This is a genomic window from Bartonella sp. TS82HLJMH, from assembly GCF_042193495.1.
In the GTDB taxonomy this organism is placed as follows: domain Bacteria; phylum Pseudomonadota; class Alphaproteobacteria; order Rhizobiales; family Rhizobiaceae; genus Bartonella; species Bartonella grahamii.
Window position 1 is genome coordinate 1 of sequence record NZ_JBHILU010000006.1, and the last position, 57671, is coordinate 57671.

45 protein-coding genes, 2 tRNA genes and 2 pseudogenes (1 of these 49 running past the window's edge) are annotated in these 57671 nt (G+C 37.7%); 35 read left to right on the top strand and 14 right to left on the bottom strand.

What is annotated here, in order from left to right:
- Both ACFIKO_RS04020 and ACFIKO_RS04025 read left to right on the top strand, forming a co-directional pair.
- On the top strand, positions 1–549 hold a 549-nt coding region (locus ACFIKO_RS04020), incomplete at its 5' end, for a lambda exonuclease family protein (RefSeq protein WP_375673363.1).
- Positions 550–621: 72 nt separating this feature from the next.
- Complete coding sequence (locus ACFIKO_RS04025) at positions 622–825, top strand: AlpA family transcriptional regulator (protein WP_015856272.1); 204 nt, start codon at positions 622–624, stop codon at positions 823–825.
- 98 nt (positions 826–923) lie between these two features.
- Here the strand turns inward: ACFIKO_RS04025 and ACFIKO_RS04030 are convergent.
- Positions 924–999, bottom strand: a tRNA-Phe gene (locus ACFIKO_RS04030).
- A gap of 399 nt (positions 1000–1398) precedes the next feature.
- Between ACFIKO_RS04030 and ACFIKO_RS04035 the strand changes: the two genes are divergently transcribed.
- The 3 genes from ACFIKO_RS04035 to ACFIKO_RS04045 all read left to right on the top strand — a co-directional run bounded on the left by ACFIKO_RS04035 (position 1399) and on the right by ACFIKO_RS04045 (position 5898).
- Entirely contained in the window at positions 1399–2562 is a 1164-nt protein-coding gene (locus tag ACFIKO_RS04035) for a phosphoserine transaminase (protein ID WP_375619680.1), read from the top strand.
- Positions 2563–2945: 383 nt separating this feature from the next.
- Entirely contained in the window at positions 2946–4235 is a 1290-nt protein-coding gene (locus tag ACFIKO_RS04040; protein WP_375619681.1) for an adenylosuccinate synthase, read from the top strand.
- Positions 4236–4476: 241 nt separating this feature from the next.
- Positions 4477–5898 (top strand): hypothetical protein, encoded by a 1422-nt coding sequence (locus ACFIKO_RS04045; protein ID WP_375619682.1) that lies wholly within the window; start codon positions 4477–4479, stop codon positions 5896–5898.
- A gap of 191 nt (positions 5899–6089) precedes the next feature.
- Here the strand turns inward: ACFIKO_RS04045 and rpoH are convergent, their stop codons facing one another.
- The 3 genes from rpoH to ACFIKO_RS04060 form a co-directional block, all read right to left on the bottom strand.
- Positions 6090–6974 carry an RNA polymerase sigma factor RpoH gene (gene rpoH / locus ACFIKO_RS04050; protein ID WP_375619683.1) on the bottom strand — a complete coding sequence of 295 codons (885 nt, stop codon included), beginning with the start codon at positions 6972–6974 and terminating at the stop codon, positions 6090–6092.
- Positions 6975–7121: 147 nt separating this feature from the next.
- On the bottom strand, positions 7122–8126 hold the full coding sequence (locus ACFIKO_RS04055) for an RluA family pseudouridine synthase (protein ID WP_375619684.1): 1005 nt from the start codon (positions 8124–8126) through the stop codon (positions 7122–7124).
- A 29-nt stretch (positions 8127–8155) separates the two neighbouring features.
- A complete protein-coding gene (locus tag ACFIKO_RS04060; RefSeq protein ID WP_375619685.1) occupies positions 8156–9586 on the bottom strand; it encodes an aldehyde dehydrogenase family protein in 1431 nt (476 codons plus the stop codon).
- Between the two features lie 468 nt (positions 9587–10054).
- Here ACFIKO_RS04060 and ACFIKO_RS04065 point away from each other — a divergent pair, with 468 nt between their 5' ends.
- Entirely contained in the window at positions 10055–12631 is a 2577-nt protein-coding gene (locus ACFIKO_RS04065; RefSeq protein ID WP_375673367.1) for a DNA translocase FtsK, read from the top strand.
- A 1181-nt stretch (positions 12632–13812) separates the two neighbouring features.
- Positions 13813–15519: an ATP-binding protein gene (locus tag ACFIKO_RS04070; protein WP_375619687.1), complete on the top strand. Its 1707-nt coding sequence runs from the start codon at positions 13813–13815 to the stop codon at positions 15517–15519.
- An 18-nt stretch (positions 15520–15537) separates the two neighbouring features.
- Here ACFIKO_RS04070 and mscL read toward each other — a convergent pair whose 3' ends face one another.
- The gene (gene mscL, locus ACFIKO_RS04075) at positions 15538–15945 is read right to left on the bottom strand and encodes a large conductance mechanosensitive channel protein MscL (protein ID WP_026500234.1); all 408 of its coding nucleotides are present in this window, start codon (positions 15943–15945) and stop codon (positions 15538–15540) included.
- Positions 15946–17223: 1278 nt separating this feature from the next.
- Here mscL and ACFIKO_RS04080 point away from each other — a divergent pair.
- The 15 genes and pseudogenes from ACFIKO_RS04080 (at position 17224) to ACFIKO_RS04150 (ending at position 30431) form a co-directional block, all read left to right on the top strand.
- On the top strand, positions 17224–18306 hold the full coding sequence (locus ACFIKO_RS04080; RefSeq protein WP_375673370.1) for a quinone-dependent dihydroorotate dehydrogenase: 1083 nt from the start codon (positions 17224–17226) through the stop codon (positions 18304–18306).
- Between the two features lie 140 nt (positions 18307–18446).
- Positions 18447–18523: transfer RNA gene (locus ACFIKO_RS04085), tRNA-His, on the top strand.
- Between the two features lie 546 nt (positions 18524–19069).
- Positions 19070–19384, top strand: coding sequence for a hypothetical protein (locus tag ACFIKO_RS04090; protein WP_375655942.1), 315 nt, complete (start codon positions 19070–19072; stop codon positions 19382–19384).
- A 49-nt stretch (positions 19385–19433) separates the two neighbouring features.
- On the top strand, positions 19434–20372 hold the full coding sequence (locus tag ACFIKO_RS04095; protein ID WP_375673372.1) for a hypothetical protein: 939 nt from the start codon (positions 19434–19436) through the stop codon (positions 20370–20372).
- Between the two features lie 490 nt (positions 20373–20862).
- On the top strand, positions 20863–21498 hold the full coding sequence (locus ACFIKO_RS04100) for a hypothetical protein (protein WP_375619691.1): 636 nt from the start codon (positions 20863–20865) through the stop codon (positions 21496–21498).
- A gap of 258 nt (positions 21499–21756) precedes the next feature.
- The gene (locus ACFIKO_RS04105; RefSeq protein ID WP_375673375.1) at positions 21757–22032 is read left to right on the top strand and encodes a hypothetical protein; all 276 of its coding nucleotides are present in this window, start codon (positions 21757–21759) and stop codon (positions 22030–22032) included.
- A gap of 144 nt (positions 22033–22176) precedes the next feature.
- Positions 22177–23091, top strand: coding sequence for a hypothetical protein (locus tag ACFIKO_RS04110; RefSeq protein ID WP_375619694.1), 915 nt, complete (start codon positions 22177–22179; stop codon positions 23089–23091).
- A gap of 307 nt (positions 23092–23398) precedes the next feature.
- Positions 23399–23701 (top strand): hypothetical protein, encoded by a 303-nt coding sequence (locus ACFIKO_RS04115; RefSeq protein ID WP_375619695.1) that lies wholly within the window; start codon positions 23399–23401, stop codon positions 23699–23701.
- A gap of 325 nt (positions 23702–24026) precedes the next feature.
- The gene (locus tag ACFIKO_RS04120; RefSeq protein WP_375619696.1) at positions 24027–24482 is read left to right on the top strand and encodes a hypothetical protein; all 456 of its coding nucleotides are present in this window, start codon (positions 24027–24029) and stop codon (positions 24480–24482) included.
- Positions 24475–25032, top strand: coding sequence for a hypothetical protein (locus tag ACFIKO_RS04125; protein WP_375619697.1), 558 nt, complete (start codon positions 24475–24477; stop codon positions 25030–25032). Before ACFIKO_RS04120 ends, ACFIKO_RS04125 begins: the two co-directional genes overlap by 8 nt.
- A gap of 1 nt (position 25033) precedes the next feature.
- A complete protein-coding gene (locus tag ACFIKO_RS04130; protein WP_375619698.1) occupies positions 25034–25537 on the top strand; it encodes a hypothetical protein in 504 nt (167 codons plus the stop codon).
- Positions 25538–26160: 623 nt separating this feature from the next.
- Positions 26161–27504, top strand: coding sequence for an MATE family efflux transporter (locus ACFIKO_RS04135; RefSeq protein WP_375673379.1), 1344 nt, complete (start codon positions 26161–26163; stop codon positions 27502–27504).
- Between the two features lie 433 nt (positions 27505–27937).
- Positions 27938–28123 (top strand): NADPH-dependent FMN reductase, encoded by a 186-nt coding sequence (locus ACFIKO_RS04140; protein WP_375673381.1) that lies wholly within the window; start codon positions 27938–27940, stop codon positions 28121–28123.
- 243 nt (positions 28124–28366) lie between these two features.
- Positions 28367–29617 carry an MFS transporter gene (locus ACFIKO_RS04145; protein ID WP_375673383.1) on the top strand — a complete coding sequence of 417 codons (1251 nt, stop codon included), beginning with the start codon at positions 28367–28369 and terminating at the stop codon, positions 29615–29617.
- Between the two features lie 467 nt (positions 29618–30084).
- Positions 30085–30431: pseudogene (locus ACFIKO_RS04150) on the top strand (hypothetical protein).
- A gap of 27 nt (positions 30432–30458) precedes the next feature.
- On the opposite strand, the gene ACFIKO_RS04155 reads toward ACFIKO_RS04150, so the two are convergent.
- The 4 genes from ACFIKO_RS04155 to ACFIKO_RS04170 form a co-directional block, all read right to left on the bottom strand.
- A complete protein-coding gene (locus ACFIKO_RS04155) occupies positions 30459–30638 on the bottom strand; it encodes a hypothetical protein (RefSeq protein ID WP_375619703.1) in 180 nt (59 codons plus the stop codon).
- A 750-nt stretch (positions 30639–31388) separates the two neighbouring features.
- The gene (locus ACFIKO_RS04160) at positions 31389–31727 is read right to left on the bottom strand and encodes a hypothetical protein (protein WP_375673385.1); all 339 of its coding nucleotides are present in this window, start codon (positions 31725–31727) and stop codon (positions 31389–31391) included.
- A gap of 19 nt (positions 31728–31746) precedes the next feature.
- Positions 31747–32610 (bottom strand): MFS transporter, encoded by an 864-nt coding sequence (locus ACFIKO_RS04165; RefSeq protein WP_375673387.1) that lies wholly within the window; start codon positions 32608–32610, stop codon positions 31747–31749.
- A 10-nt stretch (positions 32611–32620) separates the two neighbouring features.
- Positions 32621–34042 carry a coproporphyrinogen-III oxidase family protein gene (locus tag ACFIKO_RS04170; RefSeq protein WP_375673389.1) on the bottom strand — a complete coding sequence of 474 codons (1422 nt, stop codon included), beginning with the start codon at positions 34040–34042 and terminating at the stop codon, positions 32621–32623.
- Between the two features lie 338 nt (positions 34043–34380).
- On the opposite strand from ACFIKO_RS04170, the gene ACFIKO_RS04175 reads away from it, so the two are divergent.
- The 6 genes from ACFIKO_RS04175 (at position 34381) to edd (ending at position 42889) form a co-directional block, all read left to right on the top strand.
- A complete protein-coding gene (locus ACFIKO_RS04175; protein ID WP_375673391.1) occupies positions 34381–35076 on the top strand; it encodes a hypothetical protein in 696 nt (231 codons plus the stop codon).
- An 874-nt stretch (positions 35077–35950) separates the two neighbouring features.
- Positions 35951–37378, top strand: a complete 1428-nt coding sequence (locus ACFIKO_RS04180) for a glutamine synthetase family protein (protein ID WP_375673393.1) — start codon at positions 35951–35953, stop codon at positions 37376–37378.
- Between the two features lie 11 nt (positions 37379–37389).
- Positions 37390–38673 carry an NAD(P)/FAD-dependent oxidoreductase gene (locus ACFIKO_RS04185; protein ID WP_375673420.1) on the top strand — a complete coding sequence of 428 codons (1284 nt, stop codon included), beginning with the start codon at positions 37390–37392 and terminating at the stop codon, positions 38671–38673.
- A gap of 120 nt (positions 38674–38793) precedes the next feature.
- On the top strand, positions 38794–40266 hold the full coding sequence (gene zwf, locus ACFIKO_RS04190) for a glucose-6-phosphate dehydrogenase (RefSeq protein ID WP_375673395.1): 1473 nt from the start codon (positions 38794–38796) through the stop codon (positions 40264–40266).
- A 10-nt stretch (positions 40267–40276) separates the two neighbouring features.
- Complete coding sequence (pgl, locus tag ACFIKO_RS04195; RefSeq protein WP_375619709.1) at positions 40277–41029, top strand: 6-phosphogluconolactonase; 753 nt, start codon at positions 40277–40279, stop codon at positions 41027–41029.
- A 36-nt stretch (positions 41030–41065) separates the two neighbouring features.
- Positions 41066–42889: a phosphogluconate dehydratase gene (gene edd / locus ACFIKO_RS04200; RefSeq protein ID WP_375619710.1), complete on the top strand. Its 1824-nt coding sequence runs from the start codon at positions 41066–41068 to the stop codon at positions 42887–42889.
- Positions 42890–42955: 66 nt separating this feature from the next.
- Here edd and folD read toward each other — a convergent pair whose 3' ends face one another.
- Positions 42956–43855 (bottom strand): bifunctional methylenetetrahydrofolate dehydrogenase/methenyltetrahydrofolate cyclohydrolase FolD, encoded by a 900-nt coding sequence (gene folD / locus ACFIKO_RS04205; protein ID WP_375619711.1) that lies wholly within the window; start codon positions 43853–43855, stop codon positions 42956–42958.
- Positions 43856–44169: 314 nt separating this feature from the next.
- On the opposite strand from folD, the gene ACFIKO_RS04210 reads away from it, so the two are divergent.
- Positions 44170–46050, top strand: coding sequence for an AsmA family protein (locus ACFIKO_RS04210; protein ID WP_375673398.1), 1881 nt, complete (start codon positions 44170–44172; stop codon positions 46048–46050).
- Positions 46051–46363: 313 nt separating this feature from the next.
- Here the strand turns inward: ACFIKO_RS04210 and ACFIKO_RS04215 are convergent, their stop codons facing one another.
- Positions 46364–46507, bottom strand: a complete 144-nt coding sequence (locus ACFIKO_RS04215) for a hypothetical protein (protein ID WP_012754785.1) — start codon at positions 46505–46507, stop codon at positions 46364–46366.
- Between the two features lie 234 nt (positions 46508–46741).
- On the opposite strand from ACFIKO_RS04215, the gene ACFIKO_RS04220 reads away from it, so the two are divergent.
- Entirely contained in the window at positions 46742–47485 is a 744-nt protein-coding gene (locus ACFIKO_RS04220) for a 16S rRNA (uracil(1498)-N(3))-methyltransferase (RefSeq protein WP_375619713.1), read from the top strand.
- 68 nt (positions 47486–47553) lie between these two features.
- Positions 47554–48927 (top strand): glutamate--cysteine ligase, encoded by a 1374-nt coding sequence (locus ACFIKO_RS04225; RefSeq protein ID WP_375619714.1) that lies wholly within the window; start codon positions 47554–47556, stop codon positions 48925–48927.
- A gap of 1942 nt (positions 48928–50869) precedes the next feature.
- Here the strand turns inward: ACFIKO_RS04225 and ACFIKO_RS04230 are convergent.
- A pseudogene (locus ACFIKO_RS04230) lies at positions 50870–51986 on the bottom strand (type ISP restriction/modification enzyme); the annotation flags it as partial.
- Between the two features lie 800 nt (positions 51987–52786).
- On the opposite strand from ACFIKO_RS04230, the gene ACFIKO_RS04235 reads away from it, so the two are divergent.
- Complete coding sequence (locus ACFIKO_RS04235) at positions 52787–54142, top strand: L-cystine transporter (protein WP_375619715.1); 1356 nt, start codon at positions 52787–52789, stop codon at positions 54140–54142.
- Between the two features lie 7 nt (positions 54143–54149).
- Here the strand turns inward: ACFIKO_RS04235 and ACFIKO_RS04240 are convergent, their stop codons facing one another.
- Positions 54150–55028: a methyltransferase gene (locus ACFIKO_RS04240; protein WP_375619716.1), complete on the bottom strand. Its 879-nt coding sequence runs from the start codon at positions 55026–55028 to the stop codon at positions 54150–54152.
- A gap of 197 nt (positions 55029–55225) precedes the next feature.
- Here ACFIKO_RS04240 and ACFIKO_RS04245 point away from each other — a divergent pair, with 197 nt between their 5' ends.
- Both ACFIKO_RS04245 and grxC read left to right on the top strand, forming a co-directional pair.
- Positions 55226–56011, top strand: a complete 786-nt coding sequence (locus tag ACFIKO_RS04245) for a ComF family protein (RefSeq protein WP_012754790.1) — start codon at positions 55226–55228, stop codon at positions 56009–56011.
- 47 nt (positions 56012–56058) lie between these two features.
- Positions 56059–56313, top strand: a complete 255-nt coding sequence (gene grxC / locus ACFIKO_RS04250) for a glutaredoxin 3 (RefSeq protein WP_273787883.1) — start codon at positions 56059–56061, stop codon at positions 56311–56313.
- Positions 56314–56333: 20 nt separating this feature from the next.
- On the opposite strand, the gene ubiG is transcribed toward grxC, so the two are convergent.
- On the bottom strand, positions 56334–57077 hold the full coding sequence (ubiG, locus tag ACFIKO_RS04255) for a bifunctional 2-polyprenyl-6-hydroxyphenol methylase/3-demethylubiquinol 3-O-methyltransferase UbiG (protein WP_375619717.1): 744 nt from the start codon (positions 57075–57077) through the stop codon (positions 56334–56336).
- Between the two features lie 189 nt (positions 57078–57266).
- Here ubiG and ACFIKO_RS04260 point away from each other — a divergent pair, with 189 nt between their 5' ends.
- Positions 57267–57671: the start of an aspartate kinase gene (locus ACFIKO_RS04260; RefSeq protein WP_012754793.1), read on the top strand. 852 nt of this gene lie beyond the right edge of the window; only the first 405 of its 1257 coding nucleotides appear in the window; its start codon is at positions 57267–57269; its stop codon lies beyond the right edge, outside the window.

The window sequence follows — 57671 nt, forward strand, 5'->3', positions numbered from 1 at the left end:
AGTAAGACAGCAAAAGGTTTTCCTACAAGCAAATATGAAGACTACAAAATGAAACTCATGACAGAACGCTTAACAGGAGAAATAAGCCAATCTTATACAACACCTGCTATGCAATGGGGCATTGAACATGAAGAGGATGCCTTAAGAGAATATGAATTCATTTATGACGCAGAAGTCACAAGATGCGGTTTTATCCAACACCCAAAAATGAAAATGGCGGGGGCAAGTCCTGATGGGTTGATTGGAGAGGACGGTTTAATCGAAGTCAAATGTCCACAATCAACAACCCATCTTCGTTTTTTTATGTATGACGAAATCAAGCCTGAATATATCGCACAAATGCAATTCCAAATGGCATGCACTGGACGAAAGTGGTGTCATTTCATGAGCTATAATCCAAACTTTGTAGGCAAATCTACTGGTTTGAGAATGAAAATCAAACGCGTCAATCGTGATGAGAAACACATTGAAGAAATTAATAAAGCGGTCGAAATCTTTTTAGGGGAAATAGAACAAGAGATGCAAAAGATTTTGACAAAAGCTGCTTAAACCTATGGGGGTGCTCTCTCCTCCCAGCACCCCCACCCATTTAATTAATATAAAAAAGAGAAAGGTAATGAGATGATATTTGATGATGGAGATAGATATGTAACGACACGTGAGTGTGCACAGCTTTTTAGTGTATCCACAACAACGATTCGCAATTGGGTGCTTCAGGGGGTGTTTCCGGAGCCATATAAGCTAGGGAGAGCAGTGAGATGGAGAAAAAAAGAGATCTTAGCCTTCACTCCAAAGAAAAATAAGGAGCAAATAAGAACAAATTAGGTAAAATTATATAAACTGTAGAAGGTGGTCTAAAAGGTGGTCTGAAAATGGCTATTTAAAGAAAAATCTATATATTTCAATATGCTAAACACAAAAAGTGGTGCCCAGACGCGGATTCGAACCACGGACACGCGGATTTTCAGTCCGCTGCTCTACCAACTGAGCTATCTGGGCATGCTTCATAAAAAATATAAAGCGCTTGCGGTTATAACATTAAAATTTTCTCTGTCCAGTCATCAAAAGAAAAATAATTGATTTTTTAATAAGTTTATTTCCCTATTCTAGAGAGTTATCAATGAATCTTTATCATAAAATAAATTTGATAGGCATATTGGACGCGTTAGTGTATTGTTAGTAGAATGCTGTATTATCGTGGTAATGATACAAAAAAATTAAAAGAATCAATCGAGAAAGATGATTAAGAAAGATTTTTTTATAAAGTTTCCGTGAATTTTAATCATACGAAATAATAGAAAATATTTTTGACTTTTTTCTAAAAAGATTATTGATTAGTCTTTATAATAATTTGTTTTTCTTTATAAAGAAAGAAAAACATCTAAAAGGGGAGAAATAATGATAATGTTACAAAAACCAAGCAGTCGTCCCAATAATACTAATTTTTCTTCAGGCCCTTGTAGCAAACGGCCTGGTTGGACTCTTGATGTTCTTAAAAATGCATTAGTTGGGCGTTCGCATAGATCTAGAGAAGCAGAATTAAAACTTGCTGAAGTTATTAATTTAACCCGTGAGATTCTTGAGGTTCCTTCTGATCATCGTATAGGAATTATGCCAGGCTCAGATACCGGTGCTGTTGAGGCTGCTCTATGGTCTCTATTAGGTGAGCGTGGCATTGATATGGCGGCGTGGGAAAGTTTTGGATTTGGGTGGAATAAAGATGTTGTCGAGCAATTAAAGCTTTCTGATGTGCGTCGTTTTGAAGCTCCTTATGGTGAAATACCAGATTTAACACAACTTGACTTTGATCGTGATGTTGTTTTTACATGGAATGGGACAACTTCTGGTGTGCGTATTCCTAATGCAGATTTCATTCCCCATAAGCGGGCTGGATTGACCATTTGTGATGCAACATCTGCAGCTTTTGCGCAATATCTTGATTTTTCAAAATTAGATGTTGTTACTTTTTCATGGCAGAAAGTTTTGGGAGGTGAGGCTGCGCATGGTATGGTGATTTTAAGTCCTCGTGCTGTTGAGAGGCTTGAGAGTCATGTTCCAGCTTGGCCTATGCCTCAACTTTTCTATATGACAAAAAATGGAAAATTGAACGAAGATATTTTTAAAGGAAAGATAATCAATACACCTTCTATGCTTTGTGTTGAGGATTTTCTTGATGGGTTGAAGTGGGCAAAATCTCTAGGAGGCGCAGCGGCATTAAGAGCACGGGTGGAGAAAAACTTTTCTGTACTTGATGCTTTTGTTCGCAAAACACCATGGTTAGAATATTTGGCAAAAGATCCTGAAGTACGTTCTAACACCGCTGTTTGTTTAGATATTGTGGATCCAGTGGTTACTGCTTTGGATACGGAAAAGCGAGTATCTTTCATAAAAGCGGTTGTGAAACGCCTTGATGAGGAAGGGGCTGCTTATGATATCGGTTCGTATCGCGATGCTCCTCCGGGGCTTCGAATTTGGGCGGGTATAACAATTGAGGCTTCCGATCTTGAAATTTTAACACAATGGCTTGAGTGGGCGTTCCAAGTTGAAAAAGCACAGCTTTAAATAATTACGGGTGATTTTCACAACGTGTTTTAAATAGAAAAAGGATACGAGAGATTATGATGATCTTTTGTATCCTTGTATTAGACAAACAGCCTCTAAATATTACATGAATTGTAAAAGATTAAGAGGAGGAATGAGTGCTCTTTCAGGGGTTGGATACGCACAAATTAAAATCTCTAATTTTTTTACTTTTTGTAGCAAAAATGACAGATTTAAAATATTTTGGTATTTGCTTATCTTTATTATCATAAATTTGAAAATTTAATCACTTGAAGATTGAGAAAAATCTGAAATGAGGAGTCGCACTTGCTCTAAGGTTTCGTTATAAAGAAGTGTTTGTTTTTGAATGCTGGTTTTTTTGACTAAACACGACGGAGAAAGTTATGGCCAATGTAGTTGTTGTCGGTACACAATGGGGTGATGAAGGCAAAGGCAAAATTGTAGATTGGTTATCTGAGCGAGCAGATATCGTGGTGAGATATCAGGGGGGGCATAACGCGGGCCACACATTGGTTATTGATGGAGTTAGTTATAAATTATCACTTTTACCATCGGGTTTAGTTCGTGGGAAGTTATCAATTATTGGGAATGGTGTTGTAGTTGATCCCCATCATTTTGTAGCAGAGTTAAAAAAGCTACGTGATCAGGGCGTGAAAATAACACCGGAAATTTTACGTATTGCTGAAAATGCTCCTTTGATTCTTTCTTTGCATCGTGATCTTGATGCAATTCGAGAAAGCGGTTTATCTGGTTTAAAGATTGGTACAACAAAGCGTGGTATTGGACCGGCTTATGAAGATAAAGTGGGACGTCGTGCTATCCGAGTGATGGATTTGGCAGAAAAAGATACACTTATGGCTAAGATTGAGCGGCTTTTGAGGCATCATAATGCTTTGCGTCGTGGGATGGGTGTTGCAGAGATTGATTCTCAAGCGCTTTATGATGAATTGATGCAAGTTGCGGATAAAGTTTTGCCCTTTATGGATTGTACGTGGCGTCTTTTAGATGAAGGTTATCAAGGAGGGAAACACATTCTTTTTGAAGGTGCGCAAGGTGCTTTACTCGATAATGATTTTGGAACTTATCCTTATGTAACATCATCGAATACAGTTGCTGGGCAGGCATGTACAGGTTCAGGGATGGGGCCTAGTGCAATTCATTATGTTTTGGGTATTGCAAAAGCGTATACCACACGTGTTGGAGAAGGGCCTTTTCCTACAGAGCAGATAAATGATATTGGTGAATTTCTGGGAGTGCGTGGACATGAATTTGGTGTTGTAACGGGTCGAAAGCGTCGATGTGGTTGGTTTGATGCTGTCTTAGTCCGTCAGATGGTAGTAGTTTGCGGTGTTCAAGGTATAGCATTGACAAAACTTGATGTTTTGGATGGTTTGGATGAAATAAAAGTTTGTATTGGTTACGAGCTTGATGGTAGAAGGATTGATTATTTACCTTCTTCTATGGGAGCCCAAGCCCGTGTGAAGCCTATTTATAAAACATTAGAAGGTTGGAAGGAAAAAACAGCCCATGCATTGAGGTGGGAAGATTTACCAATACAGGCTGTTAAATATATACGCTATATTGAAGAACTGATTAATACAAAAGTGGCTTTATTATCTACGAGTCCAGAACGCGAAGATACTATTCTTATTACAGATCCTTTTGCAAATTGATTATTATTTTTAGGTTTCCATATAGATCTTTTGTTCATTTCTATATCTTTTAACAAAAAGAGTTTTTAAGAATGCGTGAAAGAAAGGTGTAAAATGACATTGTTTATTTTTTATATTCATTTTACACTATGACGATAGTTGTACCAATATAAATGATAATAAATTTATGAGCCTAAAATAAAGCTGTTTTAGCCTAAGTGCTAGAGTTTCTTTGCTTAGTTTAAGAGAGATTATAGAGGAAATGGTAGATTTCGTTGGAATCTTAAAAAAGGCAATTAATGCACAAAATAATGTTACACCACAAGTGCGTAAGCGGATTTATAAACGGGCTATTGAAACACTAGAATATCAATTTGTAACAGCAAAAATGCCACAAGCAATAGCAGATGAACAAAGAAAGATTCTTCATAGTGCTATTGCAACTGTTGAAGAAGAATATTTAGCAGTTGAAAAAAAGTTGCTTTCTTCAGTTATTGGGTGGAATCCCACAAATATAAATGAAGATAAGAAATATACAAAAAAAACTATATTACCAAAGAATAATGAATTTTCAGTGGTAGACATAAAAAGAAAGCAGGATTTTGTTACACATCCAAAGGATAGCAAGTTATTTGATGAGCCTTGGGTATCAGATATACCAGATGCAGAGCCTGTTAATATGGAGGCTGATCTACCTTCTCAGCATGTTAATAGCTGTGCGTTAAAGATTTCTTCATCGCAAGAAGATAATCCTCATATTGTTTCGCATATTTTTTCTCAGGCTTTACGTCGTGCTAATAAATCATTGGTGCAAAGGCGTATTGTGGTAAGTGCTGTTTCTGTTGTTAGTTTTGCTGTTTTAACTGTTGGTATTTTTTTTATTGGTGGGCGTGTATTTGTATCAAATGATCATCAGGTGTTAGGAGAAAATCTTCAAGTTTCTCACGAAGTACCAAAGGCACTTTCGGTTAAGAGAAAGTTAACACAACGTTTATTAGAGGATGGGAGTGAAATTGATGTCGGTTTAAAACAAGCGACAGATTCTTCGGATGAAGAAGGAATCTCAACCGTTGTTTCCAGCAATTTGCAATCGCTTGATAAATTAGGTGAAGCTGTTTTTTATCAAGCACGCACAAATTATGATGCAGAAAAGATAGCAACCGGAAGCGTTCGCTGGACGCTTATAAAGGAGCCTTATGTGAAGGGGGATTCAGAAGAAACAGCCATACAAGGTGATATAACAATTCCCGATGAAGGGCTATCATTACGGTTAATTTTACGTCGCAATACCGATCGGTCATTCCCTGCTGCATATATTATGGATCTTATTTTTATTCTTTCTGATAAATTCTCAGGTAAAGCTATAAGCAGTGTTCAAGCATTAACCTTTAAAGCAAGTGAACAATCTATTGGGCAGCCTTTAGTAAGAACTATTTCTACAAAAATTAACGATGATTTTTTTCTTGTTGTATTGAGTGGTAATCATCCATTTCTTGATCGAAATTTGCAATTGATGCGAGAATTAGATTGGATGCGTTTAGTATTAACGGATAAAAACGGACGTATAAATGAATTAACTTTTGCAAAAGGACCAACAGGTGAGTCCATTTTCAATAAAGTTATTGGACAATGGCTTGCACAACAAGATAAGTTAACAGTTCTTGATCAGAAAAATAAAACATAGATGCAAATAAAATAAAAGGTTATTTCTCGATATCGATTTTTATTAGTTATATCAAACACGCTCAATAAAACTGTATACCATAACTCAAAGGATTCTACAGACTGGTTTACAAGAACAAAGCCAATATATGCTTTTCTTATTTCTACTTTAAAAATGCGCAAACAATTGGCTTCATACCTAATTCTAGAGTTTTATACTTGACTTTGAGATAAAGCAGAATCTCTGATAGAATTTTGCACTTTTTCAAATGCACGCATTTCAATTTGTCTTACTCGTTCTCGACTAATGTTAAATTCACCAGAGAGTTCTTCTAGAGTTAATGGTATATCGTTTAAACGACGTGCTTTGAATATACGTCTTTCCCGTTCATTGAGATTGTCCATGGCATTTATAAGCATGGAACGACGATTCTCCAATTCACTTTTTTCAATTAAAATTTGCTCTTGATCGTTAGATTCATCCACTAACCAATCTTGTAACTCGCTGTTTTCCCCTTCTTTTGTACGAAGGGGTGCGTTGAGTGAAGTGTCGCCACCAAGTCGGCGGTTCATTGATATAACTTCATCTTCTGAGACATTCAACTGAGTTGCAATTTCTTTTACTTGTTCTGCATTGAGATCACCGCTATCAAGTGCTTGAAGTTTACTTTTTAATTTACGAAGGTTAAAAAACAAGCGCTTTTGATTAGCTGTTGTCCCCATCTTCACCAAACTCCAAGACCGTAATACATATTCTTGGATTGATGCTTTAATCCACCATATTGCATAGGTTGCAAGACGAAAACCACGTTCTGGCTCAAAGCGCTTAACAGCTTGCATGAGTCCAACATTGCCTTCTGAAATGACTTCCCCAATGGGGAGTCCATAGCCACGATATCCCATAGCGATTTTAGCTACAAGACGCAAATGACTGGTTACCAGCCTATGCGCCGCTTTTAAATCATTATGCTCACGGTAACGTTGAGCTAACATATACTCTTCTTTCGGATCAAGCATTGGAAAACGACGCACTTCTTCCAAATAACGGTTTAATCCGCCATCGCCTGTGGTTACTGATAACAAATTCATATGGGCCATAATAGCACCCTCCTTTTGTCTGAATTCCCTGATAAGGCAAATTCTATGCTTCAGATAGTAATACCTGTGTACATTCACTTTAGCATATTTTTCAAGTTTGTTCAAAAAAAGATATTTTATTGTGAAATCTTGAGAAGGAGAAAAGTTTCAATTCATTTTTTTTAAATGCTTAATAAGTTTAGCCATATCTTGAGGTAGTGGCGCGGAAAACGACATAACTTTACCGGTAGAAGGGTGTTCAAAAGTGAGACTTGCGGCATGGAGTGCCTGTCGGTTGAATCGATCGATTGCATTTCTAATAGTGGGGTTGAATGCGTTTGATTTTGTTTTAAAAGCGTTTCCATAAACTGTATCGCCTATGAGTGGATGCCCAATATGAGCCATATGAACACGGATTTGATGGGTGCGTCCAGTTTCCAAGCGACATTCCAGAAGGCTAGCAAAAGATGTTGAGTCTGCATGAGAGCCATATTTTTCTAGCAAAGAAAAATGTGTAACAGCATGACGAGCATAAGGGTTTTGGTTATGGATAACAGCTTGCTTTGTTCGGTTATGGGGCGAACGGCCAAGTGATGCATCAATTGTCCAAACATTGCGGTGAGGTGTCCCCCAAATCAAGGCATGATAGCGTCGGTCTAATGCACAGGTACGTCCATGATCAGAAAATTGAGCACTGAGACTTTTATGAGCCAGATCATTTTTTGCAACCACCATAACACCACTTGTATTTTTATCGAGACGATGGACAATGCCAGGGCGTTTAACACCACCTATACCAGATAAACTATTACCGCAGTGATAAATAAGGGCATTAACCAACGTACCGGTCCAATTTCCATTGCCAGGATGAACAACAAGACCTGCTGGTTTGTTAATAACAATGATATGATCATCTTCAAAAAGGATGTCCAATGCAATAGCTTCAGCACTAGGTTCTGCATCACGAAGGTCAGGCATTGCCAATTCAATTATTTGCTGAGGTTTTAATTTTGTTTTTGGTTCCTTTATGAATTGACCATCAATTTTAAGATAGCCTTCACGGATGAGGGTTTGCAAACGCGAACGTGAGAACACATTATGATATTGTTTTGCTAGCCACTGATCAAGACGTTGCCCAAGAGCACCTTCATCCGTTATTTTTTGTATTACCATACGATTTCTATTAAGTTTTTAATAAGATTTTACCAGTACGAAATTGCTTTACTATCGAGAAATTCTTTAATTCCCCAAAGTCCCCCTTCACGGGCGCGTCCAGACAATTTTACACCTCCAAAATAGCTTCCACTGGGTAATCCATATCCGTTAACTTCTACCATACCAGAGCGTATTTGTGCCGCAATACGACGACATTTGTTGCGATCTTGTGATTGTATATAGTTTGTAAGACCATACTCAGTGTCATTCGTTAAAGCGACAGCTTCTTCTTCTGTATTAAAAGCAAGAATCGAGAGAACTGGACCAAAGATTTCTTCTTTGAAAATACGCATATGAGGTTTTACATCAGCAAAGACTGTTGGACGGACATAATAACCGCGTTCGATTCCTCTTGGTAAACCAGTTCCGCCTGCAACAAGAGTTGCACCATCATCAATTCCCGATTGGATAAGATCTTGAATTTTGTCATACTGTTTTTTTGAAACGACGGGACCAATATGATTTCCTTCTTGGCAATTTGGTCCTACTTTTGTTGTTTCTGCAATATCTTTGGCTATTTTTATGGCTTTGTCATAGATGCTCTGTTCCACCAGCATACGAGTCGGTGCATTACAGCTTTGTCCACTATTATAAAAGCAATGTCGCACACCACGTTGAATAGCATCTGAGTCGGCATCAGCAAAGATAATATTCGCTCCTTTTCCTCCAAGTTCCAGACAGACTCTTTTTAAAGTAGCGCTAGCATTTTTAGAAATATCTTTTCCTGCTCTAGTTGAACCAGTAAAGCTAATCATTTCTAGATCTGGATGTGCTGAGAGGTAAGAGCCGACAGTTGCACCATCACCATTGATTAAATTAAAAACACCGGCAGGGAGCCCGGCTTCATCTAAAAATTCAGCAAAAAGCATAGCAGAAAGAGGCGCAATTTCAGAGGGCTTTAATACCATGGTACAGCCAGCCAAGAGAGCAGGGATAACTTTAAGAGTTACTTGATTCATGGGCCAATTCCATGGCGTAATTAATCCTACGACGCCGATAGGGTCGTAGTGAAGAATTGCTTGCTCATTTCCCTTTATTAAAGTTTCTTGGAACGAAAACTCTTTATAAGCTTCGATAAAATTGCGAATGTGGGAACTGCCAGTTGCGGTTTGCGCATTAAGTGCCATATCAATCGGTGCTCCCATTTCCATTGAAATGGTTTTTGCCATGTCGTTAGAACGTTTTTCATAGATATTTAGAATTTTTTCAACGAACCCAAGACGCTCACTTGGTGACGTTGTTTTCCATTTTTGAAACGCTTCTTTAGCTGCGTTAATTGCTTTATCGGCATCTTCTGTACTTCCAAGGCTAATGACAGCACAAGCCTCTTCTGTTGATGGATTAATGACGTCAAAATCGTGAGGAGTGCTTGGGTCATCCCATAGACCATTGATATAAAATTTCCGTTTACTACACATAATTCACTCCCTTTTTTCTATTTGTGTTTATTTAATTATGATTATCTTAGTCTAAGCCGTTTTAAACGGGGATAACAAGGGTAATCTTATAAAAACGCAAGAAATTAGATTGTATCATGATAATTGAGCATGGAGAATTCAATAGAGCAATGCTTATATACCTATTTGTATTATTAGGACTAATTGCTTTTATGAAATGGGAGAGAAAGAGAGCTATAGACAATTTTCCTGAAGCTTTTTATCATGAAGTTTTCTGCAAAACAAATGAAATACGAGCTCTATGACATCATAAACGAGACAATTTATATCGTAAATATGCAGAAGGGAGATTATGAACATGCATTATGGCATTATTTTTTTCATTAAAAAGTAACCATCAGCAAAAGGTTATTAACCTTCGTATGATAGTTTCTACGAATTCTTTTTGAAAAGGTTATTTTTCTCATTGCTATAAATTTGTTGGGTGCCATGCATAATTCGAAAACAAAATCTATTTCTACGCCTTCTTTTTCTGATGATGGTACGAAAGGTGCATCAAGAGAAGATTTATCTGTTAAGATTACAGAGATATTTCCTTATCCGGAAGTATGGAAAAAGGCATTTACCCTCGGAAAAAATGTCCGTTTCACGCGAACCCCAGAAGTTGAGATTTTGCGTCGTCGTATAGAAACAGATCCAGTTTTTGCAAAACAGTTTAAAATTTTTACGAAGCAAGATCAAAAAAAAATTACAGATACAGATATTGTACGTTGTAACAAGAAAACAACAAGCGTTTCATCGACAAAAAAAGTCATTAATCCTCAATCAATAGAAAATAAAACGTCGGTTTGTCATTCAACAGTTTTGAAGCAGTTGTCACGACAAGTTACTTGTATACCATCAGAAAATATCCCCCTTGAGGAGGGTAAACAAGAGCATAAATTACAAGTAGAAAATGTGCTACAAAAAATGAATCCTGCTTGGCATCTTTCCGATGATGCATTTTTTGAATGCGTATCTTTGATATTTGAACATATGGATACTCAAACTTCAAAAGAGGATCAAACATCGATTGACACGACAAATGAAATTACATCCGATATCCCTTCTGTTTTTGATGAGTCAATAACTGCTCTTTACCGTGTTCTCGAATACCGCTTTCCGCAACTCTATGATTCCATTACATCGGAATCTCCAGCGGAAAGGATGCGAGGCGTTGAGCAAATTTCTGATTTAATGCATACAAATAATGATATTACTAAAGAATGTCATTCTAAGCTTTCTGTTGAAGATTCCGCTCATACGTTAAGTAATGCAAGGGTGTTAAACGATACTGAGGCACTAAGCGACGCTGAGTCTAGTATAGAGACGAAAAAAACCAATAATATTGTCGATTGCATAACAGAGAATGTCACACCAAATTTAAAAGATTTGTCTGTGATGCAAGCAAACGGTAAAACGAAAATATTGCAATCTGCCCGCGTGCCATTAAGCAATTATGATTCTGCTTTTATGCAAAATATTCAATCTATTGACAGTGATGCTTATGAGTTTCCTCCGATCAATTTATTACAGGAACCTGTTTTTCATGAAGGTACGATGATTCCTCAGGAAACATTGGAACGCGGTGCTGGGTTTTTGGAAAGTGTTTTGGAAGATTTTGGCATTAAGGGTGAAGTTATCCATGTACATCCAGGGCCAGTGGTTACAATGTATGAATTTGAGCCTGCTGCGGGTGTAAAGTCATCGCGCGTTATTAATCTTTCTGATGATATTGCGCGTTCTATGTCTGCTATTTCTACACGCGTTGCTGTCATTCCTGGACGGAATGTTATTGGGATTGAGTTACCCAATGCGGTTCGTGAAACCGTTTATTTACGGGAATTAATTCAAACACGTTCTTTTCGTGAAAGTGAATTTAAACTTGCTCTTGCTTTGGGGAAAGGGATTAGTGGTGAGCCGGTCATTGTAGAATTAGCAAAAATGCCTCATTTATTGGTTGCAGGAACAACAGGATCAGGCAAGTCTGTAGCAATTAATACAATGATTTTGTCGATTCTTTATCGTATGACACCAAAACAGTGTCGTTTGATCATGGTTGATCCTAAAATGCTAGAGCTCTCTGTTTATGATGGCATTCCACATCTTTTAACACCTGTTGTAACAGATCCTAAAAAAGCAGTAACAGCTTTAAAATGGGCGGTTCGTGAAATGGAAGAGCGTTATCGCAAAATGGCTAAGTTAGGTGTACGTAATATTGATGGTTTTAATGCACGTGTTGCACTTGCGGCTCAAAAAGGTGAAACGATCATGTGTACTGTACAGTCGGGTTTTGATAAGGAAACAGGGAAAATGCTTTATCATGAAGAAGCCATGGATCTGACGCAGCTTCCTTATATTGTTGTGATTGTTGATGAGATGGCTGATCTCATGATGGTGGCAGGGAAAGAAATAGAGAATGCCATTCAGCGCTTAGCACAAATGGCGCGTGCGGCTGGTATTCATCTTATTATGGCAACACAGCGCCCTTCTGTTGATGTTATCACAGGGACAATTAAAGCGAACTTTCCTACCCGCGTTTCTTTTCAAGTGACATCAAAAATTGACAGTCGTACGATCCTAGGTGAACAAGGTGCTGAAACGCTTTTAGGTCAAGGAGATATGCTTCATATGGCAGGTGGGGGGCGTATTGTACGCGTTCATGGACCTTTTGTCTCTGATGAAGAAGTTGAATCCATTGTTGCACATCTTAAACTGCAAGGAAAACCTGATTATTTAGCAACCGTCACGGATAACGAAGATGATAACAAAGAGGATTCTTCTTCCGATTCAACGGTTGAAGTTTCTGAGGAAGAAAATTTTGATGAAGAGGGAGAGGAGCTTTATAATCAAGCTGTAAAGATTGTTATGCGTGATAAAAAATGTTCAACATCTTATATTCAGCGCCGACTTTCAATCGGCTATAATAAAGCAGCTTCTCTTGTTGAGCGGATGGAAGAAAAAGGCATTGTTGGAGCCGCTAATCATGTGGGAAAACGTGAAATTTTACTTAATGCAGGGAAATAAAAAAGCACATTAAAATGTGCTATTTTTAAAATGTTTGACAGTCATTACTTAAATAGCGAATGCTTGGTTTATTTTTCAAAACAGATGTGATCATGTATTTATTATTTATAATAATATTAAAAAATTGAATGGAGAGTAATAAAGCAAAAGCGATCTTTTGACTGCTGATACTAAAAGGGGAGATATTTTTAACATTTCTAGATGATCTGGAATGTAAAGAAATTAAACAAATCTTTGTATGAGAACAGATGATTTTTGTTCTCTTTTCTGATTGCAGAAAAGTTCTTTGGTTAAATAATGCAGTGGTATATTTTTTTGTTTTCTCTTCCTATAGCGGTTCTGATGAAAGAAAGGTCTTTTGGGGATTATGGAGAGCATCATAAGAAGAGTATCCAATATGCAAGTTTTGTTGCATTGGGTGCTTTAAAGCACTATGCTAAATTTGTTATTATTTGATATTATTGGTACAAGAAAGGTGTTCTTACGAGAAACTTTATTTGAAAAAGAAATTTTAATTTCTATTTTTATAATGCAATTTATTGATTTATAATAATAATTTATCATTATAAGTATTGAATGAAAGTTTCAAATATCGTAAGATTTTTTCATTTCAAATTTGTTTCTGTTGAAACAAATAAAACGATTTTCTTGTGCATCATAATAATGTAGGGGTAAAAAAGTTAAAAAAAATAAAAATGCCGCTTATGAACGCCTTCAAATGCCAAGAACTATTGGTGACATTAGGGGTTAAAATTAGTATAATGATGGTCCTAACAAGCTCTTTTATAAGCATAAAAATGTCATGTACAATGCCTTGCTATCTGTTATGGGGGTCTTTACATTATACTATTTACGGATGCCGTTGTAAAATAAGCTTGAGGAGCTTGGGGGATATCTTTTAAAAACAGGCACATGAATGCGTAAAATAAGTGTATTCTTTTTGAGTACTATTTATGCGAGGGAGATGTTACCATTATTGTAACAAGATTTATTACAATAATGGGTGAATAAGCAATAGGAGTTGGAGGATTCTTTTTATTCTTGTTTTGTTGATGAAACAGTCAAAATTTTGCTCCAGACAATTGATATGAGATATCAATTTATTTTAACCAGAATAGATAATTGTAAACAAATTAGCATTATTCATTTGAGAGTAAACCCAACACTTTTTAGTTTTAATTATGCCATTAAAAGCAGATGAATTGAAGTTAAATACAAATGAATTAAAATGTCAGCAAGAAGCTTTTCGTTTTATACCAGAGCTTTTGCCGCGGCCTTTTACGTGGGAAATCGATCATAATGGTTTATTTTGTGAAGTCTCAAAAGAACTAGCTGAAGTTGTTGGTCCTCTCTCTTCCTCTATTTTAGGATGTAGCTTTCATGAGCTTGCTCATCAATTTAATGATGATCGATATCTGGTTCTCAGTCATTTTATTGAAGCTGCTATGCCTTGGAGTAAAGAGATTGTTCAATGGCCTGTTGATGGTTGCTTACAATGGCTTGATGTTGAGTTGTCGGCTTTGCCAATTTTTGATGTTAAAAAACAGCTTAAGGGGTTTCGTGGCTTTGGTGTTTTAAAAATACGAAAAAAAGTCCAAGAAAAAAGAGATGAAAAGCTGGAAACAGAAATGCCATGTCTTACGGAGATAGAACGCTCAGCTTTTCATGAAATTGCAGAGAAATTACGTGATGAATTGAATTCATCGGTAAAAGAAAAAAAATTAGTTGAAGAAACAGCTATTCAGTTACCATATACACGAACATTGCCGGTAAATGCTATAGAACAAGCTCTCGTAAAAGAGCCCGCTGCAGTTTTATCATTGTTGGATACAGCAACAGATGGTGTTTTATGGTTGGATGAAGAGGGCTTTATTCAATCAGCAAGTAGGGCAGCCTTAGCATTAATGGGTTATGAAATAAATGAACTACGAGGACAGCCACTCTCTTCATTATTTACTTTGCAAAGCCGATTTTTCGTTGAAAAATATTTTAAATCAATCCGTGTGGAGGGGAAAAATCAGGTTTTAAATCGCAGAGAAACAGCTGATTTAATGACGAAAAATCATAAAAATATAACCGTTTTGATAACGATTGTATTTTTGGCACAGCAAGGCAATTATGCTGTTATGTTGCGTGATAGGACACAAACAGTTCCATTAGGAGAAAAAAAAGCAGAAGAGGATAAAATTGTTGGTGTTGTTCATGAAATACGAACACCTTTGAATGCTCTTATTGGTTTTGCAGAAATTATGAGAGAAGGCCGTTTTGGTTCGATAGAAAATGAGCGCTATCGTGGATATTTACGCGATATTATTTCCTCTGGAAAACATATATTATTGCTGATTAATCAATTACTAGAGTGCTCGAAGATAAATTATTCTGGTTCCAATAACCAGATTGATTCTTCCATTATTTCTGAAACATTTGATGTGATATCTTGTTTACGTGCGACGATAGCTTTTCTTGAAACTCAAGCCAATCAGAACGGCATTATCATGCGCATTGTTGCTCCACCTCATGTTCCATTTATTCCTGTATCACAACAAGTGTTTCGCCAGATTATATGGAATCTTCTTTCCAATGCTATTCGTTTTACACCTTTGGGTGGACAGATTATTGTTCACGTTTCTTATAGAAAAGAACGTGTAAAAATTTCAGTGAGTGATAATGGTATAGGGATGAACGAAGAAGAGATTGTACAGGCACTGAAACCTTATGGTCAAGTAGAGCGCAAAGATGGCCGATCTGGTGATAGCGCTTTTATAGGAACAGGTTTAGGACTCCCAATGTGTAAAGCAATGGTGGAAGAAAGAGGAGGACAATTTTTATTGTTCTCAAAACCCAATCATGGAACAACTGTGGAAATGTTTTTTCCTCGTGTTCCATGATGTAAATCTTGCATAAAATTATTTTTTCTTAGCCAAAAGATCTCTAATTTCTGTTAAAAGTTGTTCTTCTGAAGACGTTTTTTTTGGGCTTTCTTCTTCTTTTCTACGGATTTTATTCATAGCTTTAACGAATAAAAAAAGAACCCAAGCAATAATGAGAAAATTGATAAGTAAAGTAATAAAGTGTCCATAGCTAATGGTTGCTCCAGCTGCTTTGGCGGCACTCAATGTTGCTTGTTTTTCGCCAGCAAGTTGAATAAACATATTAGAAAAATCAATTCCACCTGTAATCAGTCCAATGATTGGCATAAAAATATCATTGACAATTGAGTTGACCAAGCTACCAAAAGCACCCCCTATAATCACACCGATAGCAAGATCAATCATATTACCTTTTAGGGCAAATTCTTTAAATTCTTTCAGCATTGCGTTTTCCCCTTTATGTAAGCGATATACGGTAATTTACTTACCGCTTTTGATGAAAAAGGAAAGGGCAGATTTTATTTTTAGGGTTATATTACAATATTAATATTATTTTCAAAGAACTTTATAAGGTTCAATAAAGAGCATTAGGGCTCTATTTGAATGTACATAGAACATTTCCTAGAAAAAAGCTTTTTTGATAAAAACTATATCTGCTTTTTTCAACAGAAAGTAGAAAACTGTAGCTTAATTTATATAATTGCCTCAAGATTTTTATGATAACATTAAAAAGAAAGATTTTTACATAATACCACAAAATGAGCAGTAATGAAGTACATATATTGGTAAAATAAAAAATATATTTCAGCATTGATGGAAGAAATAGATAGATGAGGCAGGAGAAAACTTATAATTTAATTCCTCTTAATTTAGTAAGCGATAATGGCAATTAGGAGGGCATTATGGCTTATCTAAAAGCTATTTTTACTGGGGTGCATGAGCTAAAATGGCGATAATTCTGATGGAAGAAACACATTTCATCTACTGGAAGATTGTATTAGTTTATAAATAGCAGAGCTCTAGGGTTTGCAAGATCATTTTGGTTTGGAAATCGTTGGTATGATAGGTGGGAGTTCAATGATCAACTGTCATTACTTAAACTATATGTTAGACAGAGCACTTATAGATGCTAAATTGTATTTAGTGCATCAGAAATGGCAAAAAAAACAATGCAGTTTCTTCAAAATTTTATCAATAGAGTACAAATGATTGAATACCCTGTTGCTAATAAATAGCGCAACAATAGTATGAATTTAGATAATTTTATGAACCATGTATTCTATAAATGCTAGGAAAAAATAGCTTTATAGAGCAAGCTCTGTTTCTATTGGAAACAATATTACACAAAGGAACTTTGGGAACAGGGATAATTTGCGTGCATTTTCGTGCATTTTTAAGAGAATTATGGGCTTTCCTGCATGAGATGTCACAAAACCATGGTTATGGTGAAGAGCCATTGATGTTTCAATTCATGCTGCATTTTATAAGATTAGAATTCACATTTTAATCTTTAAAAAATGTCGAAAAAGAGAAACGTTTTTTAAGAATAAAAATTTTTTACACAGTATACATCAAATAAACATGTATGGCTATTGTGTAATGAATTTTCTTCTAGAAGGGGAATATTATTTGGATAATATGCTCTCTTTGATTGGTGATCTTTTGTGTTAAAAGATATAGGTGAGGTGCGATGGATTATTTTTATGTTGTGGAGAAGGATTGATGAGTTTGTTTCGTTGTATTGGCCGTTCTGCCTTATTTATGTTGGATCCCGAGCAAGCACACAGTTTAGCGATTCTCGGGCTGAAAAGTGGATTAAATGGCTGTCAAAAGGTTATCGATAAACGTTTGTGTGTAACTGTTGCTGGGCTTGAGTTTGAAAATTTTATTGGTCTCGCAGCGGGGTTTGATAAAAATGCAGAGGTTGTGGATGGTATTTTTCGTTTAGGATTTGGTTTTACTGAAATTGGGACAGTGACACCAAAGCCTCAGATTGGAAATCCTAAACCACGGCTTTTTCGTTTAAAAGAAGATGAAGCGATTATTAATAGAATGGGCTTTAATAATGACGGACATCAAGTTGTTTACAACAGATTGCGCGCGTGTAAAAAAACTGGTGTTGTAGGAGTTAACATTGGAGCTAATAAGGATACGGTCGATAAGATTGATGATTATACTGTTGGTATTGCTCATTTTTATGATGTTGCTGATTATTTTACGGTTAATATTTCTTCTCCTAATACACCAGGTTTACGTGATTTACAGTCCCGTGACAGTTTGCATCTTTTGTTGAGTGCAGTTTCGAAAGCGCGAAATGAGCAAGAGAAAAAGCATGGATTTTCCATTCCCATTTTTTTAAAAATTGCTCCAGATTTATCAGAGAAAGAATTGGATGATATTGCAGAAGAAATAAAACTTTCTGATTTTGATGGACTGATTGTTTCCAATACAACTCTTTCACGCCAAGGTCTTAGCAATAGTCACCTCAGTAATGAAGAGGGGGGGCTTTCTGGACGTCCACTTTTTGAGCGTTCTACTATTGTGCTTGCAAAAATGCGTCAAAAATTAGGGAAGGAGATTGCAATTATTGGTGTTGGCGGTGTAAAGGACGCACAAACCGCTTTGGAAAAAGTAAAAGCTGGTGCAGATTTAATTCAATTATATAGTGGGATGGTTTATGAAGGTCCACATCTTGCTATAACTATTCTGCAAGAGATTTTGCAGATGATGCAACAAGACGGTGTTGATAGCATAAAAGACTATCGTGATCATAGTCTTGAACATTGGGCAAAATTTCCTTTGTAAAAAAACGCTTTTTTCTTCACAAAAAATTGCGAGATTTTTTTAAAGGGGCTTGCAAACTTTGTTGATTTTCCTTATGTCACATAAGCATAAGAATAAATGTTTACGAAATCGTGAACAGTTATGATACATTTTCTTTTTATGCGGTTGTAGCTCAGTTGGTTAGAGCGCTGGTTTGTGGCACCAGAGGTCGTAGGTTCAAATCCCACCAACCGTACCATTTATCTTGTTACAACTTTTCTAATTCTTATTTTTGGCGTTTTGTGAGGCGGTTAAAAGCCGTGCTTGGCGGGCTTTTTTGCGTGTGAGCCGTCACGGAGCAGAGACCTTGCGCGGATGATTTTCCTCAAATTTTGCCCAAAACGGAATGATACGATCAATAATCGCTTGAAATATAAACGGGTTAACTAAATCTATAATTCTGATTGCAATTGCAACAATAAATATCTCTATCAGTATATTTATATACTTTTAGTATATTTTGTAAACTAAGAGAATCTTATTCGACTTTCATTATTATTGCTCATAATATAAACCATTAAGTTTAAACACATAAAATAAGTAAGCAATAAATTTACTAAAATATGCCATATTTTTGACACAATTCCCTTGATTTTGTCAACTATATATTATAAATGCGAACTTGCATGAAAATGCATTCATATCTCCAGGGGTGTTTCGGTGGTTAATTATGGGTAAGCCATTTTGGCGCGGGGACATAAGTAACCTTTGGGGATTTATTTATACACTAAATTGGAGAAAATAAATGGGAAGTTCAAGTCGTTCGCACGATTATTGCAGTGCCGATAATTTTAGTAGCAAATATAACTCTGGTACTGCGTTTGGTAGCAAGCATGGTGGTAAGGTTGGCTTTCTGGGTGGTCTTGCCTTAGGAGCAGGGGTTGGGCGTAATCCTTATGCTGCCATGACCTCAGCAAGCTTTGGGCAAATTGTAGGCAATGAATTCGGAGGCACCATAGGTGGTTATCTTGGTTATGGTGTGGCTGCTGCCCAGTGTGGCACACAGTTTTTGGGTCAATCTTTTGCTAATTCAGGTGGTGGGATGTTGATGCACTTTTGATGTAGTTCTTTGGGTTATCCTAAAGCCTAGAATGGTGGTACTGTAAAAGGTGCCGCCTTTATGTTTGGAATATTACACAGGAGGAGCTATGGGCGCGTTTGGTTTAGTGCTCGCTTATTTTTGTCTGTGGTTTGGCATGTATCTATTCTTCAAAACTATTGCTATTAATGGAAAAAGCATGTTATACAAAGGGAGCATGGTTGCATTCATAGTGGCGGCATTGGTTGTTCCTCCCATCATATATATCTTTGAGTATATAGACGATGTGTCGATAACATCTTCTCATGTTGCTATAATTATGTTCTTTCTTTCTTTTTGCATTGAATTTATACCCAATATAGTAAACAATATAAAATGCTTTAGTTTGGCCATTATCGCAAGTTGCCCCATTTTTTTCATCGCAGCTGGTTTTATTGTTGTGAGTGATGACCTTCTGTTAGATTTTTTTGATCTGCAGCTTTCGAGCTATATTTATCTGCTTTTCATTATTCCGTTGATGATAGGGGGGGCTCGCTATGTCCTAATTGCTAAAGCTTTGAAGGAAAAATCTATGTCAGTGCTAGATTTAAGCATTTGCATTGGCTGTGGGTTTGCCATAGGCGTCTTTTTTGTGTCATCACTGCTTTTATCAGACCTTCGAGAAATCTATCAACAGATAGGTTTTGCAAACAGGGAGGCAGTGAAAAAAATGTTTGATTATGCGGTGTTTGGTTTTGCTATTCTAACGGGCCAAGTTTTTTTGACATTTTTGATGGTTCTCTTTGTTACTACAAAGAAATATTATTGGTTGGTCCTTGATGTTCTTGCAGAGCTGTTTTTTAGCCTCTTTGTTTCTTATTATGTAGCGTTTGTTCATACAGATGATGACTATAGAATGGTTAGAAATTGGATTTGTTTGATGTTTGTTGTTTATGTGTACGCGCGTTACATTAAATCAAAGAATGTGAAGCTTAGCGTGATTAACCCGTTTAAAAAGAAAACTGAGTGAGAAGACAGGAGGCTATAGTTCTTTGGGTTATCCTAAAGCCTAGAGCAGCCAACCCAGGAGGGGCAGTTTCTGGAGCAATAGTAGGCGGGGTCCCGTGGCGCAGCCGCGGGTATTGCTAAAGCTGGTTGGGATTGTGCTCGCTCTAAGTGGTGAAATTGTTGTTTGACCTGGCTTTTTTAACAAGGTAAAGGCCTTGCTAAGGGGTACACTATCAGCCTCTTAGCAGGGAGTTTTTCTCCCGCAATAATATCTTGGTATGCTTGGGAGGGCAAGGCGCTTTAAGGAAATTATATGTCTGACTTAATTTTTGGAATGCTGCTTAGTTTTGGGATAAGTTCCAGCCCTCGTCTCCTTAAAAACAATGGCTTGTTGGGCGAGCGCGTCATTTTGGGGGGGGCTAGCTGGCCTTTCCTGCGCTATCATCTTCGCTTATCCACATAGTGAAAGTGGGCTTACAGACTTATCTTTGCTTTTGGTATGTTATCTTGGCATGCTTTTAATTCTGTACGAGCACTACTTATATAAATATTTAGTTCTTGGATTCTGTGGTGCAGTTGCTGCCTTGTGTATTGGGGCAGGTTTTGTATATTTGAGCTCTTTGTTGCCATTGCCTGCTTTGTCTGCTGCTAATAATAGCCAGCAGCAGGTGGTGCATTACATGAGTTTGGTTGCTGCAAACTATCCCTTTTTTATCCTTTTGATATCAGTTTTAACTGCGGAGCTTTTGCGTTTGTGGTTGCTTCGCGTATATAAGCCAGAATTAGCTGCGCGTGAGGTCCTTTATTTCGGGCTGGGCTGGGGTGTTCTAGACTTATGCTATAAGACCCTCCCAGCTCTTTTTCTTTACTTGAATTACCGTGTTGATAGGGCGCCACAAATGGTGGGCTATGTCGCATTTGAATCTTGTCCACAAGCGATCAGCTATCTTATTGCCGCGGGCATGATTGTATTGATGCATGTTGTAAATACGCGTTTTATGTATCTTGGTTTCCAAGATAAGCGCAAGGTCTATTCCTATCTGCCTTTTGTAATTCATTTTGCGGTTGGTCTTTTGTTTATGTTTGACATTTCTTCAGGCTATGCAATATTAATAAATTCTATTTTTGAGGCTTGCAATAATGCTTGACAAATTGACATTATCTGTTATCGGCGCCGTTTTTTGTCTGGTGCTGATTATTTTCCCTTTGATGAAGAAAAAAACATTGGTTGAACATTTGGTTTTCTTGCTCGTTGTTTTGTGTCTTGTTTTTCTTTATGTTTATGGCGCTACGAGTTATTTTCCTTATTATGTTTTGGCGCTTTCGCTTATATTGGGGTACCGCTGGTTACTCTCTTTGGTTAAAACGTTTAAAGGCACGAAGGCGATTATTGGGGCAAGCGCTGGTTGTTATGTGCTTTTGATTTTTTTTCTATACGGCTTTATGCGTATGATAGGCAGTTTGATTTTTCTGCTTATAGTACGCCTAATATTGTTTTTGCTGTTGGTCTATTCCCTATAGGCATGGCGATTATGCAGTTTTTTTTGCTCTCTCATTGGGTGGCAGAAGATAATGGCAATGGTGTAGAGGCAGCACTGGGCGTGGGAATGGCGTTTTTTTGTTCTTATCCTGCTTTTACAATGCTTGGCGGCTTGGGCGCGCTTTTCATGGCGGGCCGCTGAGCCAGAACTTCTTGCAATTGGGCATTATACAATCGCTACTATTCTTATGTTTGCTCTTATGCGGCAAATTTATGATTTTGTGCAAGACAGATTATCCATGAAGAAAAATAGCAGTTACGCTTTAGTAAATGAGGGGGCATAATAATGTTGGTTTTATTTATTACTTCGCTTCTCGCAGGCCTTATTTATGGCGCTGTCATTTATAATTTTTTTCGCTCTACATTTAGTTGGATAAATGTGCTGTTGAGCGGCATAGTTTTTGAGGTGATTGTTCTGTTAGTATGGCGTTACTCGGAAACAGAACATAAACTTGATGCCTTACGTTTACTGCAAGTGCTTGGCGTTGTTTTTCTTCTATGTGTGTTTCATCATTTTCTGAAGTTCAAATTGGTTGTCGCTGGTGCTGTGGGATGGTTTGTTGCTAGCTGCATTGCTGGCGGGTTTATTGCTTTTTGGGAGCAATCTGTAATAAAAACGCTTTATATGATGAGTATTGTTGAAACCAAGAGTCGTGCAGAGCAGGGGCTGGCGCTTGTTTTTTTATTTTTAACATTTTCAGTTTTTTTTGTTGTAGCAGAAGAAGCTATGCGTCGTTGGTTAGTTACTAAGTTTTATCGGTGCTCGCCTAGTTTGTTGTGGCGTTTGCCGCTGAATATTGGCATAGGCTGGGGTTTATGCGAATTAGTTTATAAGGCGCTAGGGCCTTTCCTTGTTTATAATGGTTGGCTTATTCGATCTAGCTTATTAGCCAGTGAATATGTAATTTTTTATTCCTGGACGCAAGCGAGTATTTTTTTGTGTGCTTTAATGAGCGTCATACTCATGCATATTTTCAATACATGCTTGGCGTATCGTGGTGTTGTTACGCGCTCTAAATTTTATGCGTGTGCGCCTTTTTTTGTCCACGCTATTGCTAACTGTTTCGGTGCAACAGTGCTGGTTACAGAGAAGGTTTGGTTTAATGTTGGGGGCAGCTTGTTTATTCTACTTTGTGTGATGTTGTTCGTATATTTTGAAAGCAAAAATCCTTTAATACAAAACATAAAATTGCGCGCTTAAAGTGTTGTAGAGTGATGAATAACTTTGCGTACTCTAAGTATGGCTAGAGAGCCTGATACGCGCTTTCTGTTCTGCAAAAAAATAGAGAAGGTTAGCACCGACGTAACGCGTCCAGTACCAAGAGCGACGTCATTTCTGCACTAATTGGGGGGAGGGTGTGCCACTGTCCACGCGCATATGGGAGCCTGAAAATATGTTATCATGCGACTTTCTAGTGTCCTCTATGAGATTGAAGCTGGGAATCTTGAGGCGGTGGGTAACGCATTATTGCAAAAACAAACCCTGGCTAGGGTTTGGTCATCTGATTATGCAACGGGATGTCCGGGTTGATTTCTTTTTTTTACGCTTTCAGGCGCCTATGCGCCCCTTCAGTTCGCTTGCGCGATCTATTTTGGACAATACAGAACTGCAACCCAATGTCGATTTTCTAATTGCAAGAATCATGAGCAAACATCGGGCTTCTCCTGAGCTGGGATTGTTGGCTTTTTTCGTTTGTCGTATGCCGATACTTCTCGCGCACTATCAAGCGCGGTTTAGTGCTCATTCCTTCGGTTTATCATCAAAGGATTTAAGAAAAAAATATAAAAAGGTCCCCCAATTATGGCTATAAAGCATCGCACCGAGCCAAATTTCTTGGGTATATGTCAGAGTATCACCTTAACCACACCGATGCGTGCTTGCGGGCAAATCGATATTTCTCACTGGAATTTAGCCCATAACTATTTGAAACAGGGCTTGTTACTCGAAGCCTTGCATCAGTTTTCAGTTCGATTCGCCACCGTGGTGGCTAAAAACTCGGATCTCACTTATCGCTATCTCCCTGTTATAGTTGAACAGTTTTTCTCTACCACCCATTTTGATAGCGATCGGTTGCGCGTTGAAGGATATATTGAACGCATTAATGAGGCCTACCGTATTCACTGTAAGGCCAGCCCATGCGACAATGGCAGGGCCGTATTGCGCAGGCAATCATCATTGTCAGTAAGGTCTGCTTCCCTAGCTCGTGTTCTGAGAAAGCCGCTCTTCCATTACTAGGCGATTTATGTAAGATTTCCTCCGTAACCGGAGATTCTTGTACTTTTTCCTTTAATGCGCATCACCCGCTTTTTGAGGAACATTTCCCCTCCCGCGCCGTATGTCCTGGTTCACTATTGATTGAGATGGTTCTGGCTTTGACCACGCAGGGTAGGGCGAAAAATATCGCATCTGTTGCGCTGAAAAAAGTAAAGTTCATTGAAGCAGTTTATTCGGAAGATACCTATCAGTTGACCATTAAACAGGATACAAAGTGTGAACCGGGTGGCGTTTTTTTATTCATACGGAAACTAAAAAACGAAGCACTTGCGGTAAGTTTTCTATCAAATATAAAAAGGAGGATGCGCCATGTTTAACATAATAATCTCTTTTATTCCGTGGAGTATTTACTCCTGGGTTATCAATGGAAACGTTTTAACTCTGGTCGAACGCTCTCTCATCTTGACTGTGCTTTTATTATTCATTATTGCTCTGAATATTAAAATTATCCGACAGGGAGAACCCGTGATGATTACGAACATTCTGACATTTATTGTCCTGTTTGTTAATTATTTCGCTGGATGGTCTACACTTTTACTGAACTACCCCACAGTTTTTTGCTATCTGTCACTTGCTCTGGTTTCATTGATGAGCTTGCTGGTAAAGAAACCCTTTACCATTTTTTATGCTCCTGCTGGTGTTTCTGAAGAAAAACGCAAACATATCCTCTTTTATCTCATCAATAAATATATTACATGGATTTGGGTCATCATCTTTTTTGCCAATGGTCTTCTAGGGGCTTTTTTTACATGCTCCCCCCAGCTTTGGTTGGTCACTATGAGTTTAATTTGTGTTGGTATTCTTTTTTCTAAATATCTTCCTAACATCATACAATATTTTTATCGCGTCAAACATCATGGAGCATAATATGTCATTGTTTAACATTCTGACTGGAACCCCTTTATGGGCCTGGATTTTACTTATTTTTCTCATCGCGAGGGGAATAATCGCATTGAAAGATAGGGAAATGAAGGTTTACCGCCTTTTTCTATTGCCGATAATCTTTCTTTTTTTGGGCGCAAGCGATGTGATTAAAGAGCTGGCGTTCCCGCGCTGGGGAGCAGTCTCAATGTTGGCAGGGCTGATGATCGGCGTTGGCGTTGGCTGGTTGCTCTGGCGTGCCACTCCGCGTTTAAAAATCAAAGAGGGAACGGGTTTAATTATTCGTCCTGGTACGCCGTTGACGCTGATATTTATTCTTATCGCTTTTGTCATCAAATTCACATTGATTGTGTTTCTCAAGGTTGAACCTGATTTGAAATATGCCTTTGATTTTAACCTTCTTTTTGGTCTTTTAAGTGGGTTTACCGATGGTGTGTTCTGGGGAGGCACATTAAATTTATATATAACGTTTCGAAAAAATATAAATTAGTTCCTATATCCTTAGCTGTTGATGCTTCTGTCAAGTATTATGATACAGAAGCGTTCGCTGTTTTACGTTGAAACTGCGGCTGCCATACGACTAAGTGGCCTTACGCCTGAGTATGCAAGAGCGGCAGAGTTTGTACAGTCTACGCCATAATATGTGGAGCACTCTTGCGGGAATGAGTGCATTATTATTGCGATATACATGTAACCCTCTAGCTAATATTATATTAGTAAGGCTGTTTTTTGAAGCCGCTTGTAATTACGGTGTGTTTTTAAAGAGAAGGTTCGAACGATGTATCTCTTGCAGTACCAAAAAATTTTATTGAAAATACTGAAAATGGGATGTGCAAGACGAACAAACGCTTGCTAAGGATATTGTATCAACGACTTTAGCTGCTGGGGGTATAATGTTGTACAAAAAAACGCATGGCATGAAATCCAAAAAACGAATAAAGGTGCATTGCGCTTCTCCTTTAATAACTGGGCATCTCCTCTTAGCTTAATGAGTTCTCATTATGCATCTTTTACGCAAAATTTGCGATGGAAAGACTTGACAGAAAAAATCAATACGTTTTGTTTAAAAGATCTAGGTTTAATAGGCCCTTCAATAGGGAAGGGGATTTCACAATGTTTGTTGTGATGAAGCAATTGCTATCTCTTGGCATGCCACTGGCTATTGGTTTTATCTCTCAGATGATGATTTCCTTCACAGATGCGGCACTTGTGGCGCATTTAGGCGTTCAAGCCTTGAGTGGTACAATGTTGGCTCTAAGTATGTTTAGTTTTGTTATGTTGTTGGGACTAGGGATTATTACCGCAGTTGCACCAAAACTTGCGGAAAGTTTTCGCAAACAAGATAGAGATGCATTGAAGGCATGGTTTGATCAAGGAATATGGCTTTCCCTTTTGATTGGAATAATAAGTGCGATCATTTTACTCAACACGAGGAATATTTTGTGTCTTCTCGGCCAAGATGGGACAATTGCCAATATAGCGCAGGAATATAATAGTGGTGCTGCTATAGGAGTGGTGTTTTTTTATCTTTATGTGAATAGCCGCGGATTGCTGTCAGCAATTGGTAATCCACAGCCCTTAGCCTGGGTTATGCTTGCCGCTATTCCTGTAAATTTTTTCATCTCTTGGCTGCTTATTTTTGGTATAGGTCCTGCAAGCGGATTTGGTGTCTTTGGTGCTGGAATTGCGAGTAGTTTGATCCGTATTTTGATTGTTATGGCAGTAGCAATAATTCTGTCCCGCAATTCTACTTTTAGTTCCTTTCACTTTAATTATTTAAGACCAAAGTTAGAAATTTCACGAATAATACAATTACTGTTCATAGGACTTCCCATTGGTATCCGTATTCTTATTGCGGAGGGCTTTCCTTCTGTCATTGCCTTCATGATTACAGCTTTTGGGGTCGAAGCTTTGGCTGCGCATACGATTGGAATGCGTCTTGATATGCTTATTTCTGTGGTAGCTTTGGGGATTTCCAGCGCAGCTGCGACCATAGCAGCGTGGTATCAAGCCGATCGGAATCATATGGCTCTAAAACAGTTACGTATGAATGTCACAATTTTTGCTATAGCTTATGTCTTGTTTTTATCAGGGGGTGTTTATTTTTCTTATGAATTCATTCTTTCAATCATCTTTGACATTTCTTCAGTCCACGTTATTGTTTTCTCTTGGGAGTTGCTTCCGTTTGTCTTATTGTCTTTTGCTTTTGGCACTTTAGGAGCTATGCTCAATGGCATACTTGTGGGTTTGCTTGATACATTTTGGCCAACAATTGTTGTAACAATAAGCTATTGGGGGGTAGGCCTATTTGGAGGCGCATTAATGGCACATTTTTTTGAATATGGCTTTATAGGTTATTGGTTTGGCATGATTGGTGCAAGCTTAATCGTTTCTCTCTTTAACTATATGCGCGTGGGTTATTTAATAAAACGCAATCCTATGTTTGGGGCGAAGTGAGTGTTACAAAAGCGCTTGTAAAGCATTAGCTGTGAAGGCATAGCTAACACCGTCCATAGAGTCTGTTTTACTTTTATGGAGATAACAATATAGGTTACAAAATTTGCTTAATATTGAAAAGAAATGCCTTTGATTGTAGCCTCAATAGTCTTTATTGAATTTTTAAAATAATATGGATTTATTAAAATTATTCGGCTTCAATTTAAGAGTAAGTTCGGTAGATTAGAACAGTTTAATACCGTAAAAAAGGACTAGAAAAAGCATGCTTATATTTATACGCGGTTGAAGAGTCATTTAAAAAAGTTATTGTTTTTATAAGTCATTACAATACAATCAGCGGTGCTGAAGTGCATGCATTTGTTAAAACAATCGCAGCCGCTAACGGTGTTATTTTTGCAAATCCTTTTTATCACAGGTCTTATTCAAGGAGGGGGTGAAAAACGCTCTTGATAATTTGGATTATGATGCTTTTTGGGATAAAGCTGTTGGTCTTCTCTCTCATGGCAGTACAGCAAAAAATGCGCTACTGTCATGTGAATATTTGGTACCAGTTGTGCATACGCTTTATGGACATGTCCTGCAATATCAAGTTGTTTCGGCTAAGGTTGTTGCAGAATGATTGGTGCATGAAATACTTAACGTGAGCGCGGGGAGGACAGAAAAGCTTTTTTATATCAAAATAATAAATTGACAAAAAGTAACTATAATCTACACTTCTAATACAGGAGGTATAATTTTGAAAACTAAAAATATGTATAAGCCACTGAAAAAAATCAAATTAAGCGGGTTGATGTTACTGCGCTCAAAGTCCAAGCAAGTGAGCAGAAAAAGGCTACCAGCTTTATAGCTTTTAGATATATTAATGACGATAGATTATGAAGTTAAAAAGTTGCTCTATGGCTGTGCGGCAATGAGCGGGGTTCGGTTGATTACAGGTTCCTTCCATGCTTTTTTTTTCTTGTCTATGGGCGTTAGTATAGCACAATTAGCTTTATTGCAAATTGTGTTTAGCGTAGCTATTTGTATTTTTGAAGTGCCTTGTGGGATTTTAGGAGATAAAATCGGCGTTAAACAAAATGTTATCTTATCATGTTTCTTTTTTTCGCTCTTCTTCTTTTTATGTATCTACGCACCTAATCTTTCTGTCTTAATTCCGGCAGAAATTATTTATGCTTTAGGCTTTGCTTTATGTTCTGGCGCTGATAGCACATGGATTAAAGGCTTAATCGACGGCGGTAGTTACAAGGGTAGTTTGATCTACCACCAAGTAAACGCCTATAAGCGGGAACTAACGGCATTCATGAATACGGTTGCTGGTGCGCTAGGTGTTCTTATTGTTTTGTGTATGGATAATTATCAGTCGGCATATTATTTTTGTTCTTTCGGATTTCTCGTGCTTGTATTCTTGTTTAGTCGGGTGACGGGGATAGGTATTGCATCCGTTTCGGGTAGTCAGCCAATAGACTCAGGTTCTTTGTTGCATGCAACAGAAGCTTTTGCTTATTTAGTTACCTCAAAAATCGGGTTATATTATATATTGATATGTGGTTTTATTGTTGCCGCATTGCAGCCAATATTTCATTTTTGGCAACCTTTTATTTTGGGACAAACAGGAGTATTAGACAATGCAACAGGAAAGACTAAAATTCTTATTCTTGGCCTGTGCTTTGTGTCTTATACTCTCGTAAAATACTTATTTAATCGCTTTGTAATTAAATATCTTATGCAAAAATACGCTCCTATGGCGATAACTTTGTACTCACTAGTCCTGAGTGCTGTTGTTATGCTTGCTCTGCTTCTCGTTGCAAACAGTTGGGCCCCCATTATTTTATTCACCGTATTTCACAGTTTTTTTTCTGTCCCCGTAACGCAGTTTGAAGCAGAATTTTTTAAACATATTCAACAAAAGAATGCAAATACGGTTTTATCCATTGTTAGTTTTCTTGCACGTATTTTTGGTATTTTAGCGCTTGTGCTGATTGGTTGGTTGGCGAACAAGGTTTGTATAGAAGCAGCTTTTTGTTTCACCTTGCTTTGTATATGTTTAATTATCCCGCTTAATTTGGCCTGGCTTTATACTGATAAAAAGTTAATAAAAGACGAAGAGGTTTGAAAGTGAAGATACAGTTGAACAGGGCCTTGCCTGTGACTTACATAAAGACACAGGAAAAAATAGTGTGTGGGTCATCTTATATGGATTTAGTCGAAATTAATAGCTGTCCATCGTTTTTAGTAGAGATGCTTATCGATTTGAATACGCCAAATGATTGTGCTGCTATTAGCTAGAAATATCGGGAACGAGCATATCAAGAGGCTTATGATATTGATGTTTTGCTAAATAGTGGGCGCGTATTAGATTTTGCAAAAAACGCAAGCTTTTTTAGAGTGCGCGGAGGAAATCCTCGATAAAGCGTATGTCAATTTTACTATTGCTGGTATTAAATATTTAAAACTAGCTGGCCAAGACTATAGTGTGCAAGAATGTTTTGCAAGTAGCTAACTTTTGGCGAATTTAGAGCGTACAGCTCTGGTGAGTGAGAAGAGTGTATATGATCATGTGGTTTATAATTGAGAAAGAATTTGCGCAAAATTAATGATAATGCCTCCGAAGTAAAATTATTTTTTAAATTGCCAAGGAGCTTTAAAATCATGACGCTCATAGGCTTTTACACGCCGGATTTGGGGGTGTTTAAGAGTGAGATGGCGCGCAAAAGCTTTATTTTGTACTGGAAACAAAAGGAACGAATAGCGAGTTTGATTTGTGCCTTAAAGAAATGCTGAAGATTAAATGCGGCAAGGCGCATTTTACCGCCCTTGAGACTGGTGTGGTGTTTGACGAGGCACTGGTAATGAGTTGGCGCGATTCTAAGCGGGGGATGGTGGTAGAGAAAGTGGGGGGCTGTGGTAGGAGTGGGCGGCACGAATGACGCTGTCTTTAGTTGCGTACCACCAAGCTAATTTTGTGCTTTGCGAAATTCGCCAAGGCTTTTGGACGTACCGCGTTTACCGCGTAATAAAATCTTATGAATATTATGCAGAAGGCGCGCAGAAATGGGTGATTGCGTGTCTAGCTTCCCAATGCCGTAATTAAGTACAGCCACATAATGAGATAGCTCTTCAATATCATCAGTCACACTGATACTTTTTCTTTATTTTCAAATAATAATAGGTCAGATGGTAACGATTATGTCCTTTCTATCTGAGAAAAGAGTAGCACCGCTTGCGTATATGCACGAGTAAAAGTCAATCAACATTGGTCTGAGGTAAAAACCGCCAATTATTTCTAATACACCTAAGGATTTCATAGCTTGCTCTAACGGTTTATATAAAGCCGCCCTTTTAAAAGGTGGATTGGGTGGTAAATTTATTGGGATATAGGCTTTATGAATCTCTTGAACTAAGCTTTCTACTATGCAGGTCCTAAGGCGTGATTGCATATATGGTCGCATCTGTTGCTGCGTTTTGTAGACAGAGATCTTAAATTAGGAAAGGAGGGCTGCTCTTTTAATTACAAAGGAAGAATACGGCGCGTAAGTGCAGCAAAATGTATTTTGAGGAGCAGTAAAGGGGTGAGGCATTTGATGTCCAGCGGGTGACGGATTAATTGGAGTATAAGTGGGCATTGCTAGGGTGGAGTTTTTAGTTAAGAATTGCGCTCCGTACGCTATAAGCTCTCTGCATTCTTCATATAGGCGTTGAGATCATCGCCCAATGCAACGTAAAGGGGCTATTTTGCCTTTAACGCTTGTTTGGCTGCTTCCATTAGTGCCGCTGGCTCTATCAGCCATTACGGTGATAATTTCCTCGTCCAAAGAACAGATCAATCGATTGCGTAATAGGGTATATGTGCCTTTTTTGACCGTGTCTTTTTTTAAAGGCAGCTGTTACCTCGTGGCAGGGTTGGGTGTGTTTATATGATCAGCCTGCCAAAGAAACGGAAGCGTTATCGCGATAGCCACCAATAGTAGTCCAGCGATAAAGGCGGCAGCAAACTGCAATGATATAAAAGAACCAAGGACGCCGACCAAAAAGCTTCCGACCGGCATTCCAGCATAGCCGATCACCCGAAAAGCAGAATTAGCTCGCCCGAGAAGTTGCTTTGGTGTGAGGCGCTGCCTGAAGGCGGTAACACCAATAAACCATAAGCTTGCTCCAACGCCAGCGATAAAGGTGACGCCCCATACGACGACAGTACTTTTTGAAAAGGCTGGAACCAGCAGCAAGATAACCGTCCCTAAACCGTCAGCGAGAACAGCTAGGCGCACCGGTGCATAGCGTATACGTGGCCGCAAATAGGGCACCTGCCATTGTACCAAGCGCGTAGGCTGCAAACATCACGCCATATTGGCTGCTATGTAGGCCCAGATACCGACCGTCGGTAATGAAGAAGATGAACGAGGTTAGGAATGCTCCAAATACCACCGATAGAAAGAATGTGAGTAATGTAAGGGAGGTAAGATGCCGATTTGAAAAAATGAAACGAAAGCCGGCAATGATATAACGAAAAGTGATGTTTTCTTTATCAGGTGTTGGCGATGTCGGAACAGCACGGCGAGCGGTAAAAATCAATGTGATAAAAAGCACGATTAACAGGCCAAGAAATAGCAGTGTGCTATGCACTAAAATGCTGCTTGTTATGACAGGGGCAAGAAAATAGGAGACCCCGAAATCTAAAAACAAGACAATTGAGTAGAAGGTCATCAATCGCTCTCCCTCCATGATAAGTGGTGGAATCGTCATTATATAAGCTTCGGCAGAAACGACGATGAATCCAGCAATGGTTGCATAGAAGAAAATTTGTTCGGCTGGAGCAATCTGTATCATGAGCAGTACGAACAGTACAATATGCAGTAGCATGAAGATGAGGAGAGCCGAGGTGGCAAGTTTTATTTTGTCGCAGCGATCAAGTAAAGCGCCTGCAAGGATGCCGAAAATTGGCCACGCTAATGAGAAGAGACCTTGCGCCCAACTTACTCCGACTACGCCATATCCAGATTGTCTTGCTAATAGCGGGATTGCAGTACGCAAAGCACCGCTGAGTAAGGCGAGCAGACTAACGGTTAGGCAAAAATAGCGTATGTTCTTATTGGCAAAAAGAGTGAACATTCTTTTCTCCTTAAGATGCCACACAGGTTTCCGCTGGTCCATCAAGTACGGCGGTTGTATTCAGCATGTTTGAGACATAGCCGTCCAAGATATTCCTATCTGCCTGAGGTAGAAGAAAATACATAAGGTTGGAATACCATTGCCAACCACGCTGAGTCAGCTGGAGATCGTTATCACTTTCTGCGATGAGACCTGCACCTATGAGCTGTTGTAGGTTATTGTAAACGAAAGAGGGGAGTGCGGTCCAGTCAATTCTTTCTTTTTTGGCATAACCGTTATAAGGTAGCCTCATACACAAAGCCTTGGAGGCTTGTTGCTCCGCTGATACCCAATTGTAGTATACTTTGGATTTGCCTTTAAGTTGTATGTCGGTAATGTATCCGCTTCGACTGGGATTGGCTCGTGTGACGAGTGAGCCGAGAATCGACAGTGCTGACGCTCCGAATCCAACCACATAATCGTCATGATAACCATGCAAATATTTGTGATAGCGGAAATAATTAGCTGAACTCGTTTTAGCGAGCGTTAGAGGAGTGTTATTGGCAATTTTGATATAGGAATGTCCATTACACGGCGCATAGCCGCAGCTGCGCATAACGATGTCGCTAAATAAGCGAAGCATCTGTCGATGCTGTAGGCTGGATGGCTTTAGCCCTTTTTGTGCGTAAGACTTATGCAGTTGCGACGTGATAGCCAGATTGTTGATTGCATAGAGGTTGATTGTTTCAGGATGAATCTTGCTGGCTTGCTTCAAATCGTATAATAGTTCTTCGGCTTGCTGGCTGTGCATGCCATATAGTAGGTCGAAACCGACATGTCCAATTATCTCTTGTGACCAAGCTACGGTATTGTTGATTTGTTCACGTGTTGAGGTGAGGTTAAACAATGATCGGAAACGCTCAATGAAACTCTGTATACCGAAGCTGATCCGGTTAACGCCGATCTCACGGGCAGTATAAAGTTTATCACGTGTGACGCTCTTCGGTTTGCTTTCCAGTGTAAACTCGGTTAAGGAAGAGAGTTCAAATTCGCCATGCAATACTTTTCCGATGTGTCGGATATTATCTGCAGACAAAAGCGACGGTGTGCCGCCCCCTATATAGATGCTGCGGATGGGCCCTCTAAGCGAGCGAATGAAATTTCCTTTGGTTCTGATCTCTGTGGTAAGCGCTGACATATAAGATTCGATTTGCTTAATGCGCTTGTAGGCCGCTTTCTGAAAGGGACAGAAGGAACAGATGGTTTTGCAAAAGGGAATATGCAAATAAAGAGAAATGGTACGCGCTTGTGGAATCTGCTTACTTTGCGCTAGTTTATTAAAGTCTAGGTAATCGTAAAATTCATTTGAAATAGTGCGAAATAACGGATATGTGAAGTTGTAAATTGGCTTGAGTTGATCGAACTTCACAAAAGGATGATCCACGAGTTGCATAGCTTACCTCCCCCAATTTCTTAACTTGCACTATATTATTGACGGGCGACTGGTGATCCACTCACCCGAGTGTATTACCAAAGATTTTCACGGAACATAATGAATCCTCCTTTTGTAGAAGTTATATGTATTATACATATAACTTATTATATGAACAGGCTAGCTTGTTTAAGAGGCAATGTAAGGATAAAAATATAAAAGAACTTTCTCTTGCAGCCTTATGGTCTGATATTGTAATTGGTATCCTGTTTTACGTGGTCGGGCTATGGATGCCTAGGGCGAGAAAAAGCAGGGTATTTTAATGGACATGCGGGGCATCATTGTTATGTTGCTGGGACTTGGAATTTGCGTCTGGTTATGAAATATCATTAGCGCAAAAAGATGGTTTTAAAGGTAGAGATATATTTTTTAATATCCCTGTAAAACTTCGAGAAGAGATAGAATTATCTATTAGAAAACATATAAATGTCCAGTGTGATAATATTATCGAATTACATGACATCATCGCTCTTGCCCGCCATTTTGACATATTGCCTAAAATCTCATTGAGATTGTGCCATGTACTGGCAAACGGGGATAGATCGCGTTTTGGTATGACTGCGGCGGAGTTACGTGCCGCATTATCTTTGCTAGAATCCAATAGGATTAGGCTTAATGGGGTGCCTTTGCATGTGGGCTCTAATTTGAATTCGACTGAGTTAATAGTATCCACCTTAACTAAGGCTGGAAAGGATATTTACGCATTGAAGGATCAAAAAAGTTTTATCAGTCTAGGCGGGGGATATCCGATTTCCACAGCGTTTTGCGATGCCGTGACGGTCAATGACGAACACCCTCGTAAAATTTATGAGGCACTATCACAATTGGGTTGTGATTTATATAAGCTTACGGTAATTATTGAACCTAGGCGTATTATATCTGAAGATTATGGTTATTTATTTTCAAATATTAGCTCTATAAAAGAGCAGAATGCTACGAACTTAATTACAATCTGGGCTCTGGGAGTGTGTACTCAATCTGCACAGTATCACTAGATCATAAGTCAAAGTATGTGAAAGCAACTGATACAAAAAAGATTTTACGATGGTGGAAGATCGACGATGAAGGACGTTAGTTCAAAGGAAATTGATATTATTGTGTTCTCAGATCCTGATTTTTTGGCTTTTTAGATATAGAATAACACACCCCTAGTGGGCTGGAGACTATCAAATGTTGGATCACGCATGGCGCAATTAGCAAAAAATCCTATCTACTGTATTTTCAGCTCCAAATATTGTGTGCGAAGTGCAATGTCAAGCGGTGGGAATTGATATAAGTGCAGAGTCTATAAGTATCTGCTCAGAGCAAGGTTGATAGCTCTATTATGCAGGGGATGGTTAAGTTTCATGTCGGAAATGCTGAGCGTATATCTTATCCTGAAAATACATTTACGTATATTACGGCGGGGTGAGTGTTTGTAAGCACTAGCTGTAAAGGCTACTCACCATCCTAGGGTGTTTACTTCTATGTGGATAACAATAGAGTTACAAAACTTGCTTCATATTAAAAGAAAAGAAACTTTTCTTTTAATATGAAGCATTACTACAACCAAAAGGAAATTAAATATTTCACCTTTATTATCCTCGCCAATGTTTGCTTATATATGATTATTTGAATCGGAATTAGGGTACGTACAATATGGTATTTCTCGCTGTTTTATATAAGAAGAAGGTTCGCACCGATGTATCGCGTGCAATATCAATTTTTTCACTATGGTGATAGGATAGCTTGTTGAGCGTAAAGTTCTTTTACCTTGATAGATCTTATAGTATTCTTCAAAAATATCAGTTGATAATTTTTTTTCATGTCGTTTAAGCAGGGGCTGATACTATAAGAATAGAACTTGATTGTTTGTAAAGTTGGTATGTTATGGCTGTAAAAAATGGTAAACAAACGAAAAGTAAAAATTTTAAACCTGTCTCTCGTTTTCTCAAAAGTTTACGTGGTGTGCACAATTGGGAACAAGTTTCACAATGGCTTGCTTTCCGTAAGGTAGAGGATATTGAATGTATTACGCCTGATCAAGCAGGGGTACCACGGGGCAAGATGATGCTTTCTAAAAAATTTACATCGGAAACATCATTAGCATTGCCTTCAGCAGTTTTTATGGCAACAATTTCAGGGGATTATCCTGAAGATGGTCATGGTTTTGAATATCCTAAAGCAGATGGTGATTTACGCCTTGAGCCTGATCTTTCTACGTTAAGCATTGTTCCATGGGAAGATGCTCCTACAGCACAGGTGATTTGTGATCTTGTGTATCAAAATGGTCAGGTTGTGGATTACACACCACGCAATGTTTTACGAACGGTGGTTCATTTTTACACAAAAATGGGTTTAAGCCCTGTTGTTTCACCAGAAATTGAGTTTTATTTGGTACAAAAAAATCCCGATCCTGATTATCCGTTAGTTCCACCGGTTGGTCGTTCTGGGCGTTCAATTGGTGGTGGACAGGGGTATTCCATTGCTGGTGTTAATGAGTTTGATGATTTGATTGATGATATTTATCAATTTTCAGAGGCACAAGGATTGGAAATTGATACTCTCATTCATGAAGAAGGAGCAGGTCAGTTTGAAATTAACTTACGTCATGGTGATCCTATTGAATTAGCGGATCAAGTTTTTATGTTCAAACGAACAATTCGTGAAGCAGCTCTAAAACATAATATGTATGCAACTTTTATGGCAAAACCCATTCAAGGGCAGCCGAGTTCTGCTATGCATATTCACCAATCGGTTGTTGATAAGAAAACCGGTATGAATATTTTTACACAGGAAAATGGTGAAGAAAGTATCTGTTTTCGCCATTTTATTGGTGGATTGCAAAAACATATGCCAGGGGTACTTGTGATGCTTGCGCCTTATGTGAATTCTTATCGACGTCTTGTTCCTGATAATTCGGCTCCTGTTAATTTGCGATGGGGATATGATAATCGTACTACAGCTTTTCGAGTTCCCCGTTCTGCTCCTCAAGCGCGGCGTGTTGAGAATAGACTTCCTTCATCAGATGCGAATCCTTATTTAGCCCTTGCAGCTTCTTTAGCGTGTGGTCTTATTGGTTTGCAACAAAAAGTTGATCCGGATGAGCCAGCGACAAATAATGTAAACGCTGATAATATTGAGTTACCGCGTGGACTCATTGAAGCAGTCAATTTGTTTGAACAAGATACAGCGATACGTGCTATTTTAGGGGATGTGTTTGTCAGTACTTATGCTGCAATCAAACGACAAGAGTTTGAAACTTTTATGGAAGTAATTAGTCCGTGGGAGCGTGAATATCTTCTGCTGAATGTTTAAATTTTATGACGATGATTGATTATAATTCAATTTCTCCAGGAACTTCTTGGTATGAAGATACTTTAAAAGAACGTCCCTCTTATCCTTCTTTTTGTGAAAACAGACAGTGTGATGTGGTCATTATTGGAGGCGGATTTACGGGTTTATCGGCTGCTTATCATTTAGTCAAGGCTGGAGTAGATGTTGTTTTATTTGAAGCATCACGTTTTGGTGATGGTGCTTCAGGGCGCAATGGTGGACAGCTAGGAACAGGGCAACGGCAATGGGTAGAAACATTAGAAAAAAAGTATGGTTTTGAGCGAAGTAAGGTTCTGTTTGATTTAGCAGAAGAAGCTAAAAGAGATATTTTATCTTTATGCGCGATGCCTAATTGTTCGTGCGATTTGATAGGAGGACAGCTTTCTGTGACACATAAAAGGCGTGAGCTTCTCTCTTATCAACGGCATATTGAGGTGATGCAGCGTTATGGCTATCATGCGCTTACTTTTATGGATAGGGCTGAAACATCTAGGCGACTTGGATCGTCTTTTTATTGTGGTGGTATTTATGATGCGGATACCGGCCATGTAAATCCCTTAAAATTGATTATTGGATTGGCAAAAAAAGCTAAAGATGCTGGTGCTAAGCTTTATGAGAAGTCAAAAGTAACGACCGTAAGGCGCAAGGGAGCCCATTGGAAAGTGATAACAGAAAAAGGCAGTGTAACAGCAGAGCATGTTTTACTTGCAACAAATGGGTATAAACTTGGTTTGGAGCGTTTTATTGAAAAAAATATTGTTTCTATTCGTTCTTATATTGGAGCAACGGACCCATTACCAAAGCACAGTTCAATTCTCATGGGGGGGGAATCGGTTGATGATTCCCGTTTTATGGTTCGCTATTTTCGCAAAAGCATTGATAATCGTCTTTTATTTGGTGGTGTAGAAAGTTATGATAATAAACATCCTTTAAATTTAGATGAACGTATAAAACGGCAAATTGCTGAAATTTATCCTCAATTACACTCTATCAATTTAAGCCATTGTTGGGGAGCAACGGTTGCCATCACAGTTGAGCGCATGCCCTATGTTCGACAACTTTTTTCAAGGATGACTTATTGTGGTGGTTATTCAGGGCATGGCGTTATGCTGGCTCCTTTCATAGGAAAATTATACGCAGAATGGTTGACTGGAAAATATGAACGTTTTTCCTCTTTCCAAGACTTAAAGATTTCATCTTTTCCGGGGGGAGGAGTTTTGCGTTATCCGCTTATATTTTTAGCAATGCGTTGGTTTTCTTTAATGGATCGCCTTTAATGGAAACATTGCTTGAAATGAAGAAAATTAATGGCTTATTTAGTATCTGTCTGCTTTAATAATGGAAGCTTTTATAAGTGATATGGGATTTCATAATCGAATAGAAAAATAAACAAGTTCATGGTGCGTAAAATTATTCCAGTTTCTTCCTTTGATTGTATTGTTTTTGGTGGCAATGGTGACTTGGCGTCGCGCAAGCTTTTGCCGGCCTTGTATCATTGTCAGTGTGTTGGTCAATTCAGTGAGCCAACACGTATTATTGGGGCTTCCCGCACTTCCTTAAGTCATGAAGAATATCAAAATTTTGTCCGCACTTCTTTAGAAAAACATATCCATCCAAAAGATCTCAATTCAACAGAACTCAATCGTTTTCTTGCACGTTTAAGCTATGTTTCTGTTGATGTTTCCTCAAATCGAGGGTGGGAGGATTTAGCTCTCCTTCTGTCACAAGGTACAGCGAATATTCGAGCTTTTTATTTGGCTGTTAGTTCGTCACTTTTTGCTGATATTGCGATGAAGTTGGGAAAAAATGATTTGGTGACACCACAAACACGGATTATCATTGAAAAACCAATTGGTCGCGATGTAAAAACAGCTGTTTCACTTAATGATGCATTTGCAAGCGCCTTTAATGAAGAACAGATCTTTCGTATTGATCATTATCTTGGGAAGGAAACTGTTCAAAACTTAATGGCATTGCGGTTTGTTAATACACTTTATGAACCGCTATGGAACTCCAACTATATTGATCATGTTCAAATAACCGTTGCTGAATCTTTAGGGTTAGAGGGGCGTAAAGAATATTATGAAAGCACTGGTGCTCTACGTGATATGGTTCAAAACCATATGCTGCAATTACTTTGTTTGGTTGCGATGGAAATACCATTTACCAACAGTGCTAATGCTGTGCGCGATGAAAAACTTAAAATTTTACATTCTTTAACACCGCTTGATGTACATAATGTAGGACAGCATACTGTACGTGGGCAGTATCTTTCTGGTCTATCAAATGGTATATCTGTAGAGTCTTATTTCGATGATCTGGGAAGAGTGAGTAATACTGAAACATTTGTAGCGCTTAAGGTTAAGATTGATAACTGGCGTTGGGCTAATACGCCTTTTTATTTGCGAACAGGTAAGCGCATGTTCACGCGAATGTCTGAAATTGTTGTGGTTTTTAAACCTATTCCTCATAATATTTTTAATGTGGATTTAGATGAATTTTTTTCTAATCGGCTTGTGATTCGTCTCCAACCTGATGAGGGTGTAAAACAATGGTTAATGATTAAGGATCCAAGTTACGGCGGTATGCGGTTTCATCACATTCCATTAGATATGAGTTTTGCTTCCGCATTTTCTGAACGTAATCCTGATGCTTATGAACGTTTATTAATGGATGTTATTCGTGGAGATCAAACGCTGTTTATGCGTCGTGATGAAGTTGAGGCTGCTTGGCGTTGGATTGATCCAATCATTGAGGGGTGGGAAGCAATAAAACAGCCTTTTCACAGTTATAGCGCTGGTTCGTGGGGGCCATCTGCTTCGACGATTCTCATGGAACGTGATGGGCGTATATGGAACAATTTAGTTTAGAGCAATAAGTATGTATAGAATGAATATTGACCGTTTAGATTTTGAAACCCCTCAGACTTTAGCCTTGGCATTAGCAGATCGAGTAGCCGCAGAGCTTAGTGTATCTGTTCTTGAGCGTAAGAGAGCAGTTTTAGCGGTGTCTGGTGGTAAAACACCAGAATTGTTTTTTCATTATTTGTCAAAAGCGGATATTGATTGGAAAAATATCATTATCACTTTGGTCGATGAACGTTTCGTTCCTACACACGATGAACGTTCAAATGAGCATATGGTACGGTGTCATTTGTTACAAAATTTTGCCGAAAAAGCGCGTTTTGTAGGGCTTTATCATAAAGCGATTACTGCTGAACTTGCTGCTTTTTCAGCGGCGAGTCGTATTAATACTTTGCCTAAACCCTTTGATGTTGTTGTTTTAGGAATGGGGGGTGATGGACATACGGCTTCTTTTTTTCCTGATGCTGATCGTTTAAAGCAAGCGCTTGATCTGCGAACACAAGCACTTGTTTTACCCCTTCATGCTAAGAGTGCTGTTGAGCCAAGACTCTCACTAACTTTGCCAGTTATTATGCAGTCTCGTTGTATTATTCTCCATATCGAAGGTTTTCAGAAACGCGATTGTTTTGAAGAAGCTTGTCAAGATGGATCTGAAATAGAAATGCCTATTCGGGCAGTTTTGCGTAATTCCCCTCATCTTGTACAGGTTTATTGGTCGCCTGCAGATAATGAAATAAGTGAATCAGAATATGAGAGACAAGGTGAATAAAAACGTAGTCTCTCTCAATGAAAGAGGGAGGGGAATATGACACTTTCCAAGACTATTGCTACAGTTACACGAAGGATTTATGAACGTTCTCGATCAACACGAGAAATTTACTTAGATCGTATTGCGAAAGCACAAGTTCATCGCCCCAAACGGAGTTTTTTAGGATGTGCCAATCAGGCTCACGGTTTTGCTGCTTGTGGTGCAATAGATAAAGAGCGTTTGAAGGGAAATATCGTTGGGAATATTGGCATTATCACGGCATATAACGATTTACTTTCAGCTCATCAACCTTTTGAAAAATTTCCTCACTTAATTAAAGAGTCGGCCCGTATGGTTGGTGGTGTTGCACAGGTTGCAGGTGGTGTTCCCGCGATGTGCGATGGTGTTACGCAGGGAAATGCGGGGATGGAGCTTTCCCTTTTTTCGCGTGAAGTAATTGCAATGGCGACAGCTATAAGCTTATCACACGATGTCTTTGATGCAGCATTGTATCTTGGGGTATGTGATAAAATTGTACCAGGTTTATTGATTGGTGCACTAACATTTGGTCATTTACCAGGAATTTTTATACCAGCTGGTCCTATGACAAGTGGTCAAGGTAATGATGAAAAAGCGAAGATACGTCAACTTTACGCGGAAAATAAAATAGATCGCCAAACACTTTTAGCATCAGAAGCACGTTCTTATCATGGACCAGGAACATGTACATTTTACGGAACCGCTAACTCTAATCAGGTGATACTGGAGATGATGGGGCTTCATATGCCGGGAGCTTCTTTTGTTAATGCGAATACACCGTTGCGTGATGCTTTAACAAAAGAAGCTACGAAACGTGTACTTGAAATAACAGATCTTGGTGATCATTATAGTCCACTTGGTATGATCATTGATGAGCGTTCTTTTGTGAATGCCATTGTAGGATTAAATGCAACAGGAGGTTCTACCAATCACACGATTCATTTGATTGCTATGGCTGCTGTTTGCGGTATTAAATTGACATGGCATGATATTGCAGAAATTTCATCTGTTGTGCCTCTTTTAGCGCGCATTTATCCTAATGGTTTAGCGGATATCAATCATTTTTATGCTGCTGGGGGGATGGGATTTATTATTCGCGAGCTTATCGAGGCAGGTTTAGTACATGAAGATGTTTCTACGGTTTTTGGTAAAGATCTCAATGCTTATGCAATTGAAGCAAAGCTTTCTGCTGATGGTCATGTGGTGCGTGAAGCGGCTCTCAAGGAAAGTGGTGATCATAAGGTGTTAGCAGGGTGGAGAAAGCCATTTCAGCCTGACGGTGGTCTTCGTGTTTTATCGGGAGATTTGGGAACAGCTATTATAAAAGTTTCCTCTGTTAAACCAGAGTATTGGCAGATTAAAGCACCAGTCTTTGTTTTTAATGATCAAGAGGAACTACAAAAATCGTTTAAATCTGGAGTGTTGTATGGTAAAGATTTTATCGCTGTCATTCGCTATCAAGGACCAAAAGCCAATGGTATGCCAGAGCTTCATAAATTAACGACCATTTTAGGCGTTTTACAAGATCGCGGTCAAAAGGTAGCATTGATAACCGATGGGCGTATGTCAGGGGCGTCAGGAAAAATTCCTGCTGCCATTCATGTGACACCGGAAGCAGTGGATAATGGCCCCATTGCACGTTTGCAGGATGGTGATATTATTTTTCTTGATGCTCGTGAGGGTAAATTAACTCTTTTGGAGGATTTAGCAAAATTTAACGTGCGAAAAATCATACCTCCTGATCTTTCAAAAAACGAACATGGTGTTGGACGCGAACTTTTTCATGTTTTTCGTCAATCCGTTAATCGTGCAGATCAAGGAGCATCTGTTTTTATGACATGAAAAATGCAAAAATAAACAAGCTTAATCATGTACAATAAAACCATATACAAGAAATTGTTACAATTCTTAGAGTTTTGGTATAGGCAGATTGTGTGATCGCGCGGCGGCTTTAAGTGTATTAACCATAAGCATGGCAATAGTCATTGGCCCAACGCCTCCTGGAACAGGGGTGATCGCAGCAGCTTTTTCTTTTACATTTTCAAAATCGACATCACCAACAAGACGTGTTTTCCCTATACCTTTTTCTGGTGCAGCAACGCGGTTAATACCGACATCAATAACAATTGCACCATTTTTTATCCAGTCTTTTTTAATCATTTGTGGGCGGCCTACAGCTGCTACTAGAATATCAGCGCTTCGACACACATCATCAAGGTCACGGGTACGACTATGGGCAATTGTCACAGTGGCATTGGCTGCTGTTAAAAGGGCAGCCATAGGTTTTCCAACAATATTAGAGCGTCCAACAACGACAGCATCAAGTCCAGATAAATCTTGCCCACAGTGTTGTTCAATCATCATCATGGCACCAGCTGGTGTGCAGGGAATAATCGCATCTTCAAGTGCATTTGCCGCGAGTTTTCCTACATTAATATAATGAAAACCATCAACATCTTTTTGGAAAGCAACGGCTTGTGTTATGCGATTTGTATTCATATGAGCAGGGAGAGGCAGCTGTACCAAAATACCATGAATTTTTGGATCAGAATTTAATGTTGCAATAAGTTGAAGGAGTTCTTTTTCTTGCGTTTCTTTGGAAACGACATGTTTGATTGAACGAAACCCACATTCTTCGGCTTTTTTATTTTTTGAGGTGACATATATTTGACTTGCGGGATCATCTCCAACGATAATAACAGCGATACTAGGTTGTATATTATAGTGATGGCGGAGCTTTATTGTTTCGGCCTTAACTTTCGCAATAATCTCTTCAGCAAGTTTTTTTCCATCGATAATATTATTCATTCAGAGATCCTTTCGGTAAGGCTGTTTGTTTTTTTGTAAAGCATTTTCTAATAATACGATAGAGTTTTATAGCAATATTCATATGAGAACAGTAAGAATGGTTTTATAATGTTGTGGATTTATAGTTTTGAAGACTTTTAAATAATTGCTTTATAAAGAAGCAGCAACATTGCTGTTTGAATAAATTTTGGATAAAGAACAAAAATAATGAAGATACAAAGTGGATATAGTGAATTATAGGGTTATAAAAACTTTTTATGATCATTTAAGTTTGTTTTTAATCTGTTATAGGGGGATAAATATAGAGGGATATTGTGCGCATCAGAATAATAAAATTTTTGAGCGGAATTTTTATTACAATTATCTTTTTATTTGGAGTGGGGATTCTCGTTTTACCTTATCTTATCTCTACAGATGCGATTCGTATTCGTTTAGCGCAGGATTTGAGTGCATGGACCGGTTACAATGTGCAATTGCGTGATCCACCGCGGTTACATCTTTTTCCTTATCCTAAAGCATTTCTTTCTGGCGTTACTTTAACATCAAAAATGGATGATGTTGCGCCATTAATGGAAGCTGAATCAATAGAAGTTGATCTTTCTGTCGTCGATCTTCTTTGGGGACATGTTTCTTTTTCAGAGACGCGGATTATGCGTCCTCAATTTGTTATGGAAAAGCCTGTTAAAACAATAGCAGATTTTTTTGATCGGTTTTCTCGCTCACAAGGTGCATTAGGGTTGGCAATACGCAATACGCGTGAAATATTAAAACATAATCCTGAACATCCAGAGATAGAGCACCTTTTAAAACAACCTTTTGGGCGGATTGTCATTAAAAATGGTGTTCTTGTTTATCACGATAGTTTTTCGGGGATGGCAGAAAAAATAACAGGATTAAATGCGACTTTAGATTGTCCGGAATCGACTCAGGAAGTACGGTTACGTGCAGATGCGCGTTGGCGCGGAGAATTTACAAAGTTATCAATTGATGCTTCTCAAGCATTGCTGCTTCTTGCAGGAGGAAAAAGTCATATTAAGGCAAGTCTCAATTCTGTACGTGGGGGAATAACTTTTATAGGAAAGGCTCGGTTATCTGAATATTATATTTTTGACGGAAAAGTATCGATGCGTTCTCCAGGATGGAATCAGACATTGTCTTGGGTTGGTGGAAATCAGTTTTGGGGACATAAATTAAAAATACCCATTGTATGGGAATCTCATTTTTTAGCGCAGCCAATGCATATTCAAATGAACAATGTTACATTTACGATAGGGAAAGCCAATGTGCGAGGAGCTTTAAAACTCGATTTTCAAGATTATGTACCAAATGTCATGGGCTCGTTAGCCTTTGACAACCTAGATCTTCGCCTCTTGGGTTCAATGTTTTTTTCAGGTAAAAAGAAAAATGCCTTCTTTGATATGACAATTTTTGATCGTATTGGCGTGGATATACGACTTTCTGCGCCACAAGCTAAAGTAGGAAATATTTCACTTACAAATTTAGCTGCTGCAATACAAATAAGAAATGGGCATGGTATTTTTGATCTTGGACATGCGAATATTTTTGGTGGATCCGTGCAAAGTAATATTGAAGTTACGCCAGCTGGACAGAAAGTGTGTATTGGAGGAAATATTTCAGGGGCTTCTATTGATATGCAGGAGACTTTAGAAACCTTGGGATTTATTCCATTTATACAAAGCAAAACAAATTTTACTGCAACGGTACGAACATTTGCTGATTCTTGGCGAGAAACTTTTACGAAAATGCAAGGTGAATTAACACTGAAGATGTCTTCTGGTCGGCTCTTAGGGTATGATTTGAATGAATTACAAACAAGACTTTTAAATAAACAACAATTTCTTTTAATGACTAATGATACTTTTTCAACAACATTTGATCACTGGGATATTCAGACAAGCTTTTCAGAAGGTATGATGAAGGTGACAGAGTCATTAATGCGTACAGCAGACTTGAGCTTATCCATTCAAGGAACCGTTGCAACTGCTATTGCGCAAGGGAAGCAGAATGAATTGATATTACAGGCAGAACTACGCAAAAATTATAGATCAGAAACTTTATGTAAAGATGTCCAATGTCTCGCTAATAGCCTTGCATGGCCTTTTACATTTTCTCTAAGCTCTAAAGGACAAAATCATGGTAATTTTTGGGTTACAAAAGACATTGACGCAGATTAAGAATTATTTTTCATCTATATAACATTCTATCTTACTAATGGTAATTCGTCTTTTTACAACTTAAAGTTGTCTTTTAAATTTAAATCAGAGGTCCCACTATCATAAGATTTTCTTATTTTAAATTCGTTCGTGATGAAGCAGTAAAAATCGTTCTCTCCGTCATAAGTGTGGTTGATATAGATAAATGCTTGAAGAGAGGAATAAAAATCCCTCTTATGGAATCTTTCAAATACATGAAATTCATAATATTGATGCAAATCTTATAAAAGTTTCTCAAAAACATTAAATTTTTAAGGGGGATGTCGGCCAGTGCCTACTGAATCCCAGAAGAAATACCATAGCCATCTTTGGTAATTGTATGCTTCCCATCTGCTCCAACAGAACCAATTCCCACTGTAATCAAAATAAAGGCTAAGAGGGTTGTAATCGTAATAATTGTAGCTTTTTTAGCAGACATATTTTTCCTCCACGGATGCATCAATGACTGAATGCAAGATGAATGGTGCATTATTTAAACTTTCATGAAAGTAGAATCACTTAAGGATCTATAAGTTCCTATTATTATCTCATAAAGCTAAAAAAACTCTATAATTCTTTAATATATTATAGTTCTATAGATATAATTTTTTCTTTTTGCTATATATTTTTCTTTATTTTCTCGATGACAATAGTGAGCATTGGCAAAATTTTTATGCGCATAAATTATAAACTTAAAAGATTATTTATACGACAGACATTGGCTTTGAATGAAGAAATAAAGATAGAGGGGGCACAAGCTTCTTATCTTGTGCATGTTTTGCGTATGAAAGAAGGAGCAGAAATTTTACTTTTTAATGGACAGGATGGTGAGTGGCTTGCTAAACTTATCATTGTTAAGAAAAAATTTGTTGTGGTTCAGCTTATCCATCAAGAAAGATTACAAACGACGCATTCCAATCTTATTTATTGTTTTGCTCCACTCAAAAACGCGCGGTTGGATTATATGGTGCAGAAAGCTGTTGAAATGGGGGTATCGATTTTGCAGCCTGTTATAACGCATCATACGCAGGTTACGCGTATCAATATGGCGCGTATGGAAGCCAATGTTATTGAAGCTTCTGAACAGTGTGGCATTTTATCTCTCCCTGAATGCGTATCTGCTCTATCATTAACAGAACTTTTAGTACGATGGGATGAGACACAGCCTTTATTCTTTTGTGATGAAGAGCATAAATTGCATAATCCATTACCTTCTTTTAAAAGGCGTGACGTTACAACACCTGGTATTCTTATTGGACCGGAAGGTGGCTTTAGTGAAGAAGAGCGGAACTTTTTAAAAAAATATCCTTTTGTGGTTCCAATATCATTAGGTCCGCGTATTTTACGCGCTGACACTGCCGCTGTTGCTGCTTTGGCTCTTCTTAATGCTACCGTGGGGGATTGGGCAATGGATTGAGAAATCTGTAAAATCATTCTAAACAATTCATTTAAGATGATGATACCAATGATAGGATACGATAAGTTATGGCGCTTGATATAACTGATGAAAGTGAAATTTATAACTTAGATTCCTTGGTTAGCTATTTCCAAGGGGGGTATAAAGCAGAAGATGATTGGCGTATTGGTACAGAACATGAAAAATTTCCGTTTTATAAAGATGGTTTTCACCCTGTTCCTTATGAAGGAGAGAGGGGAATCCGAGCTCTTTTAGAGAGGATGCAAAGCGCCTTAGGGTGGAAACCTATTTTAGATGAAGAGAATATTATTGGGCTCGTAGGATCAGTTGATCAGGGAGCCATTTCTTTGGAACCTGGAGGACAATTTGAATTATCTGGTGCACCATTAAAATCAGTAGGCCATACATATCACGAGTTGATGGAGCATTTAACTCTTCTCAAAAAAATTGCAGAACCATTGGGTATAGGTTTTCTAGGTCTTGGAGCTAGTCCAAAGTGGACTTTAGCTGAAACGCCGCGAATGCCTAAATCACGTTATCAGATTATGACTGATTATATGCCTAAAGTGGGGCATAATGGTCTTAATATGATGTATCGCACATCAACAGTTCAGGTTAATCTTGATTTTTCATCTGAAAGTGATATGCGGCGAAAAATGCAGGTATCCATGAAATTACAGTCCATTGCAACAGCATTATTTGCAAGTTCACCTTTTACAGAAGGACGCCCAAATGGCTTTTTGTCGTGGCGTTCTGAAATTTGGCGTAATACGGATAATCAGAGGACAGGCGTTCTTCCCTTTATATTTTCTGAGCGTTTTGGTTTTGCTGATTATGTTGAATGGGCTCTTGATGTTCCAATGTATTTTGTTGTGCGTGATGGTCGTTATTATGATTGTACACATATAACGTTTCGCCAGTTTATGAATGGAGCATTAAAAGGACAAGTTGCAAATTCAATTCCAAACATGGGAGATTGGATTAATCACTTATCAACGTTATTTCCTGAAGTCCGCTTAAAAAGATTTTTAGAAATGAGAGGAGCTGATTGCGGCTCTTGGAAGCAAATTTGTGCGTTGTCGGCTTTTTGGGTCGGGCTTCTTTATGATAGGGAAGCACTTAATGAGGCAGAATCTTTGACAAAAGATTGGTGTTTTGAAGAAGTTTTAGATATGCGCCAACGCGTTCCTAAAGAAGGGTTAAGAACTCCTTTTCGTCAAACTATTCTTTTAGAGTTAGCGCGTCAAGCTCTCGCTATTGCCCGAAAAGGCTTAAAAAATCGCAAACAGTATGATACGAATGGTTTTGATGAAACAAATTTTCTTAATCCTTTAGAAGAGGTTGTTGCAATAGGAAAAACAGATGCTGAAAAATTTTTGTCTCATTACTATTCTATTTGGAATGAATCTGTAGAACCTTTATTTTTAGAATGTGCCTATTAAATTTGAAGAAAAGATATTTCCTACTTTTTAAACAATGCATATCACCGTGGTGGCTCATTCACTCATTTGCTCTAGAGAGCATATCCTGCCTTTCTTTTAACATTTCTCATAAAGGGTACAACACAAAAATCTCTTGGGCAGTGTGATTTTTATACCCAATAATATCACGATATTTCCGTAATCTTAATGTTGTACCTTTGTGCTAAAGATAGCTCATAAAAGATATACTTAAGCTTATTATCAAACATTTTTTATTCACATAGCTCATCCCACTTATGAATAGGTCTGAAAATAATATTTTTCACTTTTAAAAGGGATAAAAAATATAATTTGCGTTTAAAGGAGGAGATATGCCAAAAATCATTTTTAATAGGTAATTTCTTGAAATTATGTTGCTAATATGAATATTTCTTTATGTCTTATTATTCTCACTACATGTATTTGATTATATTATAGCAATATGTGTTATTCTTTTGTTACAAGAGTAAAGTATGGAATAAAAATAAAAAATTTCAGTTTTTGCAGAGACGGGCAACGAAAACTTTTTTGTTAGCTAAACATATCTAGTGCACTTTTAAATTTTTCTTCTTCCATTTTTTAGTAGCCAGATCTCAAAGGGCTTTTATACCTTTTTGTACCATTATACGATATAGTTATACAGTCATCATGAAGGCAATAGATGTATTTTAAAAACGGGTAGGAAAATTACAGGAGATCATTTTCTCTATACAGATAATTTATTCTTTTGCTATTTCTTCTTTTTAGCGATATTCTGAATTTCTATAGTTGTTATTTGAGGTATGACTGATAAAGTTCGTTGTACGGATAGAGATCATTCACTTTGGTATATCCAAGTGATATTAATACAGCAAACAAAACGATCAATAGAGAAGATAAAACAATAAATGTTACGGTACGTTTCATGAGTGATTTAACTCCTTATCTTCGATAAATAGGCCGGTATTGAATAGGGGGCTATTACGACGGTTGATATCATTTAACTTGGTTATATCAATGGTATATGTGATATTTTTGTTGGTATTGTGTTTCAAATTATATTGAATGATATGTAGATTACGAGTGGCGTTGCATTTCCCATAAAAGGGTATTGTATGGCATAGCTACATCCGACAAAGTACTCATATGCTAACAAAAACATAAAATACAGTAAGTATTTTAAAGGTGTGGAAAATGCTTTTTCATAGCATATCTGCTAATATATATAGTATTTATATGACGCAATACTTATTTATTATCAATAAATATTTTATATTTCAAAGATATATTATGGAATTCATTAAACGATTGCGTTATTTTCTTATCTATAACATTAGTAATATTTATAAACGCTCTCATCATGCGTATTTTTAGCTTTATAACGTATCAGTTTTTACTAAATGGTTTTAATGATTTTTGTGGATTTTGTTTATAAGGGTTTCTAATCTGAACAACTTTAATGGGCACCGTGCTCTTTATAACCAATGCGTTCATTTGCATTGTGATTATGAAAACCTGCTTTTTTCACGCATGCTCTATAGCTATTATATTTTTATAGTCATGGCATTGTTTTTCTTTTAGTAAATTGAACCGACAAAATAGATCATTTTAGTGAGTGATTAAATATATCTTATGAAAAGCATGTGATCCTTTAAAGCCATTTCAAAAGATAGGTTCTAGTCATAAAAAATGCTATTAAGACCATTATGGTTATTAGTTTTGAGGTTCTTGAAGATTTTGAGGATTTTAGACACCTTAAAAATCTATAAGTAAAATGAATACATAAAGCTCTTTTTCAACAGAGCTTTTGAAAACAATAAAGCTGTCTTTTTAAGATTGTAGATAATAAACTTAATAAGATGATTGAGGTTATAGACTGCCGTTTTAAAGCAATACACAAGAGACCTTTATGAGGTGTGTTAACCTCATAAGTCTATTCGGTTTCTCACACTTCTAATTTTGGTAGTTTCTTAACAATTTTCATTGTTTCTAAACTTACAGTATGATCCTTTGAAACAACTCTAATGGATAAGCAGGGTTACCAATGATTCCAATAGTATAGCGATTAGGATCATTAACAATACCACTCTTTTTATCTGTCTTTACACATTGACGCTTCATAACCCATTCAAGAGTGGAGTTGCCATTAACAATATACTCATAAGCTTCAAGAGAGATGTCTGTCATGATGATATTGCTGTTGTAAATAACAGTAGATTTATCCTTTTTTAAAGGTCACAAGATAAGGCTCCCCACCTTCATAATTCATGTGCAAGTGATCAAATTCACACTCTATTGTCACAATATCCAGAAATCGTTAGCGCTTTTTACACAAGGGATAGGAGGCAATTCTTTGCATAAATTTTTCATAAACTATGAGCATAGCGAGCACGGTAATCTTTTGAATGCAATAATCCGTAAACGTAATAGAATAGATCATCTTTAGTTATGCTCTCACTAGGATAAGCAGCTTAAAATGCGCTAATCCTTTATCAGTGATAGAATCACGCCTCTGTAAACCAGATGTTTTTCTTTCCTTTATTGAATTTGTAAACAAATGGGATTGTTTCTCATCATGGTCAGTTATAGAAGATTCAACGTTTTTATAAAGATACCGTGGAAAGCATTGGCCTGTATCTATTGCATCTAGATTAGGTAAATTCTTAGCTATCAACACAGAAAAACCGCTTCGTGCTCCTATGCTTGTAATTTCGATGGCTCTATTTTCTACTGCTTGCCTCATAGGGAATACATGTGGTATCTGATAAACTCCATCATTGAAGATACGATTATAATAGAGCCATAGTCGTGTAAAAGGACGATACGAACTTTGCGTGAGACATGTCTCTTCAAATTCAAAAAATCTTCCTCTTATTAGTTCTTGCTTAACATTATAACGTTAACTTATCTTTTTTATATCTCAAAGTGCTAAAATTATCTACAGTATGTGCCCATGTTGTTCGATCAGCATATGGATAGGTATCGTTAAAACGTTTTACTACGCTATTATAAAAAACAATCATATTATTTATATTTCTGCCCAAGCTCCGCTCTCTAATGTTGCGACAGCTCTTGCATTAAGACGTTTCATAAGAGGTATTTCTACTCCTTTTCTTATACATTTTTTTATCCACACGCCAACCCTGCTTGTGACGTGCAAGCAAATGATTTTGATTGATTCAAGATAAACAGTTTGAAATGAGAGAATCTTACGTTATCCTGGACTCTCATTTAATATAAAAAAACAGTAAATTATTATTATAAATCAAAACATTTTTGTTCAATAGGCATTGTGGCTTTCAAAGTCTTTTTTATGACTATAAAAAGAATTTCGAAAAATAAAAAAGCTTTCATTGAGAGCAAAGAAAGAATGTATGAAAGGTATTTTTAATAAAATAATTATATTTGAAATGCTGATCAAAGCTGTTGAGAGTGCAGTCCATAAAATTAGCAAAAGTAGCTTGTTGGTGTATTTTCTAGAAAAATCATGAATGTTCGATTATTAATTCATCCTTTCTTGGAAAGCTCGCTTCAGTTCAGATAGCAAAAGAGAGAGGTAAGGATATTTATAGGATAAGACACGCTGGAATTATTCAGTATTGAGATGCAATGAATGTTGTTTATATTTCTTTTTTTTAACTATTTTATGAGAGCGTAAATTTAAAGAATAAGAGGATAATTTTATTTATTTTCTTTAAACAGTTATTAGTAGATAAAAAATTCTCTTTTAATCTGTAAATTAAAAAAATAATGATTTTGTAAAATCCTTATAAGCTTTATGTTAATTTTAAATATCATGCATTGATTTTGAATTATGCAGATTATTTACGTCAATCATAACAATAGTAAGTGAGCATAGACAATGACATTTAATTTTTTCGTCAATTTATTTCTATTTGTTATTTTTTTATTATTGGTTTCTCAAAGTAAGAGAATGCAATGGAGTCTTTCACTACGTGTTATGCTAGGGCTTATCCTTGGCTTGATTTTTGGAAGTGTTTTGCAGTTTATTTATGGAGAGGGTGAAAGCACTTTATTGAAATCCGTTGAATGGTTTAACATTGTTGGTGAGGGCTATATCTTATTGTTGCAAATGATTGTTATGCCACTGGTTTTTATCTCTATTGTTTCAGCAGTTGCTCATTTACATTCTGTTTATGCTGTTGGAAAGATGAGTATAATAACAATTTCAATATTGCTTTTTACAACGGCTCTTTCAGCATTGGTTGGTGTGCTTGTGATTAATTTTTTTGGATTAACAGCCGATGGTTTAGTGCATGAAGGGCAAAATGTTTCTGCTATTCTTGAAGGTCATATTTCTAAACTTGGAGATATGAATATACCAAAGATGATTTTGTCGATGATTCCTAAAAATCCATTTGCTGAGTTGAGTGGAGCTAAACGTACGTCAATTATCAGTGTTGTTATTTTTGCGTCATTTTTAGGTGCAGCGGTTCTTCTTTTAAAGAAAGATGAGCCAGAAAAAGGAGAAAAAGCGCTTTTATTTATTCAAGTGGGACAAGCTTGGATTATGCGGTTAGTCCGTATTGTGATTGCTCTGACGCCTTATGGTATTTTTGCACTTATGACGAAAGTAGGAGCAATATCGCGTATTGCAGATATTTTAAATTTACTGGTTTTTATCATTGCCTCTTATGTCGGTATTATTTTAATTTTTGGAATTCATGGTGTATTGCTTGGTATTTCTGGGGTTAATCCCTTTCGTTTTTTCAAAAAGGTTTTACCGGTTTTAACATTTGCTTTTAGCAGTCGTTCAAGTGCTGCAAGTATTCCTTTGAATATTGAAGCGCAAACACAGTGGATAGGTGTACCACAACCCATTGCGAGTTTTGCAGCTTCTTTTGGGGCTACAATTGGACAAAATGGTTGTGCTGGTCTTTATCCAGCGATGCTTGCAACCATGATTGCACCGTCTATGGGGATTAACCCTCTTGATCCTACTTGGATTGCTACGCTTATTGGGGTTGTGACTTTGAGTTCTATTGGTGTTGCTGGTGTGGGGGGAGGCGCTATTTTCGCTGCATTGATTGTGTTACCAATTATGGGGCTTCCTGTTACTTTGGTTGCTGTACTTATCTCTATTGAACCGCTAATTGATATGGGACGAACCGCTCTAAACGTGAGCGATTCAATGATAGCTGGAACGATCACCAGTCAAATGTTACAGACAACAGATAAAAGTATTTTTAAAAAATAATTTTAGGTTATGTTTTTTGGGGTTGTAAAACATCTGTAAGAGATATTTGCGCTGAACCAGGTTGTAAGGGTTTTTGTTGATTGGGATGAGGAGCCCAACCAGAGAGCCAGATGAAAGAAAAATGTGCACGAATACGTCCATCAGGATCACTAAATCGTTGTGCATAGATTTCAGCTGCGCGAAGAAAAAAACGTTTGGATACAGGGCGTCGTGAACGATTGATGAGTGCATTTTGCATTCCCATAGCTTTAAGATCGCGCATAAGGTCAAACATTGTATTATAACGTATTGTGATATCTTCAACGTCTGCTACAGGCAGAGCAAAGCCAACACGCTGTAAAAGAGCGCCTGCATCACGAATGTCGGCAAAAGGATAAATCCTAGGGCTTGCTCCACCATAAATTTCACTTTCAGCTTGCAGCAGACTTTCGCGCAATTCTCTTAATGTACCAGCTCCTGCCATAACAGCAAGAAATAAGCCATCTGGTTTAAGGGTATTTTTTATCTGGCTTAAAACACCAGGGGTATCATTGGTCAATTGTAATGAAAGAAGTGAAACAATAAGGTCACAGTAACTTTGAGGTAAATCAAGAAATTCTCGATGACGTAAATGAAATTTTTTATCATGGCTTTGGTAAAGCGTATCGGTCTCAATACGTTCTATAGAACAAACTTTTCCAGATTTCATTAAAGCTTGCGCAGCAAGGTCTGTATGGCTGTGTAAATCGAGAGCTAATGTAAAGAGGCGATCAACAGTGCTAAGACGTTTATAGAGATCTTCTGCCATGTGAGAGAGTAAAAAGTCGTATCCTTTTTTTGCTTTTTGAAAGGCACGTTTTCGGAATTGTTCAATGCGGTTATGATCAAAAATTAAAGGATGCGACATATTGTGGAACACTTTCGATCTATGAAAGAATATATTTTGAAAAGGTTCATTATTTGTGCAAGCTCTGTCAAGTTTATAATATAAAAGAAAAATAAATTTATAGAAGGTAAGAGTTTTTAAAGGAATTAAAATTATAAATTGAGGAAATACAAAGGAACTTTTGTTCTGAGGGAAACTTGTAAAAGCCTAAATTTATAATGTTGTATTTTCGAGAAGCGGCGTTAAGTAGTGGGGATATACTAAGTAAGTTCATTGAACGCTTGAAAACGGTGCTTTATCCACCAATTTGTCCTGGATGTAAGCAAAATGTTTCTACTTATGGCACGATTTGCTCCGAATGTTGGAAAGACCTTCAATTTATCACTAAACCTTATTGTCCTGTTATGGGGACTCCCTTTGTTTGTGATATGGGGGATGGTTTTCTCAGTGGTGAAGCGCTTCGTAATTCTCATCCTTTTTCACGTGTCCGTTCTGCTATTGTTCATAAAGGGCTTGCACGAGCTTTAGTAACGCGCTTAAAATATGGTGATCATATAGAATTGGCATCATTTATGGCCAACTGGATGATGTTTGCTGGACGCGAGGTTATTGATGATTGTGATGTTATTATTCCCATTCCATTGCATTTTCGTCGTTTTTGGGAGAGACGTTATAATCAATCTGCTGAGCTTGCGCGTTATATTGCAGCATCACAAAAAAAGCTTTTAAAACCGAGTTGGCTTGTTCGTTGTCGGCATACCCGTCCGCAGGTTAGTCTTTCTTCGAGAGAGAGAAAACTTAACGTAAAAAATGCTTTTAAGGTTTCGCATAAGGTTAAAAAATATCTCAAAGGATGTTCTGTTTTGCTGATTGATGATGTATTTACAACAGGTGCAACAGTTACAGCAGCAGCTGCTGCATTAAAATATGCAGGTGCACGACAGGTTGATGTGCTAACATTTTCGCGTGTTCTCAAAGAAGATTCTATTTTTCCCTCCTCGTAAGAGGAATTTAAAGTGAATATTATTAAAAAATATTGGAGGATAATACTATGAAAGAGATAATAATTTATACACGCCCTAACTGCCCTTATTGCACAAAAGCACGTGATTTGCTTAATAAAAAAGGCGTAAAGTATACAGATATTGATGCTTCCACATCCCTTCGCCAAGAAATGGTACAGCGTGCAAATGGACGTAATACATTTCCACAAATTTTTATAGGTGATTATCACGTTGGCGGTTGTGATGATCTTTATGCTTTAGAGGCTGAGGGAAAGCTCAATTCTTTATTACAAGGCGTATAATATTTGTAAATTACATATCCTTAAGACCGTTTTGCGAGAAGGAGATAGTTAACGCCCATGTCTTTTGAGCGATTCCAGCTGTCGTTTAATGGGTTATAAGTAATCCCTATCTCATCAATGACAGTCAGAGCGTTTTTTGATAAGAAGTTTTTAAGTTCTAGAGGTTTTAGGAATTTTTTATAATCATGTGTTCCTTTAGGAAGCCAACGTAGAATATATTCAGCGCCTACAATAGCAAGCCCCCATGATTTCCACGTGCGGTTGAGTGTTGAGACAAACATTAACCCTTGTGGTTTCAACATTTTTGCTGTAGCTGCTATGAAGAGATTAACATCAGCGACATGTTCAACAACTTCCATATTAAGGATGATATCAAATTTTTCTCCTTCATTGGCAAGAGCTTCTGCTGTCATCGTGCGGTAATCAATGGAAAGATCATTTTGAGCTGCATGGGTTTTTGCGACTTCAATATTTGTTTGTGCAGCATCAACGCCTACGACCATAGCGCCAAGACGTGCCATTGGTTCACATAACAAGCCTCCTCCACAGCCAATATCAAGAATTTTCAAATTATCAAAGGGCGTAAATGAACAAGGGTCACGATTAAACTCTAAACAGATTTTTTCTCTGATGTAAGCAAGGCGCGTTGGGTTAAATTGGTGAAGAGGTCGAAATTTTCCTTGTGGATTCCACCATTCTGTAGCAATACGTGAAAAATGATCAATTTCACTTTGATCAATAGTTGTTTGTGTTTCATCTATCATGTTGCCTGCCTTTTATTTTTAATGATCAAGTCCAGTCGATTTTATACAAAGTCAAGAGAAATTAATATAATCATAATGAAACTTGCACAAATGATAGATATTCGCTATGTCGAGAAAATGGTTAGTTGATACAGCATCTAATTCTCATTACCGTTTGAGATAAAAGATGTAAAGGTAAGAGTGTTATTAATGGCGCGCATTGTCATGAAATTCGGTGGAACATCTGTAGCAAATATTGAATGTATTCATAATGTTGCACGGCATGTCAAAAGAGAGATTGATGCAGGCAATGAGGTTGCAGTTGTCGTATCAGCGATGGCTGGTAAAACCAATGAGCTTGTTCAGTGGACGTGTGATGCTTCCTCCAAGCATAGAGATGCTCGTGAATATGATGTTGTGGTTGCTTCTGGTGAACAGGTTACTTCAGGTTTGTTGGCTTTGACACTTCAAGAAATGGGTGTGAATGCACGTTCATGGCTTGGTTGGCAAATTCCTATTCATACAGACAATGCGCATGGACGTGCACGTATTACTGATATTGATGGATCTTTTTTAATCGAGTGTTTTCAGGAAGGTCAGGTTGCCGTTATTGCT

Excerpts from the sequence above, each read along its gene's own strand:
- ACFIKO_RS04060 (WP_375619685.1), bottom strand. The coding sequence starts at position 9,586 with ATGTGTAGTAAACGGAAATTTTATATCAATGGTCTATGGGATGACCCA.
- ACFIKO_RS04130 (WP_375619698.1), top strand. The coding sequence starts at position 25,034 with ATGTCATTGTTTAACATTCTGACTGGAACCCCTTTATGGGCCTGGATT.
- ACFIKO_RS04145 (WP_375673383.1), top strand. The coding sequence starts at position 28,367 with ATGACGATAGATTATGAAGTTAAAAAGTTGCTCTATGGCTGTGCGGCA.
- ACFIKO_RS04245 (WP_012754790.1), top strand. The coding sequence starts at position 55,226 with ATGTTGTATTTTCGAGAAGCGGCGTTAAGTAGTGGGGATATACTAAGT.
- ACFIKO_RS04225 (WP_375619714.1), top strand. The coding sequence starts at position 47,554 with ATGGCGCTTGATATAACTGATGAAAGTGAAATTTATAACTTAGATTCC.
- ACFIKO_RS04035 (WP_375619680.1), top strand. The coding sequence starts at position 1,399 with ATGATAATGTTACAAAAACCAAGCAGTCGTCCCAATAATACTAATTTT.
- ACFIKO_RS04125 (WP_375619697.1), top strand. The coding sequence starts at position 24,475 with ATGTTTAACATAATAATCTCTTTTATTCCGTGGAGTATTTACTCCTGG.
- ACFIKO_RS04215 (WP_012754785.1), bottom strand. The coding sequence starts at position 46,507 with ATGTCTGCTAAAAAAGCTACAATTATTACGATTACAACCCTCTTAGCC.
- ACFIKO_RS04080 (WP_375673370.1), top strand. The coding sequence starts at position 17,224 with ATGAGTTTGTTTCGTTGTATTGGCCGTTCTGCCTTATTTATGTTGGAT.
- mscL (WP_026500234.1), bottom strand. The coding sequence starts at position 15,945 with ATGCTGAAAGAATTTAAAGAATTTGCCCTAAAAGGTAATATGATTGAT.
- ACFIKO_RS04235 (WP_375619715.1), top strand. The coding sequence starts at position 52,787 with ATGACATTTAATTTTTTCGTCAATTTATTTCTATTTGTTATTTTTTTA.
- ACFIKO_RS04165 (WP_375673387.1), bottom strand. The coding sequence starts at position 32,610 with ATGTTCACTCTTTTTGCCAATAAGAACATACGCTATTTTTGCCTAACC.
- zwf (WP_375673395.1), top strand. The coding sequence starts at position 38,794 with ATGGTGCGTAAAATTATTCCAGTTTCTTCCTTTGATTGTATTGTTTTT.
- grxC (WP_273787883.1), top strand. The coding sequence starts at position 56,059 with ATGAAAGAGATAATAATTTATACACGCCCTAACTGCCCTTATTGCACA.
- ACFIKO_RS04055 (WP_375619684.1), bottom strand. The coding sequence starts at position 8,126 with ATGGTAATACAAAAAATAACGGATGAAGGTGCTCTTGGGCAACGTCTT.
- edd (WP_375619710.1), top strand. The coding sequence starts at position 41,066 with ATGACACTTTCCAAGACTATTGCTACAGTTACACGAAGGATTTATGAA.
- ACFIKO_RS04090 (WP_375655942.1), top strand. The coding sequence starts at position 19,070 with ATGGGAAGTTCAAGTCGTTCGCACGATTATTGCAGTGCCGATAATTTT.
- ACFIKO_RS04170 (WP_375673389.1), bottom strand. The coding sequence starts at position 34,042 with ATGCAACTCGTGGATCATCCTTTTGTGAAGTTCGATCAACTCAAGCCA.
- ACFIKO_RS04110 (WP_375619694.1), top strand. The coding sequence starts at position 22,177 with ATGTTGGTTTTATTTATTACTTCGCTTCTCGCAGGCCTTATTTATGGC.
- ACFIKO_RS04065 (WP_375673367.1), top strand. The coding sequence starts at position 10,055 with ATGCATAATTCGAAAACAAAATCTATTTCTACGCCTTCTTTTTCTGAT.
- ACFIKO_RS04115 (WP_375619695.1), top strand. The coding sequence starts at position 23,399 with ATGCAACGGGATGTCCGGGTTGATTTCTTTTTTTTACGCTTTCAGGCG.
- pgl (WP_375619709.1), top strand. The coding sequence starts at position 40,277 with ATGTATAGAATGAATATTGACCGTTTAGATTTTGAAACCCCTCAGACT.
- ACFIKO_RS04025 (WP_015856272.1), top strand. The coding sequence starts at position 622 with ATGATATTTGATGATGGAGATAGATATGTAACGACACGTGAGTGTGCA.
- ACFIKO_RS04100 (WP_375619691.1), top strand. The coding sequence starts at position 20,863 with ATGCTTTTAATTCTGTACGAGCACTACTTATATAAATATTTAGTTCTT.
- ACFIKO_RS04135 (WP_375673379.1), top strand. The coding sequence starts at position 26,161 with ATGTTTGTTGTGATGAAGCAATTGCTATCTCTTGGCATGCCACTGGCT.
- ubiG (WP_375619717.1), bottom strand. The coding sequence starts at position 57,077 with ATGATAGATGAAACACAAACAACTATTGATCAAAGTGAAATTGATCAT.
- ACFIKO_RS04240 (WP_375619716.1), bottom strand. The coding sequence starts at position 55,028 with ATGTCGCATCCTTTAATTTTTGATCATAACCGCATTGAACAATTCCGA.
- ACFIKO_RS04220 (WP_375619713.1), top strand. The coding sequence starts at position 46,742 with ATGCGCATAAATTATAAACTTAAAAGATTATTTATACGACAGACATTG.
- ACFIKO_RS04185 (WP_375673420.1), top strand. The coding sequence starts at position 37,390 with ATGATTGATTATAATTCAATTTCTCCAGGAACTTCTTGGTATGAAGAT.
- ACFIKO_RS04180 (WP_375673393.1), top strand. The coding sequence starts at position 35,951 with ATGGCTGTAAAAAATGGTAAACAAACGAAAAGTAAAAATTTTAAACCT.
- ACFIKO_RS04070 (WP_375619687.1), top strand. The coding sequence starts at position 13,813 with ATGCCATTAAAAGCAGATGAATTGAAGTTAAATACAAATGAATTAAAA.
- rpoH (WP_375619683.1), bottom strand. The coding sequence starts at position 6,974 with ATGGCCCATATGAATTTGTTATCAGTAACCACAGGCGATGGCGGATTA.
- folD (WP_375619711.1), bottom strand. The coding sequence starts at position 43,855 with ATGAATAATATTATCGATGGAAAAAAACTTGCTGAAGAGATTATTGCG.
- ACFIKO_RS04040 (WP_375619681.1), top strand. The coding sequence starts at position 2,946 with ATGGCCAATGTAGTTGTTGTCGGTACACAATGGGGTGATGAAGGCAAA.
- ACFIKO_RS04120 (WP_375619696.1), top strand. The coding sequence starts at position 24,027 with ATGCGACAATGGCAGGGCCGTATTGCGCAGGCAATCATCATTGTCAGT.
- ACFIKO_RS04045 (WP_375619682.1), top strand. The coding sequence starts at position 4,477 with ATGGTAGATTTCGTTGGAATCTTAAAAAAGGCAATTAATGCACAAAAT.